Origin of the sequence: Pseudomonas sp. PSE1(2024) (assembly GCF_050990555.1) — a bacterium.
Lineage (GTDB): Bacteria > Pseudomonadota > Gammaproteobacteria > Pseudomonadales > Pseudomonadaceae > Aquipseudomonas > Aquipseudomonas aphyarum.
Genome location: NZ_CP158967.1, coordinates 3,236,690 through 3,294,360, shown reverse-complemented (window position 1 = coordinate 3,294,360; position 57,671 = coordinate 3,236,690). Strand labels below are relative to the sequence as shown.

The 57,671-nt window shown below is 60.1% G+C and carries 46 protein-coding genes and 1 tRNA gene (2 of these 47 running past the window's edge); 20 read left to right on the top strand and 27 right to left on the bottom strand.

Annotated features, from left to right (window positions below):
- From gabT to ABTV87_RS14805, 3 genes are all read left to right on the top strand, one after another.
- Positions 1-171 carry the final stretch of a 4-aminobutyrate--2-oxoglutarate transaminase gene (gabT, locus tag ABTV87_RS14815; RefSeq protein WP_085603622.1) on the top strand. The gene continues 1,122 nt to the left of window position 1, outside the view, so the window shows 171 of its 1,293 coding nt (coding positions 1,123-1,293); the start codon falls outside the window, past its left edge; the stop codon is at positions 169-171.
- Between the two features lie 96 nt (positions 172-267).
- Positions 268-924: a 2-haloalkanoic acid dehalogenase gene (locus ABTV87_RS14810; RefSeq protein WP_433897806.1), complete on the top strand. Its 657-nt coding sequence runs from the start codon at positions 268-270 to the stop codon at positions 922-924.
- Positions 925-969: 45 nt separating this feature from the next.
- A complete protein-coding gene (locus tag ABTV87_RS14805; RefSeq protein WP_027616181.1) occupies positions 970-1,458 on the top strand; it encodes an Lrp/AsnC family transcriptional regulator in 489 nt (162 codons plus the stop codon).
- Positions 1,459-1,517: 59 nt separating this feature from the next.
- Here ABTV87_RS14805 and ABTV87_RS14800 read toward each other — a convergent pair whose 3' ends face one another.
- Positions 1,518-2,981, bottom strand: a complete 1,464-nt coding sequence (locus tag ABTV87_RS14800; protein ID WP_433897805.1) for an aldehyde dehydrogenase family protein — start codon at positions 2,979-2,981, stop codon at positions 1,518-1,520.
- Between the two features lie 227 nt (positions 2,982-3,208).
- On the opposite strand from ABTV87_RS14800, the gene ABTV87_RS14795 reads away from it, so the two are divergent.
- Positions 3,209-4,324 (top strand): aromatic ring-hydroxylating oxygenase subunit alpha, encoded by a 1,116-nt coding sequence (locus tag ABTV87_RS14795; protein ID WP_221533249.1) that lies wholly within the window; start codon positions 3,209-3,211, stop codon positions 4,322-4,324.
- Between the two features lie 108 nt (positions 4,325-4,432).
- Here ABTV87_RS14795 and ABTV87_RS14790 read toward each other — a convergent pair whose 3' ends face one another.
- The 3 genes from ABTV87_RS14790 to ABTV87_RS14780 all read right to left on the bottom strand — a co-directional run bounded on the left by ABTV87_RS14790 (position 4,433) and on the right by ABTV87_RS14780 (position 8,424).
- Positions 4,433-6,823, bottom strand: coding sequence for a TonB-dependent siderophore receptor (locus tag ABTV87_RS14790; protein WP_433897804.1), 2,391 nt, complete (start codon positions 6,821-6,823; stop codon positions 4,433-4,435).
- Between the two features lie 118 nt (positions 6,824-6,941).
- Positions 6,942-7,922 carry a FecR domain-containing protein gene (locus ABTV87_RS14785; RefSeq protein ID WP_127798186.1) on the bottom strand — a complete coding sequence of 327 codons (981 nt, stop codon included), beginning with the start codon at positions 7,920-7,922 and terminating at the stop codon, positions 6,942-6,944.
- Positions 7,909-8,424, bottom strand: coding sequence for a sigma-70 family RNA polymerase sigma factor (locus ABTV87_RS14780; protein WP_085603639.1), 516 nt, complete (start codon positions 8,422-8,424; stop codon positions 7,909-7,911). Before ABTV87_RS14780 ends, ABTV87_RS14785 begins: the two co-directional genes overlap by 14 nt.
- 666 nt (positions 8,425-9,090) lie before the next feature.
- On the opposite strand from ABTV87_RS14780, the gene ABTV87_RS14775 reads away from it, so the two are divergent.
- Positions 9,091-9,828 carry an SDR family oxidoreductase gene (locus ABTV87_RS14775; RefSeq protein WP_085603642.1) on the top strand — a complete coding sequence of 246 codons (738 nt, stop codon included), beginning with the start codon at positions 9,091-9,093 and terminating at the stop codon, positions 9,826-9,828.
- Between the two features lie 100 nt (positions 9,829-9,928).
- Here ABTV87_RS14775 and ABTV87_RS14770 read toward each other — a convergent pair whose 3' ends face one another.
- Positions 9,929-11,164, bottom strand: coding sequence for a Bcr/CflA family multidrug efflux MFS transporter (locus ABTV87_RS14770; protein WP_085603645.1), 1,236 nt, complete (start codon positions 11,162-11,164; stop codon positions 9,929-9,931).
- Between the two features lie 266 nt (positions 11,165-11,430).
- Here ABTV87_RS14770 and ABTV87_RS14765 point away from each other — a divergent pair, with 266 nt between their 5' ends.
- Together ABTV87_RS14765 and ABTV87_RS14760 are read left to right on the top strand one after the other, a co-directional pair.
- Positions 11,431-11,922, top strand: coding sequence for a (R)-mandelonitrile lyase (locus ABTV87_RS14765; protein WP_085603648.1), 492 nt, complete (start codon positions 11,431-11,433; stop codon positions 11,920-11,922).
- Complete coding sequence (locus ABTV87_RS14760; RefSeq protein ID WP_139834460.1) at positions 11,919-12,707, top strand: carboxymuconolactone decarboxylase family protein; 789 nt, start codon at positions 11,919-11,921, stop codon at positions 12,705-12,707. Before ABTV87_RS14765 ends, ABTV87_RS14760 begins: the two co-directional genes overlap by 4 nt.
- A gap of 5 nt (positions 12,708-12,712) precedes the next feature.
- Here ABTV87_RS14760 and ABTV87_RS14755 read toward each other — a convergent pair whose 3' ends face one another.
- The 4 genes from ABTV87_RS14755 to paoA are packed head-to-tail and all read right to left on the bottom strand — an operon-like array spanning position 12,713 to position 17,535.
- Positions 12,713-13,627, bottom strand: a complete 915-nt coding sequence (locus ABTV87_RS14755) for a LysR family transcriptional regulator (RefSeq protein ID WP_085603653.1) — start codon at positions 13,625-13,627, stop codon at positions 12,713-12,715.
- Positions 13,628-13,656: 29 nt separating this feature from the next.
- A complete protein-coding gene (gene paoC, locus ABTV87_RS14750) occupies positions 13,657-15,867 on the bottom strand; it encodes an aldehyde oxidoreductase molybdenum-binding subunit PaoC (RefSeq protein ID WP_085603656.1) in 2,211 nt (736 codons plus the stop codon).
- 52 nt (positions 15,868-15,919) lie between these two features.
- The gene (locus ABTV87_RS14745; protein ID WP_433897803.1) at positions 15,920-16,870 is read right to left on the bottom strand and encodes an FAD binding domain-containing protein; all 951 of its coding nucleotides are present in this window, start codon (positions 16,868-16,870) and stop codon (positions 15,920-15,922) included.
- Positions 16,867-17,535: an aldehyde dehydrogenase iron-sulfur subunit PaoA gene (paoA, locus tag ABTV87_RS14740; RefSeq protein WP_139834461.1), complete on the bottom strand. Its 669-nt coding sequence runs from the start codon at positions 17,533-17,535 to the stop codon at positions 16,867-16,869. The genes ABTV87_RS14745 and paoA overlap by 4 nt, the downstream gene beginning before the upstream one ends.
- 383 nt (positions 17,536-17,918) lie before the next feature.
- On the opposite strand from paoA, the gene ABTV87_RS14735 reads away from it, so the two are divergent.
- Complete coding sequence (locus ABTV87_RS14735; RefSeq protein WP_085603662.1) at positions 17,919-18,434, top strand: cupin domain-containing protein; 516 nt, start codon at positions 17,919-17,921, stop codon at positions 18,432-18,434.
- A 199-nt stretch (positions 18,435-18,633) separates the two neighbouring features.
- Here ABTV87_RS14735 and ABTV87_RS14730 read toward each other — a convergent pair whose 3' ends face one another.
- Complete coding sequence (locus ABTV87_RS14730; protein WP_085603664.1) at positions 18,634-19,245, bottom strand: dTMP kinase; 612 nt, start codon at positions 19,243-19,245, stop codon at positions 18,634-18,636.
- Between the two features lie 148 nt (positions 19,246-19,393).
- On the opposite strand from ABTV87_RS14730, the gene ABTV87_RS14725 reads away from it, so the two are divergent.
- The 3 genes from ABTV87_RS14725 to ABTV87_RS14715 all read left to right on the top strand — a co-directional run bounded on the left by ABTV87_RS14725 (position 19,394) and on the right by ABTV87_RS14715 (position 24,586).
- Positions 19,394-20,527: an aminotransferase class V-fold PLP-dependent enzyme gene (locus tag ABTV87_RS14725; protein ID WP_433897802.1), complete on the top strand. Its 1,134-nt coding sequence runs from the start codon at positions 19,394-19,396 to the stop codon at positions 20,525-20,527.
- Positions 20,528-20,797: 270 nt separating this feature from the next.
- Positions 20,798-23,203 carry a glucose/quinate/shikimate family membrane-bound PQQ-dependent dehydrogenase gene (locus tag ABTV87_RS14720; protein WP_433897801.1) on the top strand — a complete coding sequence of 802 codons (2,406 nt, stop codon included), beginning with the start codon at positions 20,798-20,800 and terminating at the stop codon, positions 23,201-23,203.
- A gap of 84 nt (positions 23,204-23,287) precedes the next feature.
- Positions 23,288-24,586 carry a carbohydrate porin gene (locus ABTV87_RS14715; protein WP_221533280.1) on the top strand — a complete coding sequence of 433 codons (1,299 nt, stop codon included), beginning with the start codon at positions 23,288-23,290 and terminating at the stop codon, positions 24,584-24,586.
- Positions 24,587-24,653: 67 nt separating this feature from the next.
- Here ABTV87_RS14715 and ABTV87_RS14710 read toward each other — a convergent pair whose 3' ends face one another.
- Positions 24,654-26,849, bottom strand: coding sequence for an OsmC domain/YcaO domain-containing protein (locus tag ABTV87_RS14710; protein ID WP_221533281.1), 2,196 nt, complete (start codon positions 26,847-26,849; stop codon positions 24,654-24,656).
- Positions 26,850-27,026: 177 nt separating this feature from the next.
- Between ABTV87_RS14710 and ABTV87_RS14705 the strand changes: the two genes are divergently transcribed.
- Both ABTV87_RS14705 and ABTV87_RS14700 read left to right on the top strand, forming a co-directional pair.
- On the top strand, positions 27,027-29,648 hold the full coding sequence (locus tag ABTV87_RS14705) for a bifunctional diguanylate cyclase/phosphodiesterase (RefSeq protein ID WP_258711729.1): 2,622 nt from the start codon (positions 27,027-27,029) through the stop codon (positions 29,646-29,648).
- 99 nt (positions 29,649-29,747) lie between these two features.
- Positions 29,748-31,031 (top strand): OprD family porin, encoded by a 1,284-nt coding sequence (locus tag ABTV87_RS14700; protein ID WP_258711728.1) that lies wholly within the window; start codon positions 29,748-29,750, stop codon positions 31,029-31,031.
- 7 nt (positions 31,032-31,038) lie between these two features.
- Here the strand turns inward: ABTV87_RS14700 and ABTV87_RS14695 are convergent.
- The 5 genes from ABTV87_RS14695 to ABTV87_RS14675 form a co-directional block, all read right to left on the bottom strand.
- Positions 31,039-31,134 (bottom strand) — tRNA-Sec (locus ABTV87_RS14695).
- A 6-nt stretch (positions 31,135-31,140) separates the two neighbouring features.
- Complete coding sequence (gene selB, locus ABTV87_RS14690; protein ID WP_433899861.1) at positions 31,141-33,051, bottom strand: selenocysteine-specific translation elongation factor; 1,911 nt, start codon at positions 33,049-33,051, stop codon at positions 31,141-31,143.
- On the bottom strand, positions 33,048-34,454 hold the full coding sequence (gene selA / locus ABTV87_RS14685) for an L-seryl-tRNA(Sec) selenium transferase (protein WP_433897800.1): 1,407 nt from the start codon (positions 34,452-34,454) through the stop codon (positions 33,048-33,050). The genes selB and selA overlap by 4 nt, the downstream gene beginning before the upstream one ends.
- Before the next feature lie 51 nt (positions 34,455-34,505).
- On the bottom strand, positions 34,506-35,186 hold the full coding sequence (locus ABTV87_RS14680; RefSeq protein WP_433897799.1) for a DUF3313 domain-containing protein: 681 nt from the start codon (positions 35,184-35,186) through the stop codon (positions 34,506-34,508).
- Between the two features lie 17 nt (positions 35,187-35,203).
- Complete coding sequence (locus ABTV87_RS14675) at positions 35,204-35,515, bottom strand: hypothetical protein (RefSeq protein WP_007951398.1); 312 nt, start codon at positions 35,513-35,515, stop codon at positions 35,204-35,206.
- Positions 35,516-35,665: 150 nt separating this feature from the next.
- On the opposite strand from ABTV87_RS14675, the gene ABTV87_RS14670 reads away from it, so the two are divergent.
- Together ABTV87_RS14670 and ABTV87_RS14665 are read left to right on the top strand one after the other, a co-directional pair.
- Complete coding sequence (locus tag ABTV87_RS14670; RefSeq protein ID WP_433897798.1) at positions 35,666-36,391, top strand: response regulator; 726 nt, start codon at positions 35,666-35,668, stop codon at positions 36,389-36,391.
- Positions 36,388-37,719 (top strand): ATP-binding protein, encoded by a 1,332-nt coding sequence (locus ABTV87_RS14665; protein WP_433897797.1) that lies wholly within the window; start codon positions 36,388-36,390, stop codon positions 37,717-37,719. Before ABTV87_RS14670 ends, ABTV87_RS14665 begins: the two co-directional genes overlap by 4 nt.
- 3 nt (positions 37,720-37,722) lie before the next feature.
- Here ABTV87_RS14665 and fdhE read toward each other — a convergent pair whose 3' ends face one another.
- The 4 genes from fdhE to fdnG are packed head-to-tail and all read right to left on the bottom strand — an operon-like array spanning position 37,723 to position 43,318.
- Positions 37,723-38,649, bottom strand: a complete 927-nt coding sequence (fdhE, locus tag ABTV87_RS14660) for a formate dehydrogenase accessory protein FdhE (RefSeq protein ID WP_433897796.1) — start codon at positions 38,647-38,649, stop codon at positions 37,723-37,725.
- Positions 38,650-38,652: 3 nt separating this feature from the next.
- Positions 38,653-39,306 carry a formate dehydrogenase subunit gamma gene (locus ABTV87_RS14655; RefSeq protein ID WP_064381623.1) on the bottom strand — a complete coding sequence of 218 codons (654 nt, stop codon included), beginning with the start codon at positions 39,304-39,306 and terminating at the stop codon, positions 38,653-38,655.
- Entirely contained in the window at positions 39,303-40,238 is a 936-nt protein-coding gene (gene fdxH / locus ABTV87_RS14650) for a formate dehydrogenase subunit beta (protein ID WP_236188551.1), read from the bottom strand. The genes ABTV87_RS14655 and fdxH overlap by 4 nt, the downstream gene beginning before the upstream one ends.
- Before the next feature lie 14 nt (positions 40,239-40,252).
- Complete coding sequence (fdnG, locus tag ABTV87_RS14645) at positions 40,253-43,318, bottom strand: formate dehydrogenase-N subunit alpha (RefSeq protein ID WP_433897795.1); 3,066 nt, start codon at positions 43,316-43,318, stop codon at positions 40,253-40,255.
- A gap of 309 nt (positions 43,319-43,627) precedes the next feature.
- Between fdnG and ABTV87_RS14640 the strand changes: the two genes are divergently transcribed.
- From ABTV87_RS14640 to ABTV87_RS14625, 4 genes are all read left to right on the top strand, one after another.
- A complete protein-coding gene (locus ABTV87_RS14640; protein ID WP_433897794.1) occupies positions 43,628-44,776 on the top strand; it encodes a MalY/PatB family protein in 1,149 nt (382 codons plus the stop codon).
- Between the two features lie 95 nt (positions 44,777-44,871).
- Positions 44,872-45,729, top strand: coding sequence for a glucose 1-dehydrogenase (locus ABTV87_RS14635; RefSeq protein ID WP_007951408.1), 858 nt, complete (start codon positions 44,872-44,874; stop codon positions 45,727-45,729).
- A gap of 90 nt (positions 45,730-45,819) precedes the next feature.
- Positions 45,820-46,431 carry a Yip1 family protein gene (locus ABTV87_RS14630; protein WP_085603717.1) on the top strand — a complete coding sequence of 204 codons (612 nt, stop codon included), beginning with the start codon at positions 45,820-45,822 and terminating at the stop codon, positions 46,429-46,431.
- Between the two features lie 48 nt (positions 46,432-46,479).
- Complete coding sequence (locus ABTV87_RS14625; RefSeq protein WP_258711720.1) at positions 46,480-47,943, top strand: cation:proton antiporter; 1,464 nt, start codon at positions 46,480-46,482, stop codon at positions 47,941-47,943.
- Here ABTV87_RS14625 and ABTV87_RS14620 read toward each other — a convergent pair.
- The 4 genes from ABTV87_RS14620 to ABTV87_RS14605 all read right to left on the bottom strand — a co-directional run bounded on the left by ABTV87_RS14620 (position 47,842) and on the right by ABTV87_RS14605 (position 54,349).
- On the bottom strand, positions 47,842-48,378 hold the full coding sequence (locus tag ABTV87_RS14620) for a hypothetical protein (protein WP_007951411.1): 537 nt from the start codon (positions 48,376-48,378) through the stop codon (positions 47,842-47,844). The genes ABTV87_RS14625 and ABTV87_RS14620 overlap by 102 nt on opposite strands.
- A gap of 73 nt (positions 48,379-48,451) precedes the next feature.
- Positions 48,452-50,371: a hybrid sensor histidine kinase/response regulator gene (locus tag ABTV87_RS14615; RefSeq protein WP_258711719.1), complete on the bottom strand. Its 1,920-nt coding sequence runs from the start codon at positions 50,369-50,371 to the stop codon at positions 48,452-48,454.
- Positions 50,372-50,381: 10 nt separating this feature from the next.
- A complete protein-coding gene (locus ABTV87_RS14610; RefSeq protein ID WP_258711718.1) occupies positions 50,382-52,700 on the bottom strand; it encodes an ATP-dependent DNA helicase in 2,319 nt (772 codons plus the stop codon).
- Entirely contained in the window at positions 52,697-54,349 is a 1,653-nt protein-coding gene (locus ABTV87_RS14605; protein WP_258711717.1) for a VRR-NUC domain-containing protein, read from the bottom strand. The genes ABTV87_RS14610 and ABTV87_RS14605 overlap by 4 nt, the downstream gene beginning before the upstream one ends.
- Positions 54,350-54,544: 195 nt before the next feature.
- On the opposite strand from ABTV87_RS14605, the gene ABTV87_RS14600 reads away from it, so the two are divergent.
- The gene (locus tag ABTV87_RS14600; RefSeq protein ID WP_011334101.1) at positions 54,545-54,769 is read left to right on the top strand and encodes a YgdI/YgdR family lipoprotein; all 225 of its coding nucleotides are present in this window, start codon (positions 54,545-54,547) and stop codon (positions 54,767-54,769) included.
- Positions 54,770-54,829: 60 nt separating this feature from the next.
- On the opposite strand, the gene ABTV87_RS14595 is transcribed toward ABTV87_RS14600, so the two are convergent.
- The 3 genes from ABTV87_RS14595 to ABTV87_RS14585 form a co-directional block, all read right to left on the bottom strand.
- Positions 54,830-55,204: a hypothetical protein gene (locus tag ABTV87_RS14595; RefSeq protein ID WP_221533295.1), complete on the bottom strand. Its 375-nt coding sequence runs from the start codon at positions 55,202-55,204 to the stop codon at positions 54,830-54,832.
- A gap of 157 nt (positions 55,205-55,361) precedes the next feature.
- Positions 55,362-57,215, bottom strand: a complete 1,854-nt coding sequence (locus ABTV87_RS14590) for a polyurethane esterase (protein ID WP_258711716.1) — start codon at positions 57,213-57,215, stop codon at positions 55,362-55,364.
- A 100-nt stretch (positions 57,216-57,315) separates the two neighbouring features.
- Positions 57,316-57,671, bottom strand: the 3' portion of a protein-coding gene (locus ABTV87_RS14585) for a polyurethane esterase (RefSeq protein ID WP_007951424.1). The gene runs 1,333 nt beyond the window's last position; the window shows 356 of its 1,689 coding nt (coding positions 1,334-1,689); the start codon falls outside the window, past its right edge; the stop codon is at positions 57,316-57,318.

Below are 57,671 nucleotides of genomic sequence, written 5' to 3'. Positions count from 1 at the left end.
GATCTGAACCAGCGTGTGATCGATGAAGCGCGCAAAGGTGGCTTGCTGGTGATCAAGTGCGGCGTCTATCGCAACGTCTTGCGCTTCCTCGCGCCACTGGTGACGACCGAAGCGCAGATCGACGAAGCGTTGCAGATTCTGCAGGCCGCATTGGCACGGGTATTGAACTGATGTCCGCCGGGTTCAGCCGCGCGGTCGCTGGCCAGCGTCGCTGAACCTTTTTGGCGCACGGATTGATGAAACGCATCATCGGAGGCTGTGTACACCATGGGGCTGACTGATTATCGAGCACTGCTCATCGATTGCGACGAAGTCCTGGTTGACCGCGATTCGGGTGTCTGGGCAGCGCTGCAGCCGTTGCTCGACAGCCGGGGCGGGCGCCCGGACAAGGAACAGGTGCTGGACGAGTTTCGCGAGGTGGTGCAGGGGCTTTATCCCCGCTTTGCCGAACTGGGCTTCAGTGGATTGCTGTGTTTTGCCCATCGCCAATTGGCCGAGCGCTGGAGCCTGAAAGCCAGTTGGGAGGAGGGCATGAGTTTCGCGCGCTCTGCTGCCAACTGGTCATTGTTCGAAGACGCACCGGGAGCGATGCTGTACTTGCGCAAGTTTTATCGCCTGTTGGTGGTGGGCGACCGGGATGCCGAGGATCGCGCCGTGTTGTGCGAGCATCTGGGGATTGTGGCCGATGACTTTATTTCGCTGGCCAGCGATCCGCTGCGGGACGAGGAATGGTTGAATGCCAACGAGCTGAAGCCGGTACACATACTGCGGGTAACCCGACCCGCCGCCCGCGGCCCGGCGCTGACCGATGTGTGTCTGATCGGTCGCGAACGGGGCAAACAACCGACCCCATGCGCTGCGGATTATTGCATCAACAGCATGGCTGACCTGGTCGCACAACATCAGCTGTCTTTACGGCGCTGATTTTGCTAGTAGATTGTCCTACAAATGGCAGTCAAGAGGTTCGCAATGGAAGGTTTAGTCAAACTGGACCGCATCGACATCAGTATCCTGGTTGAGTTGCAGAAGGACGGGCGCATGACCAATGTCAGCCTGGCCGACGCCGTGGGATTGTCGGCCAGCCCCTGTCTGCAACGGGTCAAGCGGCTGGAATCGGCCGGGTACATTTCCAGCTACAAGGCACACCTGAACCTGGCGAAGATCACCGAATCGGTAACGGTCTTCACCGAAATCACCCTGAGTGACCACAAGCGCGAAGACTTCGCCAAGTTCGAGTCGAACATTAGGTTGGTGGATGAGGTGCTCGAGTGCCATTTGATCAGTGGTGGCTACGATTATCTGGTGCGCTTCATGACGCGCAGTATTCAGCACTATCAGGAAGTGATTGAAAGCCTGCTGGATAAAAACATCGGCATTTCCAAGTACTTCAGCTACATCGTTATCAAGTCCCCAGTGCTCAAGGACGGTGTGCCGTTGCGCAAGTTGTTGCGGCACTGAAGCTCACTACATCCATCAGGCGCAAACAGGGGGGACAGCTGACTGTCCCCCATTGTGTGCTAGCCACCAAAGCCGACGATGGCTTTGGTTTCCAGATATTCCTCAAAGCCGTAGACACCAAATTCACGACCATTGCCCGATCGTTTGTAGCCACCGAACGGGGCCATGGGATTCCAGGCCGGGTGGTTGAGCAGCACTTGTCCTGCGCGGATGCGTGAGGCAACGGTACGTGCATGATCAAGGTCGCGGGATTGAACGTGGGCGCTCAGTCCATACACCGTGTCGTTGGCGATCGCGACAGCCTCATCGAGCGTTTCATAGGCAATGATGCACAGCACGGGCCCGAAGATTTCCTCCTGGGCAATGCGCATGTTCGAATCAACCTCGGAAAATACAGTCGGTCGGGCATAGAAGCCCGTTTCATGACCGGGCATCCGTCCTGGTCCGCCGCAGACGAGTTTGGCCCCTTCACTCAGGCCCGATTCGATCATGGCTTGCACACGCTTGAACTGAGCCTCATTGGCTATCGGACCGAGTACCGTCTCTTCCGATTGCGGATCCCCCACGATGATCGCGTTGGCGGTTGCGGCGGCCAGTGCCTCGACTTCCGCCAGCCGGTCCCTTGGTACGATCATTCTGGTCGGGGCGCTGCAGGATTGCCCGACATTGCGAAATGCCGTCATCACGCCCAGTGGCACGACGTTGGCGAAGTCGGCATCGGGCAGCAGCACGTTGGGGGACTTGCCGCCCAGTTCCTGAGTGACGCGTTTCACCGTAGGGGCGGCCGCCTGTGCGACCAGCGCGCCTGCACGGTTTGAACCGGTGATCGAAATCATATCGATATCCGGGTGCGCAGCCATGGCGCCGCCGACCTCGGAGCCCGTGCCATTCACCAGATTGAAGACACCCGGTGGCAGGCCGGCGTCATGTACCAGTTGGGCGAAAAGAAGGGCGCTCAGCGGTGACAGTTCGCTGGGTTTCAGCACCACTGTGCATCCGGCCGCAATTGCCGGAGCCACCTTGGCGGTGATTTGATAAAGCGGCCAGTTCCAGGGGGTGATGAGCCCGCAGACGCCGATGGGTTCGCGTTCAATCGCCGTGCCGCCTTCAACCGTCTGGAAGCGATAGGTGGACAGCAGATCACGGGCAATCCGAACGTGTTCGGCCGCCAAAGGCACTTGCATCGCTCGGGCGAAACCGATGGCAGCACCCATTTCCAGAGAGAGCGCCTGCGCAAGCGACTCTTTTCGTTCAAGGATCAGGTCGTAAATCTTCCCAAGAAAACCCGCGCGCGCTTCGGCGGAAGTCGCAGACCAGCGAGGAAACGCCGCACGCGCTGCAGCGACGGCCCGATTAACGTCTTCGGCCGATCCGCTGGCAACCTCTGCAACTACGCTTTCAGTCGCCGGATTGACCACGGGCAAACTGCCAGGCGTTGCCGGCGAACACCAGCCACCATTGATATAAAACTGTTGAAACGTATGCGAATCCACGGCGTAGGTATTCGAAGATTGTGTTGTCATCCAACTAGCTCCTTAAAGGACTGATGGGGGCTGCTAACAGCAGGAGGAGGGAGGGCAGAGCGGCGCCAGGGCACCGGTACATGCGGTGCCCTGTGGTTTGAATAAGCTAACAAAAGGGCTCAGTCGAAATATGCCGTTCTTGAAGTCGGCAAGGGATAATCTGCTGTATCTCAGGGGCTGACGTTGTCTCTGTTTTATCTTTCCAACCTGACAGGTCGCACGCACTCATGCTCACCAACCTCTGGTACGTCGTTCTTCCATCGTCGCAGCTGACTGACGGACTGATGCCGGTTCGTTTGCTCGGACAGCCTTTTGTTGCGTTCCGTGATGACGCTGGCGTCGCTCACGTGCTTTCGGATGTTTGCGTGCATCGCGGCGGATCGTTGTCGGGCGGCAGAAGGGTGGGCAACAGTGTGCAATGCCCCTATCACGGCTGGCGATTTGGGGCGGATGGGGTTTGCACGCATATACCTGCGCAGCCGGACCTGCGAATTCCGGCCAAGGCCCGCGTTGACGCTTATCCGACGCTGGAGCGTTACGGCTGGATCTGGGCATTTCTAGGAGACCTGCCTGAGCCTGAGCGTCCGCCGCTACCCGCACTTGACTGGATCGACGATCCTGCCGTGCAGGTGGTATCGGGCCATTTTGACTGGGAGGCCAGTTGGGACCGGATTATTGAAAACGGTCTTGATTTTGCGCATGCGCCGTTTGTTCATGGCTCAACCTTCGGCGATCCGGATCACCCCGAGATTGAATCGTTTGAAGTCGAAAGCGATATGTGGAGCGGCAGCGCACAAATGCTTATGCGCAGGCCTGCGCGCAAAGGGCTGTTGCGGCGCAAATCGTCCACCGAGTTTGTCAGTGTGGTCACTGTGCCGGGGTTTCATTGGTCTGGCCCGTGTACAACGCTGGAGCTTGAATTGCCGAATGGATGGAGGATCTACATCGTCTCGGCGCATGTTCCGATTGACGCCAATCGCACGCGAACCTGGTGGATGATGGGCAGAACATTCCTGCGCTCCCGACTGCTGGATCGCCGGTTCGTTGCCAGCAATATCCGAATCTTCGAACAAGATCACGCTGTGCTGAAAAACGTGCGGCCCGAGCGCGTGCCGGACTCGTTTCAGCAAGAGGTTTCATTGAAATCCGATGCACTGCAGATTGCCTTTCGCAGAGGCGTGCTGGCACTGGAGCAGCGCGGCTGGCGTATCGATGAAGAGCGTCTTGCGCGCACGTTTACGGGGCGTATGGCGTGCGCGGTTCCCGGCCCCGAACGTCGTCATGTTCGCGCTTGGGCGATTGAGCCCATTCCCTTGGTGGACGTTACCCACGAACGAGAATAGAGAAGATCGAACACCTTGATTTTTTCTTCGCCTACTGGTGGCCAAGTTGACGGTGCCCGCGGCAAAGCGGGTACCGCCTCCTATATGGGAAAAGGCTTACACACCGGCTTACCAGTTGTAACTCACTTTGGCGGTAATCTCGCGGCCCGGGTTATAGAAGTTCGCCGTGCCGGAGCCGACCACGTGTTGCTCATCCAGCAGGTTGCTGACGTTCACCGCAAGGTCGGTGCCCTTGGCGATCTTGTAGTTGAAGGCGGCGTCGAACAGCGTGGTGCCATCGCTCTTGCCGGTGTTGGCTGCATCGAAGTAATACGCGCCGACGTAGCGCGCACCCAAACCCAGGCTTACGTCAGTGCCGGGCACGTCGTAGTAGCTCCAAAGCGAAGCGGAATGCTTGGGTGCCGTGGTGAACTCATTACCCTTGAGGGAGCTGCCGTCGTACAACGAACCGCGCAGGACCTCGGACTCCATGTAGGAATAGCCGCCGATCAGGCTGAGGTTCTGTGTCACCTGCGCTTTGGCCTCAAGGTCGAGGCCACGCGCCCGCGATTCGCCCACTGTCTGCTGCTCAATGATGCCGCTCGGGAGCACCACGGCGATGGTGACGTTTTCCTGGGTCAGGTCATAAACGGCTGCGGAGAACAGGGCGTCCATCCCCATCGGCGCATACTTCACGCCCACTTCGTACTGTCGGCCCGTCTGCGGGGTTACGCCTACCTGCGGTGGCGAGACGGACTCCACCATGCTCACGTAGGTGGACACTTCATCGTTGACGATGTAAGTCAGCGCACCGCGATAGGAGGTTTCGGAGAAGTTGTCTTTCTCACTGGACTGTAAGCCTTTGCTGGTCAGATCCATGGAGTCGTTGCGCACACCACCGGTGACGATGAAACGCTCGTAGAACGACAGGTTCTGCTGAAGAAATACGGCCTTGGTGGTCGCGTCCCGTTTGTTGACGGCATACGGCGCAATCGAGCGGGAAACGCCGGTAAATACGGGGTTTGCAATGTCAATTGAGGTGGTCGGGGCGTAGACCGAGCTTTCCTTGGTGGTCGAATCGAGGTACTCCACGCCCACCAGGCTGCTGCTGTCGATGTTCTCGAAGCGGGCATCGTATTGCAGCATCAGATTGCCGTTGAACTGGTCGGCTTCGGTGTCAGTTCCAAAGAGAAAGCGGTCAACCGTAGTCCCAACACGTGCGGCACTGTCGCTGAGGTACACGTAGCCAAAATCATCGGTCAACTTGCTGTAACGCAGGTTGCTGCGCAGTACAAAGCCGTTGTCGAAGTCATGGGTGATGTTGCCGCTGAGGCTGGTGCGCTCGACATTGTGAAAGTTGTAGCTGGGCTCACCATAAAACTTGCTGCGGTCGTATTCCTTGTCCAGCGGATATCCGCCACTGTTGGGCGAACTGTCGGTTTTCAGATAGTCCAGAATCATGGTGGCCGACGTGTAATCTGTCGGTGCCCAGGTGAGGCCACCCATCACCAAGCGGTTGTCGTCCTGCGAGTGGTCGTACTCGCGGTCGCTGTTTTGGCCTTTGGCAGTGAAGCGGCCAGCCAGGGTTTTTTCGTCGTTCAGAGCATCGCCCACATCGATACCAGTCTCGACATGGTCAAAGGAGCCGTAGGTCACATAGCCCTGGCCGAACTGCTCGAAGCGCGGCTGTTTGGTCACGAAGTTCACCGAGCCACCCGGGTCGGCCGGGCCAAACAGTGTGGAGTTGGCGCCACGCAGAATCTCGATACGTTCATAGGCGAATGGATCTTCGCGTACACCGCGCATCGAACTCAGGGTCAAGCCATCACGGTAGGTGGTGGCCTGGAAGCCGCGGATCTGGAAATAGTCGTTGCGGTCATCCGTACCATAGAAATCACTGACCACGCCCGGTGTGTATTGCAGTGCCTCTTCCGTGGTACTGACGCTGCGTTGCTGCATTTCCTTGTTGGTAACAACCGACACCGATGCCGGTGTGTTGAGAATACTGGTTGCCACCTTGCCGCCAACCCAGAGTTCCTTGGCGACCACCGAGTTGGCGTCGTCGTCGGCACTGACCCTGACCTTGGCATTGATGATGAGGGGTGCAAGGCGGTAGTCCTCGACGGCCGTTGCGTCGAGTTCCAGCGGGCCGGCGGGCTTTGCCTGAGGAACCAGCAGGTAGGCATTCGGGCCTTGCTGTTCGATCTGCAATTCGCTTCCTTGCAACAACGATGACAGGGCTGCCGATGTTTCGAGCGTGCCATTTACGCCAGCCGTGGTGCGGTTCGCTACGCTTGACGCGTCGAAGGAAAGACTGATGCCAGCCTCTCGCGCAAATTGGTCAAGCGCCGGCGCCAGTGGGCCGCCAGCGATGTTCCACTGTTTGACTGGGTTGCTGTGGTCAACACTCGACGTTTGCGCCAGCGACGGCAATGCGTAGCTGCTCACGATCAAACTCAACATCGCACCCTGTAAGGCACGATTGAGTGGATGGCGCTGTGAAACCGGGGACGAACTCATTTTCTCGCTCCAAGAAGGGACATCGACAGACTGGCCTGTATTCCGGCCTTCCTAAGAGGTCGAACGAGAATGAGAAACCACCTCATTGTTTTTCAGGTGACGCAAGGCTCTGATGGACTCAGGTGGCTGCGGTAACGGTCACCCAATAACGGGTTCGATAATCAACGTGCAATCGCAGTGACTGCGCGATCAATGCCAGGACTTGATCGTTGTCGGCGAGCTGGAATGTGCCCGAAACGCGACGATCAGCGACCTCTTCGGCGCAGCGCAGTACCCCTGGGCGATAACGCGACAACTCCACGATGAAATCACTGAGGCGCATATTGCGCGCACTGATCACCCCGTCACCCCAGCTCCATAGATCAAGGCCGTTGTCCGTGAACGCCCGGGCGCCGCTTGATGTGAACAGCAATTGATTGCCTGCCTGGACATTGCGGCTACCAGGCATTTGACTGGAGCCGGGGAACACCGTGACAGATCCTTCCTGCGCCGCGACCAGCGTGCCATCGTCACGTTCGCGTGCCAGAAAGCGACGACTCTGGGCGCGCATGACCCCGTCGCGTGTCTGCACCCAGAACGGTCGTGCCTGAGGCGAATGTTGATCCGCGCCGACATTCACGATGATTTCCCCCCGGCGCAAGATGAGCAGGCGCCGCTGCTCGTCAAAATCGCTGTCGACGGCGCTATCGCTATTGAGCTGGACAAGGCTGCCGTCATCGAGCTGGAAGCGTCGTTGCTCGCCGGTGCTACTGCGCTGCTGCGCAAGCATGGCCGGCACGGGCGTGTAGTCGCGGCCGAGCCAGGCTGCAGTGCCAACGGTAGCCAATATGCCCAGTAGCTTCAGGCTTTCCCGCCGTCGCATTCCATGTTGGGTGCCATTCAGGGTTTGTCGGGCTAATTGAGCTGGCACACCTGCGAATTCGTCCCCCAACGTTTCCACGCGCTGCCATGCCAACGCATGCTCTGGACGCTGCGCCAGCCAGTGCTCAAAAGTGTGCTGTGTTTGTTCATCGGCTTGATCGAAACGAAGGCGTACCAGCCATTGGATCGCCTGCTCGACAATGGCCGGATCCAGCGCCTGGGACTCACGCCTCGACATAACGCAAGCGATAGCAGTGTTGCAGGGCCGTGGCCAGGTCGCGCTCCACCGTCGCGCGGGAGACATCCAGCTTTTCGGCTATTTGCGCGCAGGTCAGACCGTCGAGCCGTGCCAATAAAAACGCCTGGCGAACTCTCGGTTTAAGCTTTTCGAGCATGCGGTCTATGCGCTCGAGCGCATCAAGAATCATCAGCCGGCTTTCTTCCGAGGGAACCTCGTGTTGAGGCAGCAACGCGACGCTTTCCAGATAGGCACGCTCAAGTTCGCGACGACGATACTGATCAATCATCAGTCCGCGGGCGATGCTGCTCAGATAGGCACGGGGTTCGCGCAAGGGGCTGGATTGACGGGATTTGAGCAGACGCACGAAAGTGTCTTGCGCCAGATCTGCTGCGTTATCGCGACATCCAATGCGTCGGATCAGCCAGCCTTGTAACCACGAATGATGGGTGCGATAGAGCAGCCCTAGATCTGCAGTACCTAGTGTTTCGTCGCTGCGCATCGGCATCCCGCAAAATACATAATTGATAATGAATCGCATTCTGCCTGCGTGGCAGGTCTCAGTCAATTACGTGGCGCTCAGCGTCCAATTTTGGGCGAACGCTACAATTTCTGTAGAGGGGCGAGTGAAGAGTGCATTTAGCGAATTTAAGCTTTCAATGTTGGATTTTTACGTTTGTGAGCAATAGTTAGAACGATTCAACGGAGACGTGCATGGACAGCGCAGAAAGTTCGCTTTGTATCCAGAAAGAAAGCCACCTGCCCAACAACAGGTGGCTTCTATGGATTTCTCTGAATCCGATTGAATTAGTTGACCAGATTCATCGCTCCGACGATTGCAATGGCTGTAATGACCAGCATTGCAGCGATCCGAACGGTTAGCATCTCAGCCAGATGAGCAACCTCCAGCCGAGTTCGATCGTTATTTCGCAATGATATTTATTAGTAGTATCTAGCGACACGGGTTGTGATCCGCACAAAAGCTTGGTAAAAATTGTGGGTCGAAAGAGTGCAGGCCGGATGGTAGCCCGGTCATCGTTCCCCGGAACGCCAACTCCTCCCGAAAGGGTATCCGCGACACCTTGCCCGGCATGCCGGTTGCGAAGGTGTGCCTGCGGATTCTCTTCTATTGCAGCGCACCTTCTTATTAAAAGTAGGACAAGCGCTCATGAAACTTGATGGCAATACAATCCTGATCACTGGCGGTGCCACCGGCATCGGCTTCTCCCTCGCCAAACGCTTCGCCGGAAACAATACGGTGATCATTTGCGGCCGTAATGAGGCCATGTTGCAGCGGGCTAAAGATGATGTTTCAACGTTAAGCACCTATGCATGCGATGTGGCCGACGTTGACAGTCGCCGTGCGATGGTTAAATGGCTTAAAGCCAACCATCCATACCTCAACGTTGTTATCAACAATGCAGGTGTTCAGAGCCAACGTGACTTTAACAGCGACCCGCATATGGATTCGCTTGACGCAGAAGTCGCCGTTAACTTCACGGCGCCTATCCATCTGATTGCAGAGCTGCTGCCAGGTCTCAAACAGCAACACAAGGCTTACATTCTCAACATCAGCTCGGGTCTGGCGTACTCGCCTATGGCTGACGTACCGGTGTACTGCGCAACCAAGGCGGCTATTCACTCTTTTACGCTAAGCCTGAGGCACCAACTGAAGTCTTCTAACATCCGCGTCATTGAAATTGCTCCGCCATTGGTCGATACCGGGCTCGGTGGCGGTACTCGCAGTGCCGGCGCAGCCAGCCATATGATGATGTCAGCCGATGATTTCGTCAGTGAAACCTTTGCCCAGCTCACAGCAGGTAAAGATGAGGTTCTAGTGGGTGTTTCGGTAAAAACGCGTCAAATGGGAGACGCTATGTTCGAGCTTATGAATACGCGTGATTGAACCCAGCCTATGAACTGCCCTCCGGGGCAGTTCTTCTTCAATGCGGAGTTACTATCCAGTCAGGGAGGGTTTGATAATCAGCTTAGTCAAAGCGCCAAGTTCAGGTTCTTGAAACCCAGAATGCGCAAAGTAAACAACCTGCACCGCAGACTGCCAGTACAGTGCCCAGCGGTAGAGGCGTGCCATTGGCAAAAAACGCCACTGCTGCTGATCCGAGCATGGCACAGCCGTATTGCAATGCACCAATCAATGCAGATGCGGAACCACTGGCGTCTGGAAAGCAATTCAGGGCACCCGCTACCGAGTTGGCCAACACCATCCCTGTCGCTGCAACGAAGAGCAGGCAAGCGAAGATCATCAACGGCAGCCCACCCCAATTTGCCCAGGTATTAACCACCAGTATCAAGCCGGCGCAGGCTGACAATGATGCCCCTACCAGCATCATCGTTTCTGTGTCGTAGCGCTTCAGGAGCCTCGCGTTTATTTGGGCGGTGACCATCATGCCGATAATCCCTGCTGCAAATAGCAGGCCGTAAAATTGCGGTGAAACGTGGTAATACGTGATGTACGCAAAGGGTGAGGCGGCGATGTAAGCGAATGTTCCCGCGTAAAAAAATGCGCCGGCTGCTGTGTAGCCCAAGAAGCGACTGTCACGAAAGAAACTGCCATACCGTTTGACAATTTGCTTGAGCGAGGCAGGGCTGCGTTGCTTATGTGGCAGGGTTTCCGGCAGCTTGTAGAGGCTGATCAACGTCACCACGGCGATGAACACCAGGCTCCAGAAAATGGCTTGCCATGAGCCGAACCGTAAAATTTGCCCACCCACTGTCGGCCCCGCGAGCGGGGCTATGGCCATGATGGTCATGAGCGTGGACATCTTTTGGGCCGCTTTACGGCCTTTATAAAGGTCTCGCACCATCGCACGCGCCAGCACGACATTCGCGCACGCCCCCAGCGCTTGCACGACGCGCCAGAAAATAATATGGCTGCCATCCGTGGCCAGTGCGCAACCTGCCGAGCCAATGATGAAAAGTATCAGCCCGATAGCAACGGGTAGTTTTCGGCCGAAGCGATCACTGATTGGCCCCCAGAATAGCTGTCCCGTGCTGAACCCGATGAGGTAGCCCGTGACGGTAAACTGCAGAGTACCGCCACTTACGTTTAGTGCCTTTGCCATTTCCGGCATGGCTGGGAGGTATAAGTCGGTGGAGATAGAGGCGAACGCCATCAACAGGCTCAGAATCAGCAAGATACTCAGACCGTGATCCTGGTGTGTATCCGACTTTTTTGATTCCAGTTGCTCGGGCTTTTGGGAAGTTAAGTCCAGTTGATTCATGGAGAAAAATTGGAGCTCTCACTCAGGTGCTTTAGTTGGACGTTCAGCCTAATGCAATGGCTGCCGGAGAAAAATATGGCCGATCAGGACGTACCACTGAGCTGTGCTCATGAATCGGCAACATGCTAACGGAGCAGAATTGTTGAGGTGGCACTGGGGTATTGCTGAGCTTTGCTCATCGGTTCATAAACCCAACAGCCGGTAGTTGCACGTAGAGACATCCATTAAGTTGGTCGCAACTCTACTCATTCAGCAAGGAGCTACCGATGCGCCTGAGAGCAGCCATGCCAACAGTCGCCCTATTGGCCACCATCGCATTTAATGCCTGTGCTGCTGAGGCCCTATCTGCACAATCCATGACTATCGTGAGAAATGGAGAGCGGGCATCAGTAATCGGAGCCCCCAAAAATTTCGTCGGTCATGCACGCATTGACCCTCTCTTCACCGTACCAGCGCCGTCGAATGTCTCGGCAGGGTATGTGACCTTTGAACCAGGGGCACGATCGATGTGGCACACCCACCCGTTGGGACAAATGCTGGTAGTCACGACGGGTACCGGATGGGTTCAACAAGAGGGCGTTGATAAACAGGTTATCAGGCCTGGAGACGTAATTTGGACTCCTCCAGGCGTCAAACATTGGCACGGTGCGACGAGCACGACCGGCGTAACTCACATGGCCATTCAAGAGGCGCTTGACGGCAAAAATGTTGAGTGGCTTGAGCCTGTCACCGAAGCCCAGTACGGCGCTTCATTATGATTATTCGCACATTTGCAGCAGCAACATTAGCGATGTGTTTGTCTGCATGCGCCACCCCTCAGGGGGTGCCGATCAAGGAAACTTCTAACATGCCTGCTTCAGCCGATATACGCGCCACATCTCCGATAATGGCTCACAACGCGGACAACCTTCTTCTTGGTGAGGTTTGGAAGCGCTCGGAGTTGTCTGCCCGCGACCGCAGCCTGGCGACGGTAGCCGTCCTGATTGCAAGAGGTCAGACAGCCGAGTTGGCCGCTCACTTGGATCTTGCATTGAAGAATGGAGTGACGCCTTTGGAGCTATCCGAAGCGATCAACCATCTCGCGTTTTATTCAGGTTGGGGTAACGCCGCTGGAGCAGCGCCGATCGCAAAAGAGGTGTTTAGCAAGCACGGCATAGCCTCCGACCAACTGGCGCCGGTGTCGCCCGTACTGCTGCCTATCGATCAGGCTGCCGAAGACGCACGCGTCGCGGCTGTCGACAAATCTGTTGGGCCAGTTTCGCCTGGGTTAGTGAAGTTCACCACCAGTGCGTTATTCAATGACCTGTGGCTGCGGCCGGGCCTTGCGCCCAGAGACCGTAGTTTGATTACTGTTACGACGTTAGTGGCAAACGGTCAAGTTGCGCAGATCAGTTACCACCTCAATCGTGCGATGGACAATGGCCTGACGCAGACCGAGGCTTCCGAGTTGCTTTCACATCTGGCGTTCTATGCTGGCTGGCCTAACGCCTTCTCAGCCGTGCCGGTATTTAGCGATGTCTTCACGAAGCGGCAGGCGAGCTGAAATCGCTAGGGGAGTGGCCCCATGGGTTCCAGCTCGCGGATAAGGTCAATCAGCAGGCGAATGCCTACGGGAACCTGTCTGAAGCTTGAGTAATAGATGTGAAAACCGGGGTCATGGTGAGTCCAGTCCTCAAGGACTCGCCGCAGGGAGCCTTCCGCGATCTGTCGTTCGACGACCTTCGCAGGCACATACATCAAGCCGGCGCCGCGCATTGCCATCGCTACACCGACCCGGGTCTCATCGATAGTAATGGCGCCCGGCGCGTCTATCTCCATCTGTTGATCCCCCTTCGAGAATTGCCAGTGGTAGATGCGTGCATTCCCCAGACGCACGCGTAAACACCGATGTTGGTACAGCTCTTCCGGATGTAGCGGGGTACCGAATCGCTCAAGGTAAGCAGGCGCTCCAACGACGGCCCATGCCACATCGGGAGAGAGTCTTTGAGCGATCATGTCTTCGGGTACCGTGCCACCGAAACGAATCCCTGCATCATGGCCATCGCCGATGACATCGACCATTCGGTTGGTCACGGTGAGGTCAACCTCGATGTCCGGATAGCGGTCTATGAAAACCGGGAGAACGGGGCCGAGCAGCAGTTTTGCCCCGTCGCTCAGGACGTTCAGGCGGATACGCCCGGCTGGTTCATCGCGTAGCCGGTTCAGTGTCTCCAGCGCCTGCCCGATATCATTTACGGGAGTGCTGATGAGGCTTTGCAGCTCCTCGCCGGCCGCCGTGAGTGTCACGCTTCGGGTGGTGCGATTGAGCAGTCGAACGCCAAGCCGTGTCTCCAGACCTTTAATGGCATGGCTCAGCGCAGACGCGCTAATGCCCACGTCCAGCCCCGCCTTTCTGAAGCTTTGATGCCGAGCGATGGCAAGAAAATAAACGATATCTGCCAGGTTCGTGCGGCTCAGTTGCATTGATGACTCCGAAGCAAAAAGCGGTAAGGTCAGCCCACAGCGGGCAAATGGTCAATCAACTTGTCGAGTGTAATGGGGTAATCACGAACCCTTATGCCGGTCGCGTTATAAACAGCGTTGGCAATCGCCGCTGCCGCTCCTGAAATACCGAGTTCGCCTACGCCTTTAGCCTTCAGCGGAGTCGCATAGGCGTCAACTTCATCCAGGAAAATTACCTCCTGGTGGGGGATGTCGGCATGCACCGGCACTTCGTAGCCAGCCAGATCGTGATTAACAAAATAGCCCAAGCGGTGATCCACAATCATTTCCTCCATAAGCGCTGCACCTGCGCCCATGGTCATCCCCCCGATGATCTGACTGCGTGCTGTTTTGGGATTAAGTATTCTGCCTGCAGCGCACACTGCCAACTGGCGACGGATGCGAATTTCGCCGGTGGCCGCGTTTACACCAACCTCCACGAAGTGAGCGCCAAAGGTTTGTTGGGCATACTGCTTAGCCAAGTCGCCAAACTCCATGACGTCTTCGGCCTGCAAGTCGCCGTCTTTTGTCGCTTGTGCCAATGGTAGGTTTTTCGATCCTTCACGGACGTGACCATCGATAAATTCGGTTTTTTTCGGATCGAGGCCCAACTTGGTTGCGACGGCTTCTCTAAGTTGCATACAAGCAGCATAGACGCCCGCCGTGGATGAGGCTGCGCCCCATTGGCCGCCTGAACCCGATGATTCCGGGAACCGTGAGTCGCCCAGATAGACGTTCACTTTCTCCATGTCCACGCCCATCATTTCTGCCGCCGTTTGAGCAATGATTGTGTAAGTGCCGGTGCCAATATCGGTCATGTCGGTTTCGACGGTGACCAAGCCTTTGCGATCAAGCCGCACGCGAGCAGCTGACTTCGTCGTGGGTGCGCCCCGAATCGCGGACGCCATCCCCAATCCTGTCCACCAACCGTCATGCAGTTCTTTAGCTGGAAGGGGATTACGTCGAGCCCAGCCGAAATGATCGGCTCCCGTATTCAGGCATTCGACTAACTGGCGCTGAGAGAACCGGCGATCCGGCTGCTCCGGGTCTACCTGGGTATCGTTTATGACGCGAAACTTCAGCGGATCCATTCCTAGCTTCTCAGCCAGCTCATCCATGGCAATTTCCAGTGCCATCATGCCTGGTGCTTCACCAGGCGCGCGCATAGCGCTACCTTCGGCAAGGTCAAGTTCGGCAAGATACAAACGGGTCATACGGTTCGCGCCCGCATACAAGGTTCGGGTCGATGCAGTGGCGGCTTCAGTGCGACCACCGCGCAGATTGCCCGACCAGCTCTCGTGACCGATGGCAGTGAGTCTGCCGTCCGGGTTTGCACCGAGCCGGATTCTTTGAATCGTCGCGGGTCTATGGGTCAGGTTGTTGAACATGAGCGGGCGGGGGAGTGCGACTTTCACTGGCCGGCCGGCCGCCCTCGCGGCAAGAGACGCCAATACGGCGTCGCAGAGAATCGTGCCTTTACCCCCAAAACCACCGCCGATGTAGGGCGAGATCAGGTGAATGTTGTCTTTGGATATACCCAAGGTTTTTGCCAGGTCTCTGACTCCCCAGTTCATCTGCTGAATGGATGTCCATAGCGTCAGTTTGTCACCCTGCCACTGAGCGATGGTGGCGTGAGGCTCCATCATCGCGTGGGCGTGATCCGGGGTGGTGTAATGACCATCGAGTGTGACCGCTGCCTGCTTGAACGCGCCTTCGAAATCCCCGATTACCGTGTGCGGAGGAGGGCCGAACGCACCCGGCGCGGGTGTCTTGGCTGAAGCTTTCTGTGCGGCGAGGTCGTAGGTGCCAGGCTCTCTTACGTAGTAGACCCGAAGCAGAGTCGAAGCGGCTCTTGCTTGTTCAAACGTCTGTGCGACGACAATTGCTACGGCCTGGTGATAGTGGTCGATCTTTGGGCCGGCAAGTGCGCGATCAACGTAAAACTCACCCCTGTCCAGTTGGCCCGCATTCTCATGGGTGACGATTGCGATAACGCCGCTGGCTTGGCGTGCTTCGCTCGAATCAATAGAGGAGATCCGGCCCTTGGCGATTGCTGAACCTACGACATAGCCGTAAGCCGGGGGGCTGACAGCGGCTTGTTGTTCGTAGGCATAGGTCGCCGTGCCTGTTGTTTTCAATTTGCCTTCAAGGCGATCCTTGGGTTGACCAATCACCTTCATTTGATCAATAGGGTTGGTGCTCGCAGGCGTATCAAACTTCATGAGGCTTACTCCTGGTCAATCGACAGCAGCCGTGCAATACCGGTGATGTTGCTTAGGAAGATGCAGTGGAGAGAGCAAGGCCAATCGTCCGCTCCGCAAGTTTGATCTTGAAGGCGTTTTGCGCGGTAGGATTAGCGCCAGCCAGCAAATGAGTGGCAACGGCGTTCGCGCCGTCAGGCAGATAAGCTTCGGCCTCTTCACTTCGCCAAGGCTTGTACGCCACGCCTCCCAGAGCGAGTTGCCCGGTGCGGTCTGGCAGCACGATCGCCGCGACAGAAACCAGTGCAAACGCGTAAGAGGTGCGGTCACGAACCTTGTAATAGATATGCTCGCCCCCTAAAGGCTTAGGCAGCGTTACGGCAGTGATCAGTTCGCCGGCGTTCAGGATGTTCTCGATATGTGGGGTGGCACCCGGTGCGCTGTAAAGGTCGGCGAGATCAATCGTTCTGACCTGGCCACCCGAGTTAAGTGTTTCTACCCTTGCGCCCAATGCTCGCATCGCCACAGCCATATCACTGGGGTGGCTGGCAATGCAGGCATCGCTGACCCCGATGATTGCTTGTTGCCGACTGGCTCCACCTAATGCAGGGCAACCGGCACCCGGACGCCGCTTGTTGCAAGGTTGATTGGTATCGTAAAAGTAGGCGCACCGGGTGCGTTGCAACAGATTGCCTGCCGTTGTGGCTTTGTTACGCAATTGCCCTGACGCTCCCGCGAGCAGTGCCTTGGATAGTACGGCGTAGTCTCGACGCACCTGAGGCGCAGCAGCCAAGTCAGTGTTACGCACCATGGCGCCGATCCTTAGCCCGCCGTCCTCGGTCGGGGTGATTTTATCGAGCGACAGCCCGTTTACATCTATCAGGTGCTGGGGAGTTTCTATCTCCAGTTTCATCAAATCGAGCAAATTAGTGCCGCCAGCGATGAACCGCGCACCTGGATTTTGGGCAGCGGCGTTCATCGCTTGCTGTAAAGAGGTGACACGCTCGTACGTAAAGGATTTCACGCCTCACCCCCGGCTATCTCTTGAATGGCATCGACGATGTTGGAGTACGCACCGCAACGGCAGATATTTCCACTCATGCGTTCGCGGATTTCAGCGGCTGTGACGGTGCTGCTGGCGATCAAGTCGCTACTGACATGGCTGGGTATGCCGGCCTTTATCTCGTCTAGCATCGCGACGGCCGAGCAAATTTGCCCGGGCGTGCAGTAACCGCATTGATAGCCGTCGTGCTTGATGAAAGCCGATTGAAGAGGGTGCAGGTTGTTCGGGGTACCTAGCCCTTCAATGGTGGTGATGCTTTCACCCTCGTGCATCACTGCAAGCGTGAGGCATGAGTTTATTCGTCGGCCTTCGACGATCACCGTACATGCGCCGCACTGGCCATGGTCACAGCCTTTTTTGCTGCCGGTTAAATGCAGCCTTTCTCGAAGTGCGTCCAGGAGTGTGGTGCGGTTGTCGACCTCTAGTGCAACTCGCCGCCCATTGAGGGTGAACGTCACATGATTTCCTGGCGGGCTCTGCGCTGCTGTTTTGGTGTTGGATGTCGCTCGGGCATCATCGACTTTCGCTAAAACGGCTGTGACTGCAGTACCTGCGGTACCAATCAGCATTTCTCGACGGGATAGTTCTATTCCAGCTCCGGGGGCGGTGGGATTTCTAGAATTCATCAACGTCTCCATTTGCGCGGCTTGAAGAAGCAATTTTGCCGGACTGTGCATCATGGAAGCCTATGACACTGTGTTGCTGCTGATAACTGGCGTTTTGAGAATGAATCCATGAGCATTGCTCAGCAATCCATGGCAACACCCAGGTTGCGTGACGAAAGATATTGGAGGAGGGCTGGGAAGAAATACTCCAGGCAGCTGCGGAGAGATTTCGTCATCAGAGCAAGAGCGACTCTGACATTGGAGCTTTTTGGCCCAATGCACGGCACAGTTCTACTGGACTGGGCACTTCAGACCTACTTGCGAGCCAGCATTATATTATAACTAAACTAAATGACCGTTTAGTCGAGTTATTACAGAACGTATTGAAAACGATGGAGCAGGTCATGAATCCACGCCTGATTACAGCGTCAAACCTGATCGCATCACTTGACCTTGAACCTCACGTCGAAGGCGGATTCTTTCGCAGAACCTATCAGGCAGACCACCGGGATATGCTCGAAACCACCGGCGGGCCGCGTTATCTGATGACGTCGATTTACTACTTGCTGACAGAAGAATCGCCAGTGGGTCAGTTCCATTTCAATCATTCCGACATCCTGCATTATTTCCATCTGGGCGATGCCATTGAATACAGCCTGATTCATGCCGACGGTTCACTGCAAACGCTGGTGATGGGCAGCGACGTTCTGGCCGGACAACAACTGCAATTGCACGTACCGGGCGGAATCTGGAAAGCGTCCAGATTGCTGAATGGCGAGAACGGATTTGGCTTGATCAGCGAAGCGGTTTCACCAGGATTTGATTTCGCGGATATGGAAATGGGGAATCGGCAGAAACTCACAGCGCAGTATCCACAGCATCGAGCGCTGATTGAAAAGCTGACGCGTGACGAGGATTGAGAGCAGCACATTTCAAATAGAGCGATAAGCGGGCATCAAGGATCAGGCCATTTGAGAGCGATGCTAGAGATTGAAATGGTGTGCGCAACCGGGCTGACTTCGTAATACTTTGTTACGTGTAATGTATATTATGTTAAATGATGTGTCTGAGCGGAACTTTACCAATCCCTACCGAAACCTCGGTGACCCACCTCGCCAATCAGCTAAACAATTCATAGATCTCAGAAACCACCTGCATCGTAGCGCCTTCGATCGTTCCTTCATTACGGCACAAAACCCAGCCGTGATCCGCAGCCGCTTGCTCAAACATCTCCGTACACGCGACATGCTCAGCGTGCTTTTGAATCACAGTACCGCCCAGTCCTCTGGATCGTGCCGTTGCCCTGGCCCATGAAATATCCGGCGTGGTGACGACTCCGACATGCAGGTCTGGCACCTGCACGTTTTGCTCGATATTCAACTGGAGAATCTCTGCAAACGAGACGGTATGGCGAAACGCGGCGTCAGACGGATACCAGCGATCGATCAGGATAATGCTGTCCAGCGGTTGTTCAGTCAGCACGTGCCGGGAGATCCAACTGCGGCTCTCAGCAAAGCGCTGACACACAGCCCACTCCAGGTCCCGGGAGGGATTTCTGGCAAGTTCGTTAACGAGGGCCATGGTGGCGCCCCGGTAAGGATCGCTTTTTCTCTCGCAAAGCCGGATGACTTTCTTGTTGTCGGCCCTCAGTACTGCCGTGACGGCTTCCAATAATGTGGTTTTGCCGGTTCCTTTTGGCCCATCCAGAGAAATAAACAGCGGACGATTCATTTTTCACACAACGATTGAGGCATTGGTGACCACTCTATCTTCATTTCTGTAATTCAATCAGCTCATCCCTGCCCTTTGCCTAGACTTGCTTCCCAATAATGTTCGCCAGACCTTTTGACTGCCAGGGAATCACATAAGGAGCCACCCCATGTCAAAGCTATATCCCGGAATCGATCCTGAAGGGCTTATCGAGTACTCAGTGGTTTACACCGACCGCTCGCTCAATCACATGTCGCAGTCCTTTCAAGCAGTGATGAGGAACATTTCCCAGACCCTGAAACAGGTCTACAACGCCGAGGCGGTTGCGGTGGTTCCGGGCAGCGGCACATTCGGCATGGAAGCGGTGGCACGCCAGTTCGCCACCGGCCAGCAATGCCTGGTGATACGCAACGGCTGGTTCAGTTATCGCTGGAGCCAGATCCTTGAGACGGGCAACATCCCGGCGGCTGCTACGGTGCTGAAAGCCCGACCGGTCGAAACGGGTCGCCAGGCTGCCTACGCCCCGCCCCCTCTGGACGAAGTGCTGGCAGCCATTGCGGCTTCGAGGCCGCAGATTGTCTTCGCCCCCCACGTTGAAACCTCATCAGGAATTATCCTGCCCGACGAGTACCTGCGGGCCGTCGGCGACGCCGTGCATGCGGTGGGTGGGCTGTTCGTGCTGGACTGCATCGCTTCCGGCACGCTTTGGGTTGATATGCACAAGTGCGCCGTCGACCTGCTGATCAGCGCACCGCAAAAAGGCTGGAGCGCCTCCCCGTGCTGCGCCTTGGTGATGTTCAGTGCTCTGGCCCTTGAGCGCATCGAGCAGACGCAAAGCACCAGCTTCGCCTGCGACCTGAAAAAGTGGCTGCAGATCATGCAGGCCTACGAACAGGGCGGGCATGCCTACCATGCGACCATGCCCAGCGATTCCCTCGCGCGGTTCAACGATGTAATGAAAGAGACGCAAGCCTACGGTTTCGAAAAGGTCCGCGACGAACAACAGGCTCTGGGCGATCGGGTGCGCGCCATGTTGACCGGCAAAGGCTTCAAAAGCGTGGCCGCAGCCGGTTTTCAGGCCCCAGGCGTCGTGGTGAGCTACACCGATGATGCCGATATCAAAAACGGTAAGAAATTTGCCAGCCACGGTTTGCAGATCGCCGCCGGGGTGCCGTTGCAATGCGACGAACCGGCTGACTTCCAGACTTTCCGTATCGGTCTGTTCGGACTCGAAAAGCTGCACAACATCGAGCGTACGGTCAGCACCCTTGAGCAGGCACTGGATGAGGTGATGGTTAGCTAAGCCCTCACCTCGCCCGCAGCCAATACCGTTCCCGCCGATTCTGTCCGGCGGGAACCAACAAGCCTGATCAACCTGTCATAAATTCCATATCTTCTGGCAAATAGAAGACTTTTCCACCGTTCCAATAGTCGCTGAGGATCCGCGATGACAAGGCCAGCGTCGATTCGTCGCACCATTTAGCGCCAAAACCCCTTTCATTCTGATTTAGTGATTTAACTAGGTAGTTACCTAACTATATAATGCCCTCCTCATTTCAACGGGACATTCAACGTGAAGCAGAGTCAACGCCTCTCGGGCATATCAACATTCATTCTGGTCGGGCTGGGCGTGATCATCGCCCTGCTCGGCCTGGCACTGGCCGCTGGCGGTGTGAAATTGGTCAGCCTGGGAGGCTCCTGGTACTTCCTGGTGGGTGGTCTGGCGATGGCCATTTCCGGTCTGCTGATTGCACGCCGCAAGCCCGCCGGCGCCTGGCTGTTCGCGGCGTTCCTGCTGGGGACGGCGATCTGGGCAGTCATCGACGCAGGGCTGGTGTTCTGGCCGGTGTTCTCGCGTCTGTTCATGTTCAGCGCCGTGGGCCTGGTGGTCGCACTGGTCTATCCACTGCTTAAACGCGCCAATGGCGACGTTGCGGGCCGTGGTGCCTACGGTGTTGCCGCTGTTCTGGCGGTTGGATTGGCGGTAGCTGCCGGCAACATGTTCGTCGCGCACCCGACCGTCGCCCCTACCGGTACTGGCCCGGGCCTGACGCCGGTCGAGCCGGAAAAGGCGCAGAAAGACTGGGCGCACTACGGTAATACCGAGGGCGGCAGCCGCTTCGCCGCGCTGGACCAGATCAATCGCAGCAACGTCGACAAGTTGAAAGTCGCGTGGACCTACCACACCGGCGACATCGCCGAGAGCGATGGCAACGGCGCCGAAGACCAACTGACTCCGCTGCAGATCGGCAACAAAGTCTTCATCTGCACCCCGCACAACAACCTGATCGCGCTGGATGCCGACACCGGCAAAGAACTCTGGAAAAACGCGATCAACGCTCAATCCAAAGTCTGGCAGCGTTGCCGTGGCATGGCGTATTTCGACGCCAGCGCCGCCGTCGCCAAACCGGCCAGTTCGCCGGTTACCGAGACCCCGGTCGCACCCGCCGCCAACTGCACACGCCGTCTGCTGACCAACACCATCGACGCCCGCCTGATCGCGGTCGATGCCGACACCGGCGAGTTCTGCCAGGGTTTCGGCAACAACGGCCAGGTCGATCTGAAGGCCGGTCTGGGTGATGTTCCGGACAGCTACTATCAATTGTCCTCCGCGCCGCTGATGGCCGGCACTACCGTGGTGGTTGGCGGTCGTGTGGCCGACAACGTGCAGACCGACATGCCGGGCGGCGTGATCCGTGGTTTCGACGTGATGACCGGCGCGATGCGCTGGGCATTCGACCCGGGCAATCCGCAGGATAAAAAGGCACCGGCAGACGGCAGCACCTACGTGCGCAGCACGCCGAACAGCTGGGCGCCGATGTCCTATGACCCGGCGACCAACACGATCTTCCTGCCGATGGGCAGCTCGTCCACCGACATCTATGGTGTCGAGCGCAGCAAACTGGATCACACCTACGGCGCCTCGATCCTGGCGCTGGACGCCAACAGCGGCGAAGAAAAGTGGGTCTACCAGACCGTGCACAACGATCTCTGGGACTTCGACCTGCCGATGCAGCCAAGCCTGATCGATTTCACCAAGGACGGTAAAACCGTGCCGGCGGTGGTGATCGGCACCAAGGCCGGGCAGATTTACGTGCTCGACCGTGCCACCGGCAAACCACTGACCGACGTTAAAGAAGTACCGGTCAAGGCGTCGAACATCCCGAACGAACCCTACTCGCCAACCCAGCCGAAATCGGTCGGCATGCCGCAGATCGGTGCCCAGCACCTGACCGAATCGGACATGTGGGGCGCCACGCCGTACGACCAGTTGCTGTGCCGGATCGACTTCAAGTCGATGCGCTACGACGGGCTGTACACCGCGCCGGGTACTGACAAATCCCTGAGTTTCCCGGGCTCGCTGGGCGGCATGAACTGGGGCAGCATCTCGACTGACCCGGTGCACGGCTTCATCTTCGTCAACGACATGCGCCTGGGTCTGTGGATTCAGATGATCCCGTCGCAGAACACAGGCAAGGCAACCTCTGGTGGCGAAGCGTTGAACACCGGTATGGGCGCCGTGCCGCTGAAAGGCACGCCTTACGCAGTGAACAAAAACCGCTTCCTGTCGGTCGCCGGCATTCCGTGCCAGGCCCCGCCGTTCGGTACGCTGACCGCCATCGACATGAAAACCCAGAAAGTCGCCTGGCAAGTTCCGGTCGGCACCGTTGAAGACACCGGCCCGCTGGGCATCCGCATGCACCTGCCGATCAAGATCGGTCTGCCAACCCTCGGCGGCACGCTGTCGACCCAGGGCGGCCTGATCTTCATCGCCGGCACCCAGGACTTCTACCTGCGCGCGTTCAACAGCGGCAACGGTGAAGAAGTCTGGAAAGCGCGTCTGCCAGTCGGCAGCCAGGGCGGCCCGATGACGTATGTATCGCCGAAAACCGGCAAGCAATACGTGGTCATCACCGCTGGTGGCGCTCGTCAATCGACCGACCGTGGCGACTACGTGATGGCGTACGCCCTGCCGTAAACCGCAGCGCCCTCCTTCACTTCACTTGTGCGCGGCACCTTCGGGTGCCGCGTCGTTTCATGTCCTTCGCTCTGGATTTCAGCAATGTCATTGGCTGTTCGCTTTTCCCACGCCGGGGTCTTCACCGGCATGCTGTTCGGTCTCACCTGCGGCGCTGCCCTGCCCGCCCTCGCCGATACCGATTCGAACGTGTTCACCCGCAACACCCTGACCGGCGACTGGGGCGGCCTGCGTCATCAGCTCGATGAAGATGGCATCAAGTTCACCGGCGACTATACCGGCGAAACCGCCTACAACGCCGACGGCGGCCTGCATCGCTCGGCGCGTTATTCGCAGAACATCAAGCTCGGTGCGCAGTTCGACCTGAGCAAACTGTACGGCGTCGACAACGCCGGCAAGATCCAGTTGAGCATCAACGACCGACGCGGCAACAGTGCCTCCGAAGATCTGGTCGGCAACCGTCTGCCGATCCAGGAAAACTACGGCGGCCTCTACACCCGCCTGACCGAGCTGAGCTACGAGCGCAGCCTGTTTACCCCGGCGCTGAACGTCAAGCTCGGCTACATGGCCATGGGCAACGACCTCGGCGGCCTCGACAGCGGCATCCTCTGCAACTTCATGAACGCCGGTTTCTGCGGCCATCCGCTGAACATGTCCGGTGGCAGCGGCTGGACCAACTACCCCAACGCCCACCTCGGTGTGCGGGTGAAATATGACCTCTCCCCTGCCTGGCAACTGCGCGTGGCCGCGTTTAACGTCGACCCGGAAAGTAACGGCAACTCCAGCCGCGCCTGGCACCTGGGCCCGAAACACACCACCGGCACCGTGGTGCCGATCGAGCTGGTCTACAAGCAGGCAGGCAAACTGCCCGGCGAGTACAAGGTCGGTTATTACTACGACAGCTCCGACGTTAAACGCATCGGCAGTGACAAGGAAGTGTCCGGACGCGGCGGCCACTACGTCCTGATCGACCAGGCCGTCTGGGCCTCGGACACCTCCGAAGGCCGCAGCCTGCACGCCTTCGGCCAATACTCGGCGGCCAGCGAAGCAGCCTCGCCGTTCAGCAAGTGGTACGGCACCGGCCTGGTGCTGTACAAACCGTTCGAAGGCCGCCCTCGCGACACCGTTGCCCTCGGCTACGGCCGCGCAGTACCGAACCCGCGCAGCCGCGATGTGCAGCAAGACGCCGCGCTGGACAATGGCGCAGCGTTTCCAAACCTGGACAGCGCCGAGCAATTGATCGAACTCGGTTACGGCTATCAGGCCACGCCTTGGCTGACGCTGCGCCCGAATATGCAGTACATCATCGAGCCGGGCGCGTTTTCCGGGAAGGACATCGACAATGCATTGGTGTTTGGATTGCAGGTGAAAGCCGCACTCTGACACCAACATTTGCCGACCACAAAAAAAGCACCCGAAGGTGCTTTTTTTGTGGGTGCCGCCAAACGAATCAACCCGCGAAGTTGGCCCGCGCTGCGTGCAGTTTCTTGTAGCTCTCGATCAGACGCAGGTGCCGATCCAGCCCTTCCAGCTTCATGCTGGTCGGCGTCAGACCGTAGAAGCGCACGCTGCCGTTGACCGAACCGATCGCCGCATCCATGCGTTCGTCGCCAAACATGCGGCGGAAGTTGGCTTCGTAGTCTTCCAGCTCCAGATCTTCGTCCAGCTCCATTTCCAGCACCACGTTGACCGCTTGATAGAACAAGCCGCGCTCGACGGTGTTGTCGTTGTATTGCAGGAAGGCTTCGACCAGATCCTTGGCCTGCTCGTACTTCTGCAAGGCGAGGTAGATCTGCAGGCGCAGTTCGAGGATGGTCAACTTGCCCCATGGGGTGTTGTCGTCGAACTCGATGCCGATCAGCGTGGTGATGTCGGTGTAATCGTCCAGTTCGCTGTGTTCCAGGCCTTTGGCGAGGTTGCGCAGACCGACTTTGCTCAGGTTGTGCAGGTTGAGGATGTCGGCACGGAATTGCAGCGCTTTGTTGGTGTTGTCCCAGATCAGGTCTTCTACCGGATAGATCTCCGAATAGTCCGGTACCAGAATGCGGCAAGCCTTGGCGCCGATGTGCTCGTAGACCGCCATGTAGACTTCCTTGCCCATGTCTTCGAGGATGCCGAACAGCGTCGCGGCTTCTTCGGCGTTGGAGTTTTCGCCGTTGCCGGAGAAATCCCACTCGACGAATTCGAAGTCGGCCTTGGCGCTGAAGAAACGCCACGACACCACGCCGCTGGAATCGATGAAGTGCTCGACGAAGTTGTTCGGCTCGGTCACGGCCTGGCCCGAGAAGGTCGGCTGCGGCAGATCGTTGAGGCCTTCGAAGCTGCGGCCCTGCAGCAACTCGGTAAGGCTGCGTTCCAGCGCCACTTCGAAGCTCGGGTGCGCGCCGAACGAGGCGAACACGCCGCCGGTGCGCGGGTTCATCAGCGTCACGCACATCACCGGGAATTCACCGCCCAGGGACGCGTCCTTGACCAGCACCGGGAAGCCCTGCTCTTCCAGCGCCTTGATCCCCGCGAGGATGCCCGGGTACTTCGCCAGTACCTCTTGCGGCACGTCCGGCAGGGCCATTTCGCCTTCGAGGATTTCGCGTTTGACCGCCCGCTCGAAGATCTCCGACAGGCACTGTACCTGGGCTTCAGCCAGGGTGTTGCCGGCGCTCATGCCGTTGCTGAGAAACAGGTTTTCGATCAGGTTGGACGGGAAGTACACCACCTCGTTGTCCGACTGGCGCACGAACGGCAGCGAGCAGATGCCGCGCTGGGTGTTGCCGGAGTTGGTGTCGTACAGGTGCGAGCCGCGCAGTTCGCCGTCGCGGTTGTAAATGCCCAGGCAATATTCGTCGAGGATTTCCGCAGGCAACTCGTCTTTGGCGCCGGGCTTGAACCAGCGCTCGTCCGGGTAATGCACGAACTCGGCATTGGCGATGTCTTCGCCCCAGAACTGATCGTTATAGAAGAAGTTGCAGTTCAGCCGCTCGATGAACTCGCCCAGCGCCGAGGCCAGCGCGCCCTCTTTGGTGGCGCCCTTGCCGTTGGTGAAGCACATCGGCGACTGCGCATCGCGGATGTGCAGCGACCAGACGTTGGGCACGATGTTGCGCCACGAAGCGATTTCGATCTTCATGCCCAGGTCGGCCAGAATCCCCGACATGTTGGCGATGGTCTGTTCCAGCGGCAGGTCCTTGCCGGCAATGCAGGTGCCCGCGCCGGACGTGGAAGCCGGCATCAGTAGCGCCTGGGCATCCGCGTCGAGGTTCTCGACTTCCTCGATCACGAACTCCGGCCCGGCCTGCACCACCTTCTTCACCGTGCAACGGTCGATGGAGCGCAGGATGCCCTGGCGATCCTTCTCGGAGATGTCCGCCGGCAGCTCGACCTGGATCTTGAAGATCTGGTTGTAGCGGTTTTCCGGATCGACAATGTTGTTCTGCGACAGACGAATGTTTTCGGTCGGGATATTGCGGGTGCTGCAGTACAACTTTACGAAGTAAGCCGCGCACAAGGCCGACGACGCCAGGAAATAGTCGAACGGACCCGGTGCAGAGCCATCGCCCTTGTAACGGATCGGTTGGTCGGCCACCACCGTGAAGTCATCGAACTTGGCTTCGAGTCGGAGGTTGTCGAGAAAATTGACCTTGATTTCCATGCGGGTTACCAGAATAGCGGGCTAAACAAATTGGCCGCCATTATCCGGCTTTTGAGCGTGAAGTCTTGTGCTTTTGCGCAACGGGGCCTGAGTGGTCAGACACCTTTGGCGAACTTCTGAACATCTCGAAGCTGAAGATGTTCTAGATTGAAGAAGTACCGGATCAAGGACGAGCAAATGGACATCTCCAGCCGTGCGACGTCGTTACCCACCCTGCAAGGCTCTGTTACCCGGCGCCTGGCCATTGCAGTGGGCGCGCTGTTCATTGCCGGAGTGATGGCGGCGACCGCTGCGTTGCTCGGCATTGCTACTCAACTGGATGAGGATGACGTCAACGACGTGCGGTTCTATTCGGCCCGGGCGCTGGAAAACCGGATTACCGCATCCAAGAACTACATCACCAGTTACGCCTATTGGACGACAGCGTATGAACGTTTGAGCGGTACGGTCGACACGAACTGGGCGTACACCGAGCAGAACATGGGCAAGACCCTGTTTACCAGCGACGGCTATGACGGTCTGTTCGTGCTGGATCGGGAACGCACCAAATACGCCGTCGTTCGCGGGCAAATGCTCGATGCGCAAATGCCCCAGTTCCTTCAGCTTTCGGCGAACAGTCTGGTTGAGCAAGTGCAGAGTCAGCCCGACCTGACCAAGCCCGTCAGTACTTATTCATTGTTCGAAGACTGGCCGGCGCTGGTCACCGCAGCGGCGATCCTTCCCAACGATGAGCGTCCGGTGGGCGAACCACAAATGACCTCGGTGCTGGTATTCGTCGACAAGCTGACGCCCACCAAGTTGCGCAAGATCGGCAGCGGGTACGGGCTGAACAATCTGTCGCTGGCTCCGGACGACAGCATCGACCCGGGCCAGCCCCGCGTCCCGCTGGACAGCACCGGATACAGCCTCGTTGCGGATCTGGAGCGACCGGGCCTGCATCTGCTTTGGTCGTTGTTGCCCACCCTCGGCTCTGCTTTGATTGTGTTGATGGCGCTGACAGCCTGGTTCTTTCGCCATGCGTTGCGTTCCTCGCGCTATGTCGATAACAGCTTTGAAGCGATGCAGGCCTCGAATCAGGCACTGCTGGCGTCCAACCGCGCACTGGAAGCCAGCGAGGAGCGCTTCCGGGCGGTCGCCGAAGCGGCGTCCGACTGGATCTGGGAAGTGGATGAAGCGTTGTCCATCACCTATCTGTCGACCCGGTTCAGTGCAGTCACCGGCTATCCGCAGGCCCAATGGATCGGGAAGCACATCGGGCACTTGCTTGTCTGCGACACCACTCCGCTGGATCTGTGGCTGAAGAAACTCGATGAGGAGAGCAACGCCAGCGACCTGCGCTGCACCTACCGTGACCGCAAGGAACAACAGCGCCACTGCCGCCTCTCGGCCAGGCCCATCGTAGAAAGAGCGGCAGTCGTCGGCTATCGCGGCACGGCCAGCGACATCACCGATGAAGTCGCCGCCCATGCGCAGATCCAGCATCTGTCCTTGCATGACGCGCTGACGGGACTGCCCAACCGCAACAAACTGTCGCGCTATCTGGACGACGCTCTGCTGCTCAAGGAGCACGCCCCGCCGGTGTCGCTGTTGATGATTGACCTGGACAATTTCAAGCCGATCAACGATTCCCTCGGCCACCCTGCCGGCGATGCGGTGTTGCAAGAGGTTGCCGGCCGTCTGCGCGAATGCACGCGTGACCACGATATCGTCGCCCGTCTGGGCGGTGACGAGTTCGTCGTTGTGCTCTGCGGCATGGACACGCATCAGGAGATCGACAGATTCTGCACACGCCTGATCGGCAGCCTGCATCAGCCCATCCACTTCGAACAGCAACCGTTGCACATCGGCGCCAGTGTCGGAATCGCCCTGAGCCGGCGTCACGGGTACGTGGCCAGTGAGCTGATCCGTTGCGCAGACATTGCGCTGTACCAGGCCAAATCCGAAGGCAAGAACACCTGGTGCTATTTCGAAGCGCACATGAGCGATCAGATCCAGACCCGCCGGCAGATGGAGGACGACCTTCGAAGGGCCCTGACGAACAATGAGTTCGTGCTGCACTATCAACCCCGATACAAGGTCGATGGCAAGGAAATCGTCTCGGTCGAGGCACTGGTGCGTTGGCAGCATCCTGCCAAAGGGTTGCTCGGGCCGGATTTATTCATTCCGCTGGCCGAACAGACAGACCTGATTGTTCCCTTGGGTCGCTGGGTCCTGCGTGAGGCTTGTGAAACGGCACTGACCTGGCCGGCGGACATTCTCCTGTCGGTCAACCTGTCACCTGCGCAGTTTGCGATCAGCGATGTGGTCGAAGATGTACGCGAAGTGCTGGTGGGTACTCGCTTCCCGGCCAGCCGGTTGGAGCTGGAAATCACCGAGAACGTAATGCTCAACGACACGGACGGCGCGTTGACCACCATGACCGCGCTCAAGGAACTGGGCGTGCGCCTGAACATGGATGACTTCGGCACCGGTTATTCCTCCCTTGGCTATCTGCGGGCCTACCCGTTCGATGGCATCAAGATCGACAAACGCTTCATCGCGTCCATCAGCACCGGCGCCAATGATCGTGCGGTGGTGCAGGCCATCATCGGACTGGGTAAAGCGATGGGGCTGACCGTGACCGCCGAAGGCGTCGAAACCGAGGAACAACTGGACATCCTGGGCAAGGATCAATGCAACGAAGTCCAGGGTTATTACATGAGTCGCCCTATCGACAAGGCGGCCTTCGCCAGTCTTCTGCAAACATCAAGAGCCGCGGCGGTCGATCCTTCCAGACAGCGAAAAGGCCGGGTGACCTGAGGACGCTGACTCAGCACATCCGCTCAATCGCGGCGCGACTGTTTGCTTCAGTATCCGGCGACTTCCATCACGGCCGGTCACTGACACATGAAAGGTTTCATGCAACCGCGTTTCGCCCTGGCACTGTTGTATTGCGCAATGGCCGACTCGGCATTCGCCAGCGGTTTTCTCGACGACGCCAAGACCGAAGTGCTCAGCCGCAACTTCTACCTGAGCAACGACTACCGCTCGCCCTCTCCCGCCGGGAAAAACTACAAACAGGAATGGGCTCAGGGGTTTATCGGCACTTTCGCATCCGGTTTCACCGAAGGAACCGTTGGATTTGGCCTCGATGCCCACGCCTTTTATGGTCTGAAACTCGATGGCGGCAAAGGGCACTCCGGCACGGGACTGTTGCCGGTGGACAGTGACGGCCGTAGTGAAAGCGACTATTCCAGCGCCGGTGGTGCGCTGAAGTTGAAGACTTCGACGACCACCCTCGCCTTCGGTGAAATGACCGTGGAAACGCCGGTGTTCGACACCTCGGACAAGCGCCTGCAACCGGAATATGCCACGGGGTTTCTGCTCGACAGCCGCGAGATCGATAACGCGCGCGTTGTGGCCGGGCGTTTCACGACGTTCAAGAATCAGGACAGTTCTTCCGGCAAAGGCGACTTTCAGGGCTATGGCGCCAGCACCCAAGGCGAAAGCATCAGCTTCATCGGCACCGACCTGTTCAGCGACAGCCCGGTGGGCGGTGCGCTGTATGCGTCCGACCTGAGCGACACCTGGCGCCAGTACTACGCCAACCTGCATTTCAAACAGTCCGGTCTGCTGCTCGACGCCAACGTCTACCACACCCGCGACACCGGTCAGGCACTGGCCGGCGACATCGACAACACCGCGTTCAGCCTCTCGGGCAAATACACCTTCGGTGCCCACGCGGTGATGCTCGGCTGGCAACGCATCAATGGCGACACGCCGTTCGATTTTGTCGGTGGCGATTCGATTTACCTGGCCAACTCGATCAAATACGCCGACTTCAACGGTGCCCACGAGCGCTCCTGGCAAGCGCGCTACGACCTCGATCTCGGGGCCTTCGGCATTCCCGGGCTGAATTTCATGACCCGCTACGTCGCCGGCAGTCATATCGACGGCACCCACGCGCCCAAGGGCGGCGCCTATAACCCGTTTGACGCGGACAGCGGCCAATACCAGCCACAGCAAGGGGACGGCGGCAAACACTGGGAGCGCGACATCGATCTGCGCTACATCGTCCAGTCCGGCGCGGCCAAGGATCTGTCGCTGCAGCTGTCCCATGTTTCGCACCGGGCCAACAGCGCCCAGGCGGGCGATGACATCGACCGGATCTACGTGGTGATCCAGTACCCGTTGGGCTTTTGAGGGAAATTGGCGGAAGGCAGCCGGAGTCGAACCTGCCCGGGAACGGATGCCGTCCCCAACCGGGTTTGAAGCCCGGCCGCGCCACCGGGCGCGATTGCCTTCCTTGAACTCAGTCGGCGCCGGGGTTGGCCAGCGCACTGTCGATGCGGATTTGCCGGCCTTCGCCGGCGCGCCGGGTCAGGCCCAGCCGATCGAAGTATTCAAGGATCTGAATACTGCGCTTGCGTCCCAAGCCTAGCGCATCGCGGAATGCCGTGACTTCGATCTGCGGATTTTCTTCGGCCAGGCGCAGCAGCACTGCCGCCATTTGCCGCAGCGTGATGTCGGTGACAAACAGGTCGCGCACCACTTGATGCATCACGCCAAGGCGCGCCAGTTTGCGCAGCAGCAAACGCACGATCGCATCTTCCTGACCGACGACTTTCGCCACATCACGAACCCACGGCGGATCGAAACCAGCCTGCTCGAACAATGGCTGCAGCGCCTGCCACAGGGTTTCGTCGTCGGCGCTCAGGCGCACCTGATGATCTGGCAAATGCAGCCACGGGCCGCTGGCGACCAGTGAACCGGCGCCGAGCAGTTCTTCCAGCAGGCTGATGAAGGTCGCGCGTTCGAGGCTCAAACCGCTGAAACGCCGCAGACGGTCGCGGTCCGGGCCCATCTGATCGGGCTCCAGCTCATGAAAGCGCGCCAGCTGTTCCAGCAAAGTGAACTTGAGCATGCCCCAGCGCTGCGCATTGAACAGCACCGGGCCCTGACGGGTTTCGATCAGGCGAACGTTTTCCGGCAGTGACCAACTGTCACGCGGACGATTGAACTGGCGCTCCAGGCGCTGCGGATCGAGGCCGCTTTCGCTGTATTCCAGCAGCGTCGGCAAAGCCTGTTCCAGCTCGGAGCTGATCGCCAGCACACGCAGTTGCGCCAGCCGTTCCGGGCTGCGCCGTTGGCGGGCCGGGGCGAAAGGATCGAGCACACGCCCGCCGCCGAGCGTTCGCTGGGCGCTGGCGTCACGCAGGATCAGCGGATCACCGTGGACGCCGTGCACCGGGACGTTGGTCAGCAGTTGCGCAAACATGCGCTCGCCAGGTGCCAGGCTTGAACCCTCCAGCAAGGCGACCCGGGCGATCACGTCCTGCGTGCCGAGGTGCAGGTGCACTGGCTGGAAGTGCTGGAAAACCCGCTCGCCCGGCAGCAGCCGGAATTCGATGTCCAGCCGCTGGGTCGGTGCGTGCAGCCATTCGGCGAGCAACCATTGGCCGCGATGGATCTGCCCGAGTTCCAGACGATCCGCGCTGATGTTCAGGGCCACGCGCTGGCCGGCGAAGGCTTGTTCGGCGGCTTGATTCTGCGCATGCAGGCCCCTGACCCGCACGGTTTTGCCCGCCGGGCCGAGGCTGAGCTTGTCCCCCACGGCGACCGAGCCCGAAAGCGCCGTCCCCGTCACCACGATACCGGCGCCGGCGACGCTGAACGCCCGGTCGATGGCCAGGCGAAATCCGCCTTCGCGACTGCGCTCCTCGCTTTCTATTTGCTGCAACGCTTCGCGCAGCGCGTCGACGCCCTCGCCTGTCACGCTGGAAACCGTCAGCAGCGGTGCTTCGGCATAGGGCCCGGTTGCCAGCAGGCTTTCAACTTGCCGGCGAACCTCGTCCACCCTGCCCGCCTCGACCCGGTCGCACTTGGTGATTGCCACCAACGCCCGTGGAATGCCCAGCAGCTCGACAATCGCCAGATGTTCGCGGGTCTGCGGCATCACGCCGTCATCCGCCGCCACCACCAGCAACACCAGATCGATGCCTTGCGCCCCGGCCAGCATGTTGTGGGTGAATTTCTCGTGGCCCGGCACGTCGATGAAACCGGTCAGTCCGGCGCCGGGCGCCAGTTCTGCGTACAGATAACCGAGGTCGATGGTCATCCCGCGTTCGCGCTCCTGCGGGCGGCGGTCGCCGGTCTGCCCGGTCAGCGCTTCAAGCAGCGACGTCTTGCCGTGGTCGATGTGCCCTGCCGTGCCGACGATCACGTTGGCAACTGCCCGAGTTGCGCTTGCCACGCCGGTTCATCGTCGAGTTGCCGCAGATCTAGCCACAACGCATCGTCATCAATGCGTCCGAGCACCGGGATCGGCAAGGCGCGCAGCGCGGCTTCCAGATTCAGCAGGCAACGGCCGCGCAGGCGTTTCGATACTTGCGGGCGCAGACACAATGCTGCGCTTGGCAGACGCGCCACCGGTTGGCTGCCGCTGCCGATCATGCCCAACGCAGGCTCCGCCGTGACGGTCCAGCCCTCGCCCAGCAGTTCGGCCAAGGCCGGTTGCAGGCGTTCGGCCTGGACCAGAATCTCGGCTTGCGGGCGGGTCAGCAGGCGCAGGCTCGGCAAGCGCTCGGCCAGACGATCCGGGTCGCGATAGAGTCCGAGCACCGCTTCGAGTGCGGCCAGGGTCAGTTTGTCGACCCGCAAGGCGCGTTTCAGCGGGTTTTTCTTGATCTTCGCGATCAAGTCCTTGCGCCCGACGATCACCCCCGCCTGCGGCCCGCCGAGCAATTTGTCGCCGCTGAAGGTGACGATGTCGGCGCCATCGAGCAGCGCCTGACGCACCGTCGGTTCCGCTGGCAGACCCCAGCGGGTCAGGTCCAGCAGACTGCCGCTGCCCAGGTCTTCGAGCAGCGGCAGGTCATGCCGATGGGCCAATGTCGCCAGTTCGGAAGTCGGCACCCGGGCGGTGAAGCCTTCGATGCTGTAGTTGCTCGCGTGCACGCGCATGATCAGGCCGCTGCGGGGGCCGATTGCGGCTTCGTAGTCGCGGGCATGGGTGCGGTTGGTGGTGCCGACCTCGTGCAGGCGCACGCCAGCGCGGCTCATGATGTCGGGGATGCGGAACGCGCCGCCGATCTCGATCAGCTCGCCCCGGGAAATGATGCCTTCCTTGCGCGCGCCGAGGCTGTTGAGGGTCAGCAGCACGGCGGCGGCATTGTTGTTGACCACGGTCACGGCTTCGGCGCCGGTGAGTTCGCGGATCAGGCCTTCGATCAGGTCGTCGCGGTCACCGCGCTTGCCGCTGGCCAGATCGAACTCCAGATTCAAGGGGTAGCGTGCCGCGAGCTGCACCGCGTCGATGGCTTCTTCGGGCAACAAGGCGCGCCCGAGGTTGGTGTGCAGCACCGTGCCGGTCAGGTTGAACACCCGACGCACCTGGCTGCGCTGCTTGAGCGCAAGACGTTCGGCAACCCTTCCCGCCAGCGCTTCAGGGCTGATTTCAACGGCGGTCAATTGCCCCGCCACCACCGCTTCGCGCAAGTCATCCAGTAACTGGCGAAACCCCGTCAACAGCGCCTCACGCCCATAACGCTCGGCCAATGGCTGGCACGCGGGGTGGCGCAACAGGCTGTCAATCGACGGTAACCGCAGGGCAACACTCACGGACATCAGGCACTCCCGAAATCGAAATACGCCTGATGATGTTAGACCACCCTGCTTCTAGCGCAGCGCGGCCCTCTGAACCGGTACATAGGTTTGACTCAGGTCCGTGGCCCATCCATCGAGTACGGCTTTCACGTTATCGGGCGTCATGACCTGTTTGTCGTTTTCCAACGGTATTCCCTTGCCCTTGCGCACCACCTCGGCCACGACCTCCCCGGTCGAACCATCCTCGAAGGACACTTCCGTGGCGATCTCGCTGTCCCGGTCACGAATGCCGGTAGCGGTGCTCACCCCGGCCGCGACTAGCGTCACCGGCAGCCATTCATAAAAGCGCAGGCCCTGAGTACTGGCGGCAACCTGGGTGATGGCCGGTTTGACGATCAGCGTGTTCGGACCGGGTTTTGATGCCAGCGGCAGCACCTTGCCCAGCTCCAGCCTGAGGGCTGCGTCGTAATAATGCGTCACGCCCGACAAGGTACTTTGGGGAATGCGCGGCGAAGGCTGGGGCCGTGGATAGAACTGGCTCGGCGCCAGATAAACCTGGGTGTAGCGCCCCCTCGCCAATGTCGGGCTGACCCAGCTCAGAATCTTCTGCCCCGAAGCGGTCTGCCCTTCCTTGAGCACGCTGTAATCCCGTAGAAACCCGGCCTGCGGTTCGGTCGGAAGCTTCTTGCTGCTGCACGCCGACAGGCTGAGGGTGGCGGCAAACAACACGGCCAGTGAGCGATGGTTACTCATCGAGGGTGTTTCCTTTTTCAGGCGTGGACGTGGTTGTGCGGGGTGTTGTCGGAGCATTCGATGCGCAACTGGCCGTGGGTCATGATCCATTGGATGAATTCGGCGGTAGGAATCGTGTGCAGGTATTCGACCCAATGGGCCTCGGTCGGGCTGAACCGTTCGAAATAGCGGCGCAGAATCAACTGGCTCTGATCGTTGGCCAGCCCCAGGCACGTCTCCTGGAACAGGATCGGCGTGTCCGGGCCCGGTGCGGTGGTGCGCTGGGTCAGGATCAACGGACGCACGGCGCCATGGTCCCGGGTGATGTAGCCGCTGTTCATGTCCTTCATGTTGAGCCCCCTTGGTTGGAAGGCGTGCAGAGTGCCTGCGGATGTTTGCCCGACGATGTCCGGCTGATGTCCGCGCTGAAGGAATGTTGCAGGATTGAAATATATGACCGGCGAATCGAAATGGTTTTAGATGCGCTTCTTTTTGGGTTCATGGATTGCGTAAACGTGAGCAGATTGCTGATCGTCGATGACGACGGGGAAATTCTGTCCTTGCTGAAGAAATTCTTCGTTCAGCACGGCTATCAGGTCGATGTCGCCGCCCATGGCGAGGCCATGTGGGCGGCCATTGCGCAGGCGCGGCCGGACACGATCATTCTCGACCTGATGATGCCCGGCGAGGGAGGCTTGAGCCTGTGCCAGAAGGTCCGGGCGCAGATGGGCATCCCGATCATCATGCTCACCGCCATGGCCGAACTCAGCGACCGCATTGTCGGCCTGGAACTGGGCGCCGACGACTACCTGACCAAGCCCTTCGCCCCACAGGAACTGCTGGCCCGGGTGCGCGCCCTGCAACGTCGGGTCGGTGAGAGCACGCCGTCCGGCGCCGAGCCTTCACGGCCGGTCATGGCCTTCGCCGGTTGGCATCTGGACATCACCTGCCGCGAACTGCGCTCGCCCGAAGGCGTGATGATTCCGATGTCCGCCGGCGAATTCGACCTGTTGCTGGTGTTGCTCGAACATCCGCAACGCATTCTGACCCGCGAACAACTGATCGACCTGACCCACGGCCAGGGCCACGACGCCTATGACCGCAGCATCGACGTGCAGATCAGTCGGCTGCGGCGCAAGATCGAACCGGACAGCAAACGCCCGGACCTGATCCGCACCGTGCGCAACGGCGGCTACATGTTCACCGCCAAGGTCAGCCGCTCATGATCGGCCGGATGCTGCGGCGCGACACCCTCAGTCGGCGGATTGCCCTGACGATCGTCGCGGCGATGCTCGCTTCTCTGCTGCTCAATGCGCTGTTCGTTCAGGTTGCGGGGATCTGGGCCCGGCCGCCGATCGAGCGCACCGGGCTGCTGGAACAGATTGCCGCCACCACCCGAGTGATCGAGGCAGCGCCGGCAAACTTGCGCCCGCAACTGGCCAGCGCCGCCAGCAGCCCGATGCTTGAAGTGCTGTGGAATCCCCGTCGGGTCGACTTCGGTCTGCCGGGGGAAGGCGAACAGGTCGAGACTGGAAAAGTGCCGGCGCTGCGGCAGTTGCTTGGCGATGACCGACAGATCGACGTATTCAACCCCGATGACTGGCCCGCCGGCAGCCCTCGCGCGCATTACATGGCGCTGGTGCGGTTGGCGGACAACAGCTGGTTGTCTTTCACGCCGCCGGAGCGCAGTTGGGGCCTGAGCCTGAACGTGCGGATTGCCGTGATCGTTGCCCTGGGACTGGTCGCCACGCTGCTGGTCGCCTGGCTCGCCACACGGCAACTGGCCCAGCCGTTACAGCGCTTTGCCCATGCCGCGCGGCGTTTCGGCGGGGACCTGAAAGCGCCGCCGATCCATCTCGAAGGCCCGCACGAAATCCGTCAGGCCATCGTCGCCTTCAACACGATGCAGGCGCAGATCCAGCATTTCATCGGCGAACGCACGCACATGCTGGCCGCCATTTCCCACGACTTGCGTGCGCCGCTGACCCGGATGCGTCTACGCAGCGAATTCATGGAAGACCTCGACCATCAGGGCAAACTGATCCGTGACATCGAGGAAATGCAATCGATGATCAACGCCGCCCTGGCGTTCTTCCGGGAAGATACCCACCTGGAGCAATCCACCGCGTTCGATCTGTCGGAGTTGCTGCAAACCATCGTCGATGACTACCGCGATCAGCACCTCGACATCGGTTTCATAGGTCCGGCACATGTGGTGTATGACGGCCGGCCGCTGGGCATCAAACGGGTCATCGTCAATCTGCTGGATAACGCCGTGAAATACGGACAGCGCCCGAGTGTGGTGCTCAGTTGCGATGACGCATCGATTCGCATCGAGGTCATTGACGAGGGGCCGGGGATTCCCGAGGACGCGCTGGAGCGGGTGTTCGATCCGTTTTTCCGTCTCGAGACCTCGCGCAACCGCGACACCGGTGGCGTCGGGCTCGGTCTTTCGGCGGCACGGGGAATCATTCGTGAACAGGGTGGCGAACTCAGTTTGCGCAATCGCCGCAGCGGCGGCTTACGCGCACGGGTTGAATTGCCCCATCGCTGAGGGTTATTCGTCGCCGGGTGCCAAAAGCAGATTTGGCGCCAAGCGCTGATAACCGTCCTGAGCCAGGCGCATGTCGAGCAACAGACTGCCCAGATCCGCCGACAGCGCCTCGCCCTCCCCGTCGTTCTCCAGATACAGCAACTTCAGGTAGCTGTTGCAGCCCGGACAGACTTCGGCGCGCAACGGCGCCTGATTGGCGGCGTGGCGGTCATCCTCGAGGCTCAGGTATTCAAGCCCTTTGCTCTGCTCGCAATACACGCACTTGACCCGCACCACATGCCATTCGCAGGCGCACAGCGAACACACCAGATAACGCAGGCCGTTGTGCTTGCCGCGATGGCGGATCACCCCCACCATGGCCGGCGAACCGCAGGCCGGGCACTGGCTGAGGCTGTCGCCGGGCGTCAGTTGCAGGTTTGGAACGCTGAGCAGCCAGTGACTCCACGCCGCTTGCAGCGCCGCCCCGAGAAACGGCACCAGCGCCGCCGGCACCAGCGAATACTGGCCGCTGACCAGCGCCACGGCCCAGGCACGCAACTGGCCGGGGTTGGCTATGCGCAGCGTGGTCACGGCCTCGACCACCGCGGGTTGTTCGGGGGCGAAATAACGCTGGAGCAAGGCCTCTAGATACAGCTGCCAGATGTCCTCGCGAATCAGGGTGTCGGCGGCGAACGGTGGCATGCCGTGTTGCCGGCAGACTTCCAGCCGCTGTTCATCAAGCGGCGCGGTCGAGGGCGGATCATCGAGGATCTGCTGCTGGACATGGCACAAACCGGCGATCAAGCGCAGGTAATCGGCCAGCGGATGCTCTTCGGCCAAGCGTTCCAGACGCTGGGCCCGCAGCATGAACAGGTTGTGCGGCGGCAGGTGCAGAAACGGCGGCGAACTGGCCGCCGCTTCGATTTCTCCGGGTTCAAGGATGGTTGGCAAACGTCAGCCCTTTTTCGTGACCGGCCGCTCTGGCGGATCTTGGCTTTCCACCTCGCGATACCAGAGTGCATGGTGTTTCCTGGCCCAGGCGCGGCTGACCCAGCCGTGCATCATCGCGTCCACCGAGCCCTTGATCCAGATCCCGGCATAGATGTGAACGATGATGCTCAGGATCAGCACAAATCCCGCCAGTGCGTGCAGCAACATCGCCCAGCGGATCGTGGTGATGCCGAAGTAATGACTGAAATACGCGCGCCAGATCACCAGCCCCGTGAACAGCAATCCGAGCATGCACAGCAGTAAAGTCCAGAACAGCAGCTTTTGCCCGGCGTTGTACTTGCCCACCGCCGGCACGGTTTCCTCGTCGTTGACCAGCACCCGGTCAATGCGTCGCAGCCACTTCCAGTCGTTGTCGATGAAGAAGTTCGAGCGCCAGAAACGAAACACCAGGCCAAGGAAGAACACGAACATCAGCACGCCCATGAACGGGTGCAGGATCCGCGTCCACGGCCCGCCGCCAAACAGGTGGGTCAGCCAGAACATCGACGGATGAAACAGCGCCAGCCCCGACAGCCCGGCCATGAAGAACAGAATCGCCACCAGCCAGTGATTGGTGCGCTGGTTGGCGGTGTAGCGCAGTATCGTCTTGTTGCTCATGGCCGGCCCTCCCCGCGTGGGTCGAAGGTGTGCACCGCCGGGTCGACAACGTGCACCGAGGTGTCGGGCGGTTCGGGATGTTCATCTTCCTCGACCCGGTTCGGGCCGATCCGCACGTAATGGAAGAACCCGGCCAGCACCGCCGCGCCCATGGCCAGCAACGCCAGCGGTTTGCTGATGCCTTTCCACAGACCTACCAGCGGGCTGATCTCTGGGTTGTCCGGCAGACCGGCGTAGATTTTCGGGGTGTCCGCGTGGTGCAGCACGTACATGACGTGGGTGCCGCCGACGCCTGCCGGGTCATACAGGCCGGCATTGTCGAAGCCACGGCTTTTCAGGTCGACGATGCGTTCGGCAGCGTGGGTTTTCATGTCGTCCTTGGTGCCGAACACGATCGCCCCGGTCGGGCAGGTTTTCACGCAGGCCGGTTCCAGCCCCACCGCCACCCGGTCCGAACACAGGGTGCATTTGTAGGCCTTGTGATCCTTCTGCGAAATGCGCGGGATGTTGAACGGGCAACCGGTGATGCAATAACCGCAGCCGATGCAGTGGTCCTGATCGAAATCGACGATGCCGTTGGCGTGCTTGATGATCGCGCCGGGGCTGGGGCACGCCGCCAGGCAACCGGGCTCGGCGCAGTGCATGCAGCCGTCCTTGCGGATCAGCCATTCGAGGTTGCCGGCGTCGGTTTCATGCTCGGTGAAGCGCATCAGCGTCCATGAATCGGCGCTCAGATCCTGCGGATTGTCGTAGGTGCCGTGGTTGTGGCCGACCTCGTCGCGCAGCTCGTTCCATTCCGAGCACGCGACCTGACAGGCCTTGCAGCCGATGCATTTGGTGGTGTCGATCAGCTTGGCCACCTGTTCCTGGCCGCGTATCGAAGGCGCCGGGGTCGTGGTGGCCGAGCGGGCAATGATGTCTTGGCTGGCCATCTAAAGATTCTCCATCAGAGCTTCTCCACGTTGACCAGGAATGACTTGGATTCCGGGGTCTGTGTATTGCCATCGCCGAGGAACGGCACCAGGGTGTTGGTCAGGTAACCGTGGCGCGTCAGGCCGGTGAAACCCCAGTGCAGCGGAATGCCGATCTGGTGCACCACCTGATTGTTGACCTGCAACGGCCGGATCCTTTTGGTCACCACCGCCACCGCCTCAATGAACCCGCGCTTGCAGCTGACCCGCACCCTGTCGCCGGCAGCGATGCCCTTCTCCTTGGCCAGCACTTCGCCGATTTCCACGAACTGCTCGGGTTGGGCAATCGCGTTCAACTTGCAGTGCTTGCTCCAGAAGTGGAAATGCTCGGTCAGCCGGTAGCTGGTCGCTGCATACGGGTAATCCTTGGCCACGCCGAGGCTGTCCCACACCGAATCGAAGATCCGCGCCGCCGGGTTGCTGGTGGCTTTCTTGTTGTCCGGGTGCAGCGGGTTGATGCCGATCGGCGTTTCGAACGGCTCGTAGTGCTCGGGGAATGGCCCTTCGTTCATCTTGTCGACGGCGAAGAACCGCGCCACGCCTTCGGGGTTCATGATGAACGGGTTCATCCCGGCTTCCGGCGGCACGTCGGCCTTGTAGTCCGGCACGTCGGTACCGCCCCACGTCTTGCCGTTCCACCAGACCAGGCGTTTTTTCGGATCCCACGGCTTGCCCGCGACGTCCGCCGAGGCGCGGTTGTACAGAATCCGCCGATTGGCCGGCCAGGCCCACGCCCAGCCCTGATGCTGATGCATGCCGTACGGGTCGTTGTTGTCGCGGCGGGCCATCTGGTTGCCGGCTTCGGTCCAGCTGCCGCAGAAGATCCAGCAGCCGGACGCGGTGCTGCCGTCATCCTTGAGCTGGGCGAACCCGGCCAGTTGCGAATTGCCCTTGATCGCCGCACCTGTGGCGTCGGTGAAGTCAGTGGTGGCGTAGCCGTTGACCTCTTTGGCGATCTCTTCCGGCGAGGGTTCTTCGGCGATCTTGTACGGCCACGACAGTTTCAACAGCGGATCGGCGAACTTGCCGCCCTCGGCCTGATAGCGCTCACGCAGGCGCAGGAACAGCGCACTCATGATCTGCACGTCAGTGCGCGCCTCGCCGGGGCCGTCGGCACCTTTCCAGTGCCATTGCAGCCAGCGACTGCTGTTGACCAGCGAGCCGTCCTCTTCGGCAAAACAGGTGGTCGGCAGGCGAATCACTTCGGTCTGGATGTCGGCGCTCTTCACATCGTTGAATGGCCCGACGTGTTCCCAGAACTGCGAGGTTTCGGTGGCCAGCGGGTCCATCACCACCAGCCATTTGAGCTTGGCCAGTGCCGCCATCACCCGGTTCTTGTCCGGCAACGCGGCGATCGGGTTGAAGCCCTGGCACATATAGCCGTTGACCTTGCCCTGCCCCATCAGATCGAACACCTTGAGAATGTCGTAGTTGGGGATGTCGAGTTTCGGCAGATAGTTGTAGGCCCACTGGTTCTCGGCGGTTGCATTGGCGCCGTACCAGGCTTTCATCAGGCTGACATGGAACTTGCTGTAGTTCTGCCAGTAGGACAATTGCCCCGGCCGCAGTGGTACTTGCGTGCGTTTATGGATGTAGGCCGCGTAATCCTGCTCGGCGTCGGTCGGCAAGGTCAGGTAACCCGGCAGCGCGTTGGACAGCAGACCGAGGTCGGTCAGGCCCTGAATGTTCGAGTGTCCGCGCAAGGCATTGACCCCGCCGCCGGGCATGCCGACGTTGCCGAGCAACAGTTGCACCATCGCCGCGCTGCGGATGATCTGCGAGCCGATCGAGTGCTGGGTCCAGCCCAGCGCATAGAGAATGGTCATGGTCTTGCCCGGGGTCGAGCAAGTGGCGATTTCCTCCCAGATTTTCTGCATCGCATCGACTGGCATGCCGCAGATCTGGCTCGCCAGGTCGATGTTGTAGCGGCTGTAATGCTGCTTCATCAGCTGATAGACGCAGCGCGGGTCCTGCAGGGTCGGGTCGACTTTGACGAAGCCGTCCTCGCCCAGTTCGTAACCCCAGGTGGATTTGTCGGTGTAGGTGCGTTTGGCCGCGTCGTAACCGGTGAACAGCCCGTCCTCGAAGCCGAAACCGGCTCTGACGATGAACGACACGTCGGTGTAGTTGCGCACGTATTCGTGCTGGATCTTGTCCTCGGTCAGCAGGTAATTGATCAGCCCGCCCATGAACGCGATGTCGCTGCCGGTGCGGATCGGCGCGTAGTAATCGGCCACGGACGCGGTCCGGGTAAACCTCGGATCGACCACGATCAGCCGCGCGGCGTTGTGCGCCTTGGCTTCGGTCACCCATTTGAAGCCGCAAGGATGGGCTTCTGCTGCGTTGCCACCCATCACCAGGATCAGATTCGCGTTGGCGATATCGGTCCAGGTGTTGGTCATGGCTCCACGGCCGTACGTCGGGGCAAGACTTGCCACCGTCGGACCGTGTCAGACACGCGCCTGGTTATCGAACCCCAGCATGCCGAGACTGCGCACCACCTTGTGGGTGATGTAGCCCGCTTCGTTGGACGCTGCCGACGCCGCGAGGAATCCGGTGGTCAGCCAGCGATTCACCGTCTGCCCCTGAGCGTTCTGCTCGACGAAATTGGCGTCGCGGTCGGCCTTCATCAGGTCGGCAACGCGGTCGAGGGCTTCGTCCCAGGTGATCCGGGTCCATTCGCTGCTGCCGGGCTTGCGCACCTGCGGGTACTGCAAGCGGCCGGGGCTGTGAATGAAGTCCAGCAGGCCCGCGCCTTTCGGGCACAGGGTGCCGCGGTTGACCGGGTGGTCGGCGTCGCCCTCGATATGGATGATGTTTTGCGCAACGTTCTTCGCGGCATCGCCCTGGCTGTACATGATCAAGCCGCAACCGACCGAGCAATACGGGCAGGTGTTGCGGGTTTCATGGGTGTGGGCAAGCTTGAAGTGGCGCACCTGCTCGGCGAAGGCCTGCGTCGGGGCCATGCCCAACGCGCCCAGGCTAGAGCCTGCAAGGCCGATACCGGCGACCTTGAAGAACTGACGACGGCTGAGATCCATCGTGCACTCCTGATCAGGTGGAACCCGGTACTGGTGCCGGGTTTGTTCTGGACAATCACGGTTGCGGCACACGAGTGCCGACCTTTTCACTGTAGACAAAGCCCCCGCCGCCTGTGTGAAAACCGACCGTCGGCCACCCCTCGGTCATAAGTCAGCCCAAACCTTGTGGGAGCGAGCCTGCTCGCGATGACGGTGGTACATCCACATTCGTAGCGCTTGGTCTGACGCTATCGCGAGCAGGCTCGCTCCCACAGGGGATGGAGGTTTATCATCGCCGGCACGACCCATCTCCGCCTTCAGAGACCGCGCATGACTTTCGATTTTGATCAGGTATTCGACCGCCACGACACCGGCAGCACCAAGTGGAGCCGCTACCCGGCCGACGTGTTGCCGATGTGGGTCGCTGACATGGATTTCGCCGCGCCGCCGGTGGTCATCGAGGCGCTGCAACAACGCCTGTTGCACCCATTGGTTGGCTACAGCGTGGCCCAGGACAATCTGCGCGAGGCCATCGTCGCCGACCTCTGGAACAAGTTCGCCTGGCGGGTCAAACCGCAGGAGCTGATCTTCCTGCCAGGTGTCGAATCGGGTTTCAACATGGCGCTCAAGGCGCTGGTGCAACCGCAGCAGAACGTCGTGGTGCAAACCCCGAACTACCCGCCGCTGCGCCATGCACCGGGCCATTGGGGGCTGAACAAGGTCGAGCTGGAATTCAACGCCCAGGCCGACGGCACCTACGCCACCCCGCTGGACGCACTGCGTGAATCCCTGACCGGTGGCGGCGCCCTGCTGCTGAGCAACCCGCACAACCCGATCGGCAAGGTCTTTGGCCGTGAAGAACTGCAAGCGGTGGCGGACATCTGCATGGCGCAGGATGCCTGGATCATCTCCGACGAGATCCACGCCGAGCTGTGCTACGACGGCCGCGTACACATTCCGACCGCCTCCCTGAGCCCGGAAATCGCCCGGCGCACCATCACCCTGATGTCGGCGAGCAAGGCCTACAACATTGCCGGCCTCAAGACCTCGTTCATGATCATCCAGGACGCCGCCCTGCGCGAACGCGTCAACCACGCCCGCTGCGGGATGGTCGACAGCGTCAACCCGCTGGGCATGGAAGCCACGCGCGTGGCCTACAGCGAGGCCGGCCCATGGCTTGAAGCGCTGAAACACTACCTGCAAGCCAACCGTGACTGGCTGGTGGACGCCGTGCGCAACCGCTTGCCCGGCGTGACCATCAATGTGCCGCAAGGCACGTATCTGGCCTGGCTCGACTGCTCGGCGCTGGATCTGGACGACCCGCAGAAATTCTTCCTGGACCACGCCCGCGTCGGCCTCAGCCCGGGCCTGGATTTTGGCGATCACAGCCAGCAGTTCGTGCGCCTGAACTTCGGCTGTCCGCGTTCGATGCTGGAAGAAGGCATTGCGCGAATGGAGCAAGCCCTCAAGTCCCGGTAATCAAGTCAGGGCGAACCCAAGCGTCAATCCGATCGAACTCAGCGCAAACGGGCCGGGTCAACCGGCCTACCTGCCCTGAGACCCGGAGATTGACGATGACTGACTATCCAAAACCCCCGTTCCCGAAACAGGCGCAAGCGGTTCCTGGCTCCCAGCGCAAGATGGAGCCCTACCCCGATTGCGGCGAGCAAAGCTACACCGGCTCCGGTCGGCTGGCCGGCAAGATCGCCCTGATCACCGGCGCCGACAGCGGCATCGGCCGTGCGGTGGCCATTGCCTTCGCCCGCGAAGGTGCCGATGTGGCGGTTGCCTATCTGAATGAACATGAAGATGCCAAGGAAACCGCGCGCTGGGTCGAGCAGGCCGGCCGCCAGTGCCTGTTGCTGCCCGGTGATATTGCCCAGAAAGCCCAATGCCAGGCGTTGGTGGACCAAACCGTCGAGCGCTTCGGCCGCATCGACGTGCTGGTCAACAACGCGGCCTTCCAGATGACCCACGAAACCTTCGAGGAGATTCCCGACGACGAATGGGTGATGACCTTCGACGTCAACATCACCGCGATCTTCCGCCTGTGTCAGGCCGCCATCAAACACATGGGCCCCGGCGCTTCGATCATCAACACCAGTTCGGTCAACTCGGACATGCCCAAACCCACCCTGCTCGCCTACGCCACCACCAAAGGCGCCATTGCCAATTTCACCGGCGGACTGGCGCAGATGCTCGGCCCGCGGGAGATCCGCGTGAACTGCGTGGCACCGGGGCCGATCTGGACGCCCCTGATCGTCTCGACCATGCCGGATGAGGAAGTGCAGAACTTCGGCGAGCACACGCCACTCGGGCGGCCCGGCCAGCCGGTGGAAGTCGCGCCGATCTACGTGCTGCTGGCGTCGGATGAAGCCAGCTACATCACCGGCCAGCGCTATGGCGTGACCGGCGGCAAACCGATGCTCTGAACCGTCTGCCGAAAAAAGTGAACCGCTGGGCAAGACGGCCTCTCCATACCTTCATGGCCCGTTCGGGTTGCGAGAGATCAGGAGGTTGTCATGTCCGCACCTATCGTCAAGCTCTTCACCCAGCCGAACTTCGCCTGGACCGACATCCGCCGCGAAGAAGAGGCGCATCCGCGTCATTACCTTGCTCACCTGTTGTTGCTGGCCCTCGTCCCGGCGGTGTGCCTGTTCATTGGCACCACCTATGTCGGCTGGAGCCTGGCTGTGGGTGAAACCGTCAGGCTCAGCAGTGCCAGCGCTTTGCAGCTGAGTGTCCTGCTCTACATCACCATCGTGGTTGGCGTGGCGATCATCGGCGGATTCATCCGCTGGATGTCGCGCACTTTTGATGCCCGGCCGACGCTCAATCAGTGCATCGGTTTCGCGGCGTACACCGTCACCCCGTTTTTCCTTGCCGGTCTCGCCGGCCTGTACCCGAGCCGCTGGCTGGCGGTGCTGGTGCTTGGCGCGGCCTCGATCTATTCGACGTTTCTGTTGTTCGTCGGCCTGCCGACCTTCATGCACGAGCGCAAGGAACAGGGTCTGCTGTACTCGGCCAGCGTCTGGGGTGTCGCGCTGCTGGTGCTGGTGACGTTGTTGGTGTCGATGATTCTGCTGTGGTTCAACGTGCTGACGCCGGAATACCTGCGCACACCTGTGAGCTAGGCCGGTCATGTCGCGGCGGCATCCAACCGGCGCGGCGGGCCGCCCGTCGTGACCTTCATCATTTGGGTCGCCGTACTCGGCGCCGTGCTGCTGACCCTCGCACTGACGTCGTCGTACCTGCGCTGGATGCCGGTGACGACGTCGGCGGTGTGTCTGTTGCTGGGTATCGGCATCGGTCCGGTCGGGCTCGATCTGCTGGAATTGCCGTTGGATAAAGCCTCTAAGTGGATGGAGCACCTGACAGAAGTCGCGGTGCTGTTTTCCCTGTTCGTCTGCGGTTTGAAGCTGCGTTTGCCGTTACGCGACAAGCGCTGGCGGATCGCATTCGGCCTGGCGGGGCCGGTGATGGTGCTGACCATCATCGGCGTGTGCCTGCTGTTGCACTTTGGCCTGCACATGCCGTGGGGGCCTTCGTTGCTGATCGGCTCGATCCTCGCCCCGACCGACCCGGTGCTCGCGGCGCTGGTGCAGGTCAACGATGCGCGGGACGTCGACAGCGTACGGTTCGGCCTGTCCGGTGAGGCCGGGCTCAATGACGGGATAGCCTTTCCCTTCGTGATCCTCGGCCTGTTACTGCTGAACGGTGAAGGTTTTGCCGCCGAATGGCCCGACTGGGTGCTGCGCAGCCTGCTCTGGGCCGTGCCCGCCGGATTGCTCTGCGGTTACTGGATGGGCCGCGGCATCGGCCGCCTGACCTTGTCACTGCGCATCCGCAACGATGACAGCACCCTCAGCCCCAACGACTATCTGGCGCTGGCGTTGATCGCGCTGGCCTATGTGGTGGCCGAAGCCATCGGTGGCTACGGCTTTCTGTCGGTGTTCGCCGCCGGACTGGGATTGCGTCAGGAAGAGGTCAAATCCACCGGCGCCCACCAACCGCCCGCCGAGCATCTGGTGCAACCGGTGGTCGGCCATCAGAACGTCGAGCCGCAACACGCGGTACACGGCGATACCGAACGACTGGAAGACAGCCAGGTGGCCGCCGGCATCATGATGGGCGACATGCTCGCCTTCGGCGGTCTGGTCGAGCGGGCGATGGAGGTGTTTCTGGTCACCCTGCTGGGCGTGGTGCTGGTCAGTCACTGGGACTGGCGGGCGCTGCTGGTCGGCGGCGTGCTGTTCTGTGTCATCCGCCCGGTCTGCGTGGGGTTGATGCCGTGGGGATCGCTGCTCGCGGGGCGCCAACGGCTATTGATCGGCTGGTTCGGCATTCGTGGCATCGGCAGTCTGTTCTACCTCTTCTATGCGCTGAACCATGGGCTGGGCGACAGCGTGGCCACGCTGTGTACCGACCTGACCCTGTCGGTGGTGGCGCTGAGCATTCTGCTGCACGGCGTCAGCACCCAGCCGATTCTCGCCCGCTACGAGCGGCGTCAAAAACCGGGCAAACCCGAAGAGCACGGTGGTACTTCAACTGCCCGGGTTGGTCACCTGAATGTAGAAGGCATAGCTGCCGAGCAACATCCAGAACGTGGCAAAGATCCACGGCGTACGAATGGAAAACAGCAGTGACTTGCGATACCCCTTGTGGCTCGACTCCATTTCGCTGAACAGCGGCGATTCGTCATACGCCAGGCCCATCAGGGGTTCGCTGCGCAGCAATTCACTCTGCTTGAAATGCCAATGATCGATGATGTCGTAGGCGGCACGAATCCCCGGCCAGGCATTGAGCGAACTGAGCAGGCCGAGCAAGGCCAGAAACGGTGGCACCACCAGGGTGAACAACTTGCCCCACTCGGGGTTGAGGTTGGCCATGCAGGACGCGAAGGCAATCACCAGAAACGATTGCGCCGCCAGGTAGGCGTCGGTGCGGTTGGCCAGGATGCTGGTTTCGTACTGGATTTCCCGTCGGTAGAAATCCAGCCGCTCCTTGGGTGAACCGAACATTTTGGCGTTATGTTCGTTCAGGGTCTCTTCGGCGGTCGGTTGGGTCAATATGCGTGGCACGATGGAACGCTCCGAAACAAAGCGTTTGGAGGCGCCACGTCTCGGACAAGTTCAGCCCGATTGTGCCCCCGGTTCACTTCATCGACTGGGCAATGATCTCTACAAGATTCAGCTGATTGAACGGTTTCGACAGTCGCGGCAAGCCCGCTGCAAAACCTTCGAGGCGCTCGGCATAACCGGTGGCGAGGATGATCGGCAGATCCGGCTTGAGCAGGCGCACGGCATGAGCCAGTTGCGCGCCGCTCATCTGCGGCATGGCCATGTCGGTGATCATCAGATCGATGACCTCGCCCTGATCGAACAGCTCCAGCGCCTGGGCACCGGAGGTGGCGCTGATCACGCGATGGCCGAGGTCTTCCAGCAGCAGGACCGTGCTGGTGCGCACCAGACTGTCGTCGTCCACCACCAGTACGCTGAGGCGCGGCACTGTATCGGTGGACACCATCGGGCCAAGCGGTTTGGCGACAACACCGTCGATAGCCACCGGCAACCACAGTTCAGCGGTGGTGCCCTGCCCCTGGGTACTTTTCAGAATGAAGCGGCCACCCAGTTGCTCGATGAAGCCATGGACCATTGACAACCCCAGCCCGGTGCCCTTGCCCAAGCCTTTGGTGGTGAAAAACGGATCGGTCGCCGACGCCAGCGTTTCAGCGTCCATGCCCTCACCGGTATCGGTCACCCTCAAGCAGACATAGCGTCCTGCCGCCATTGTCGAATCGTGCTGTTCAAGCACCACTTCGGGTTCGGCACTGATGGTGACGCTACCGCCCTCGGGCATGGCGTCACGGGCGTTGGTCGCCAGGTTGAGCACCGCAAGCTCCAGTTGGTTGCTGTCGGCCAGCACCGCTTGCAGGTCTTCGGGAAACTGCGTTTCGATGCGAATCCCCGGCCCCAGTGAGCTGCGCAACAGCCCGGTGATGCCCTGCACCAGTTTCGGGATTTCAATTGGTTCGGTCTTGAGCTCCTGACGCCGGGCGAAGGCCAGCATGCGTTGGGTGAGCGACACGCCGCGCAACGCGCCCTGCGTGGCGTTCTCCAGCAGACGGCTGACTTTAGGGTCGTCGCCCACGCGTTTGCGCACGATTTCCAGGTTGCCGAGAATCACCGTCAGCAGATTGTTGAAGTCATGTGCGATGCCGCCGCTGAGTTGGCCGATAGCCTGCATTTTCTGCGCCTGGAACAACGCTTCACGGGTTTTCTCCAGAGCCTGTTGCGCCTGGGTAGCCTCGGTCACGTCGCGGGTGATCTTGGCAAAACCGAGCAAGGTGCCGGTGTCGCCGCGAATCGCATCGACCACCACATGCGCCAGAAACCGCGTGCCATCCTTGCGCAGGCGCCAGCTCTTGTTCTCGAAACGGCCCTCGCGGACCGCGGTTTCCAGGGCACGCTGGGGTTCACCGGCCTCACGGTCTTCCGGGGTGTAGAACATCGAGAAATGCTTGCCGATGACCTCATCCGGCTTGTAACCCTTGATCCGCTGGGCACCGGGGTTCCAGTTGGTCACCCGGCCTTCGGGGCTGAGCATGTAGATCGCATAGTCGGTGACACCCTGCACCAGCAGACGAAACTGTTGTTCGCTCTGCTTGAGGGTTTCTTCGGCCATCTTGCGGTCGGTCAGGTCGCGGGTGATCTTGGCAAACCCGAGTAGTTGCCCGCTCGGGCTGAAAATCGGATCGATCACCACGTGGCACCAGAAATGCGTGCCGTCCTTGCGTACCCGCCAGCCTTCACCCTCGAACCGGCCCTCGCGGATCGCCGTATCCAGCGCCCGTTGCGGTAAACCGTTGGCACGGTCTTCATCGGTGTAGAACCGGGAAAAGTGTTCGCCGAGGATCTCCGCCTCTTCGTATCCCTTGAAGCGCTTGGCGCCCGAGTTCCAGCTGGTAATGATCCCCTCGGGGTCGATCATGTAGATCGCATAATCAACCACCGCATCGATCAGCAAACGAAAGCGCATCTCTTCGATCGCAGCGGACTTCTTGTTCTCGCTCATCAGGCTTGGCTCAAAACAGTTTTTCAATCACTGGAGTATGCGTCAAACCGGCGGATTGGAAAGCTGCTTCTGTGAGACCAAGTTGCCACCAGCGCGGCAACAATTGCTGGATCCGGCTTTCGGCAAAGCGATCATCGATCAGCATCACCACGCCGCGATCCTGCTGGGTGCGGATCACCCGTCCGGCGGCCTGCACCACTTTCTGCACGCCGGGGAACAGGTAGGTGTAGTCGTAACCGGCACCGAAGATCGCGGCCATGCGCCGCTTCATCTGTTCATTGACCGGGTTGAGCTGGGCCAGCCCGAGAGTGGCGATGAACGCGCCGATCAGCCGTGCGCCGGGCAGATCGATGCCTTCGCCGAACGCGCCGCCGAGCACGGCAAAACCGACGCCCTGACTGTCGGCGGTGAATTGATCGAGGAAATCCTGCCGCGCTCCTTCGGTCATGCCTCGGGATTGCTGCCAGCGGGTGATGTGCGGGTGCCGCTCGGCCAGCAACTGTGCGACCTGTTGCAGGTAATCGAAACTGCTGAAGAACGCCAGGTAGTTGCCCGGACGTTCGCTGAACTGGCGGGCGATCAGCTCGACAATCGGCTCCAGCGATGCCTGACGGTGCGTGAAACGCGTGGAAATCCGGCTGACGATCTGCACCTGCAATTGTTCGGCGCTGAACGGCGACTCGACATCGATCCAGACCGTGTCGGCCGGCGTGCCAAGCAAATCCGCGTAATAGTGGCGCGGGCTGAGGGTTGCGGAAAACAGCACGCTGCTGCGCGCCGCCTTCAGACGCGGGCCGACGAACGCCGCCGGCACCACGTTGCGCAGGCACAGTTGTGACAGCGGGCGTTTGCGTTCGAGGTCACGCTTGCTGATGTCGAACAGGTAATGCGCGTCGAACAATTCCGCCACCCGGCCGAACTGCAGCATCTCGAAGTAGAAGTTCTGCAAGGCGCTGTCGAGCCCTTGCGGGTGATCGTTGAGGTAGTCGCCGATGCTCGCCGTGCAGGAAGAGAGTGCCTGCAAGAGTTTTTCCGGCGCCTTGTCGTAGGCCTGATACGGCGCCGACTGGTCATTGTGCAGGGCGTTCCATTCGCGGTTGACCCGCTGCAACGATTTTTTCAACGCCTCGGGGGCGGTTTTGCGCACGCTGCCCAGTGTCGCCTGATCGAGGGTGGCGCTGTACATCTGCCGCCCGCGTTCGACCAGGTTATGCGACTCGTCCACCAGCACCGCCACGCTCCATTGATTGAACTGGGCCAGACCGAACAGCAGCGCGCTGAAATCGAAGTAATAGTTGTAGTCCGCCACCACCACGTCGGCCCAGCGGGCCATTTCCTGGCTCAGGTAATACGGACACACCGCGTGCTGCGCCGCGACGTCTCGTAGCGCGGCCTGATCCAGCAGACGTAATTGGCTGGCGGCTTCGCGGGCAGCGGGCAAGCGGTCGTAAAAGCCTTGGGCCAACGGGCAGGATTCGCCGTGACAGGCCTTGTCCGGGTGCTCGCAGGCCTTGTCCCGGGCGACCATTTCCAGCACCCGCAGGGGCAAGGTTTCGCAGTGATCGAACAGCACTTGCGCGGCATCCAGCGCCAGTTTGCGTCCGGGTGTCTTGGCGGTGAGGAAGTAGACCTTGTCCAGTTGCTGCGGCGCCAACGCCTTGAGCATCGGAAACAGGGTCCCGAGGGTCTTGCCGATCCCGGTCGGCGCCTGGGCCATCAGGCAGCGGCCGGTGCTGACAGCCTTGAACACCGATTCGGCAAGGTGGCGCTGGCCGGGGCGAAACGTGGCATGGGGAAAACCCAGCTGCTGCGCCGCCCGGTTGCGCGCGTCGCGGTGGGACATTTCCTGTTCGGCCCACGCCAGGAACAAACCGCACTGTTGTTCGAAGAACTGCCGCAGCGTATCGGCGTTGAAAGCCTCGACCAGACAGGTTTCCTTTTCCGTGACGATGTCGAAATACACCAGCGCCAGATTGATCTGCTCAAGCTGCAATCGACAGCACATCAACCAGCCGTAGATTTTCGCCTGGGCCCAATGCAGCGAACGGTGATTGGCCGGTTGCTTGCTCAGGTCGCCGCGGTAGGTTTTGACCTCTTCCAGGCAGTTCTGCGTCGGGTCGTAGCCGTCCGCCCTGCCCTTGACCTTCAATGGCCCGAATGCGCCCTCTAGCGCCACTTCGCTCTGGTACGCGTCGTTGCGCCGGGACGCCACCGTGCGATGCCCGGCAATCCCCTCCAGCGCGGTCGGTGACGGGGTGAAGCGCAAGTCGAGGTCACCGGTTTTCGCGGTGAACTCGCACAACGCCCGCACCGCGATGCTGTAGCTCAAGCGCCCTGCTCCGCCCATTGTACGTAACACACGGCGACCGGCATCCGGTGCGTGTGGCAGAACTCCAGCCAGCGCAGTTGGTTGTCCTGCAAGCGATCGCCCGGGCCTTTGACTTCGATCATCCGGTAGGTCTTGTGCTGCGGCCAGAACTGGATCAGGTCGGGCATGCCGGCGCGATTGGCCTTGATGTCCAGCAGCAGACGGCTGAACCAGTGCTTGAGGTGTTCGGCCGGCAAACAGGCCAGCGCCTGTTCCAACAAATCTTCATTGAGCGCGCCCCAGAACACGAACGGCGACTGCACGCCCCACTTGGTGGCGAACCGCGCGCGGATGGTGTCGGCATAGCGGCCATCGTCGAGTTCGGCCAGACAGGCCTGAAACAGCTCGGCGCGACGGGGCTGGAAGTCCTCGTTGAGCAGATCCACCGGCCCGCGCTGGAACGGGTGAAAGAATGCGCCCGGCAATGGCGCGAAGATCGCCGGCCAGCACAGCAGGCCGAACAGTGAATTGATCAGGCTGTTTTCCACGTAATGCACCGGGCCTGTTTCTTCGTGCAGGTGCGCCTGAACGTGATATTCCACCGACAACGCCGGATCGAGACGCGGCAGGTGCAGATCCAGCCGCTCCACCAGACCGGGTGCCGTGCGCTTGATGGGTGGCCCGCCGAGCTTGCGCCGCAGGCGCGGCAAAACCCGTTGCAGGCCCTGCTGTTCGGTGGCGGTTTCCGGCGCCTGCTCGGCAATGAGCGCCAGTTCCAGGGCCAGCGCGTATTCGGCGCTGCGCTCCAGCACACGGATCATCCGCAATCGTGCGCCGGGATAGGCGCAGTCGCGATAGATCTTCAGGGCCAGAGCGAATTCGCCGAGGCGCTCGCAGTATTGGCCGATCTGGAACAACAGCTTGCCGCGCCGGCGTTGCAGCCACGGGTTGTCGAAATGCAGCGCCGCGACCTGCTCTACGATCGGCTCCAGCGGCTCACCGGCTTCGAAATACAGCTGGCAGTCGTGCAGAAACAGGCAGGCATCGACGTCCGCGCGGCTGCGCAAGCCCCGGGAATCAGCGCTGAATTCGACTTTTTCGTAAGTGAAGATGCCGAGGTCGGCGAGCACGAACTCCGACCAGTCCTGATAGAGGTTGCCGAAGAACATCAGGCGAAAACGGTCGCACAGGTCCATCAGTGTCAGGCTGAACAGCCGATCCGCCAGCGTTGGGCACCATTGCAGGAAACTGCGGGACTCGGGGAATTGTTCGTGCAGCAGCGGCAACCAGTCGACTTTCTTGCCTTTAGGCTGATCGATGGCCGGGCCGAAGGCTTGCAGGATCTCGGCCTTGAGCAGCACCTCGAACAGTTCCGCCATCGACAACGGTGCCTGTTCATCGAGCCAGCCCTGCTCCAGCAGCGGTTGCGCCGCTTCGGCGATGTCGCCGATTTCCGGATAATTCAGCTTGCCGGCACGAAAATGCACACCCTTGCGCATCACCATCCGCACCAGCAATCCCTGGGATCCGCGCGGCAGTGCCTTGAAGTCGCGGATGAAGGCGTGCTCCGCTTCGCTCATCACGTCGGCGTAACGAAGCTCAAGCCAATCAAGCACCTGGCGGAAGTTGTTGAGGTAATAGAACGGGTCGTCAAGGGGATTGGCAGTCACGGTGATTTCGGGGCCATGGCAAGCGAGTACTGGTTATGCGTACAGATACCAGCCTGCCTCGGCGGGCGCAAACGGAAAAAGATCAATGGCACCTTCATTGCGGATTTTTTCAGGTGGCCATCGAACTTTTCCCGGCGTAATGGCACCAACCGCGTTAGAGGCCGACAATGGTCGAAATGAACAGGAACGCTGCTTATGAAAATCAAGACTCTCGGGATTCCGTTGGCTGTTGCAGCCCTGCTGACCCTGGCCGGTTGCTCGACCCCGACGGTGGTTACCCTGCAGAACGGCACCCAGTACCTGACTGAGGACATGCCCGATACCAAAAACGAGGACGGCTTCTACGAGTTCAAGGATATTTCCGGCGCCAAAGTCCGCGTGCGTGCCGACGAAGTGGCTACGGTGCGCAAGGAAGACTGACGGTTACCCCCCATCAAAAAAGGCTGCGTTCCTGTAGGAGCGCAGCCTTTTTTGCATTGATCAGCGGGGTAATGCCATGCCCGGTAGGGAGCCGTCGCAGTTCAACGCGCGCTCGCCGCGCCGGACCATTTCTTCCTGCAAGCGCTGGCAGCGCTGACGCTCCTGCTGCGCCATGCGATCGATGCTCAGGTTGCCGGTCATCTCCGGCTCATTGTTTTCGCCGATGCGAACGGTCACGAACGGTTGTTCGGGCTGGATATGAAAGCGGCTTTTCTCTTCGACGGGTTTGACGTCATCACTTTCGGCCGGTTTTGGCAGTTGATCGGTGGTGACGCCATAGCGGCTCAGAATCGAGCTGTGAGGCAGATCGGCCCAGGCATTGGCCGACAGCAGCGCCAGTCCCGCAATCCCGATAAACCTCTTGAAACCTTTCACGTGTGAATCTCCTGTACTCGTTGGCGACCCTTGGATGACGAACGTTGCCGTCATGGCTTTAGGCCGCATTTCCTGTTGGTGCAGGGATTGGAGTCAGGGAATGGCTGGTGAGTCACTTTTGATATGGGGAGGAGCGCGCCCCTCCCCACCCTTACCGTCAGGCGATCACAATCCCGTCGGCACTCAGGCTGTTCAACGCAACCCCGACCAGCGTTACCGAATCAGCGCCGAATTTCAGCACCGTATCCTGCCCCACCGCCGTGGCATGGGCGCGGAAGTCGTCGTTTGGCAACACGCCCTGCACGCCGAGGAACACCAGTTTGTCGTTAGCGGTGTAACCCACCACGCGATCCTGACCGAACGCGCCGCTGAACAGGAAGGTATCCGCCCCGCCGCCCGACTCCATCAGATCATTGCCGGCGCCGCCGACGAACACGTCGTTGCCCGCCCCGCCGATCAGATGGTCGTTGCCGTCCAGGCCGAACAGCCAGTCACCGCCAGCCTTGGCCTTGAGGGTGTCGGCGCCGCCGGTGCCCTTCACGCTCGATTCGTACTGGGTGACGTTGTTGCCGACCTTCAGACCGGTCGCTGTGACGCTGTGGGTCACGTCGTCCTTGAACAGGCCCCAGAGGAAACCCGGCTCCTTGGTGACGATGCTGCCGATGTCGCGGGTGATGCTGATCCCGCCGTTGGCATCGCGGATGTACAGGTTGCCGGCGCCGTCGTTGGCGAAGTCGAAGGTATTGACCGACTTCTGCAACTCCAGGGTGTTGTTGCCCGAGCCTCCGAGCAGGATGTTGTAGCCCCCGCCGTCGCGGAACGTGTCGTTGCCGGCGCGGCCCTCCAGATAATCGTTGCCGCTGCCGCCCTGGATCAGGTCATTGGCGTCGCTGCCGATGATAAAGGTGCTGCCCTTGTGGGTTTCGGCGTTGCGGTTCAGATCCTGCACCCAGGTGTTGGCCCGCGCCGGATCCGACAGGTTGGCGACGATGATCGTCGAGTCCTTGCTGGTCAGGTCGTAGAACTTCGACTCGATCACCCGGTTCATGCCGTCGCCGTAGGCGGTCGGCAGGTGCGAGATCCAGGTCGGAATGTTGACGATCGAGAACGGCAGCACGTTCCACGCCGCCGAGGCGTAGTGGTCGTTGAAACTGACGATGTTGTCGGTCGCCGACTCCTTGGGCGCGTCGTGCACGCCGAGCGAGGCGCCGGTGAAGGTCGAGCCGTCGAGGGCGCGGAACACCGGATCGTTTTCGTAGCCGACGTTGAGCACCTTGTCGGTGCTGCTCTGGGTCGGCGAGGCGTAGGCGATGTAGTTGGAGTCCTGGAAGAACCCGCCCCATTTACTCGTGCTCAAATCCGCCATGCTGTTGACCGCCAGCCCGCCGAGGCTGTGACCGCTGACCAGCACGTCTTTGCCGGTCAGGCCATTGGCCTTGGCGAACGCCACCACATCGTTCATCAGGTTGCCAAAGGCTTCGCCGACGTAGTTCTTGGCGTAATCCTTGGGCCCGAATGCGGCGAGCAAGTCGTTGATCACGTCACCGATGGAGTCGCCAATCAGGATTTCCCGTGGGCCGCTGGTGCCGCGAAAGGCGATGCCGATTTCCGTCAGATGGCCCTGAGCGTCGTATTTGCCGAGGATTTCCACTTGGGCGCTGGTGTAGCCGGCCTTTTCGCCGAAGAAGGTGCCGCGCGCATCGGTCTTGCCCTCGTAACCCAGTTGCGAGGCGGTGATCGGGGTCCAGCCGGCTTTTTGCACCGCGTCGAGTGCGGCTTTTTCCGAATCGGGGTTCCACGGAATGCCGGGGATTACCCCCTGGGAATCCGTGCCGCCGATCAGCGCGGTCACCAGCGTGGCCGGCAGGCCGAGGCCGAAGCCGTTGTGCTGATAACCAACGGCGAAGCCGTTATCGAGGTTGTGGTAGGAATACAGCGTAATGGCCATGGCGTCGCTGAACAGCGCCTTGGATTCCGCCGTACCGAAATTCTTGTAGTCATACACACCCATTGCTGTTGCCTCTCTCTTTGTTGGAATTGTTCAGAGATAGCTCACAACCAGAACGCCCCTCCCGAGGCGCCCCGGAGCATTTCAGTACAACTTTCGTTTGTCAGGCGAAGACGAAACTCGAATCCGACAGGTTAGCCACACCTACCCCGACCAGCGTCACGGCAAAGTCGCCAATCTTCAGCACGGTATCGCTTCCGGACTGCGACGCGTGTTGCTTGTAGTCGTAGCCCTGCCCCGCGCCTTCGACGCCCATGAACACCAGTTTGTCGCTGCCCTGGTAGCCATTGATCGCGTCGAAGCCGAAGGCGCCGCTGAACAGGAAGGTGTTATTGCCACCCACCGCGCTCATCACGTCGTTGCCGGCACCGCCGACGAAGGTCACGTGGGCCTTGTCGCTTTGCAGGTGATCGTTGCCGCCCAGGCCGAACAGCCAGTCGCCGTCAGCGGTGGCTTTGA

Excerpts from the sequence above, each read along its gene's own strand:
- ABTV87_RS14810 (WP_433897806.1), top strand. The coding sequence starts at position 268 with ATGGGGCTGACTGATTATCGAGCACTGCTCATCGATTGCGACGAAGTC.
- ABTV87_RS14805 (WP_027616181.1), top strand. The coding sequence starts at position 970 with ATGGAAGGTTTAGTCAAACTGGACCGCATCGACATCAGTATCCTGGTT.
- ABTV87_RS14800 (WP_433897805.1), bottom strand. The coding sequence starts at position 2,981 with ATGACAACACAATCTTCGAATACCTACGCCGTGGATTCGCATACGTTT.
- ABTV87_RS14795 (WP_221533249.1), top strand. The coding sequence starts at position 3,209 with ATGCTCACCAACCTCTGGTACGTCGTTCTTCCATCGTCGCAGCTGACT.
- ABTV87_RS14790 (WP_433897804.1), bottom strand. The coding sequence starts at position 6,823 with ATGAGTTCGTCCCCGGTTTCACAGCGCCATCCACTCAATCGTGCCTTA.
- ABTV87_RS14785 (WP_127798186.1), bottom strand. The coding sequence starts at position 7,922 with ATGTCGAGGCGTGAGTCCCAGGCGCTGGATCCGGCCATTGTCGAGCAG.
- ABTV87_RS14780 (WP_085603639.1), bottom strand. The coding sequence starts at position 8,424 with ATGCGCAGCGACGAAACACTAGGTACTGCAGATCTAGGGCTGCTCTAT.
- ABTV87_RS14775 (WP_085603642.1), top strand. The coding sequence starts at position 9,091 with ATGAAACTTGATGGCAATACAATCCTGATCACTGGCGGTGCCACCGGC.
- ABTV87_RS14770 (WP_085603645.1), bottom strand. The coding sequence starts at position 11,164 with ATGAATCAACTGGACTTAACTTCCCAAAAGCCCGAGCAACTGGAATCA.
- ABTV87_RS14765 (WP_085603648.1), top strand. The coding sequence starts at position 11,431 with ATGCGCCTGAGAGCAGCCATGCCAACAGTCGCCCTATTGGCCACCATC.
- ABTV87_RS14760 (WP_139834460.1), top strand. The coding sequence starts at position 11,919 with ATGATTATTCGCACATTTGCAGCAGCAACATTAGCGATGTGTTTGTCT.
- ABTV87_RS14755 (WP_085603653.1), bottom strand. The coding sequence starts at position 13,627 with ATGCAACTGAGCCGCACGAACCTGGCAGATATCGTTTATTTTCTTGCC.
- paoC (WP_085603656.1), bottom strand. The coding sequence starts at position 15,867 with ATGAAGTTTGATACGCCTGCGAGCACCAACCCTATTGATCAAATGAAG.
- paoA (WP_139834461.1), bottom strand. The coding sequence starts at position 17,535 with ATGAATTCTAGAAATCCCACCGCCCCCGGAGCTGGAATAGAACTATCC.
- ABTV87_RS14735 (WP_085603662.1), top strand. The coding sequence starts at position 17,919 with ATGAATCCACGCCTGATTACAGCGTCAAACCTGATCGCATCACTTGAC.
- ABTV87_RS14730 (WP_085603664.1), bottom strand. The coding sequence starts at position 19,245 with ATGAATCGTCCGCTGTTTATTTCTCTGGATGGGCCAAAAGGAACCGGC.
- ABTV87_RS14725 (WP_433897802.1), top strand. The coding sequence starts at position 19,394 with ATGTCAAAGCTATATCCCGGAATCGATCCTGAAGGGCTTATCGAGTAC.
- ABTV87_RS14715 (WP_221533280.1), top strand. The coding sequence starts at position 23,288 with ATGTCATTGGCTGTTCGCTTTTCCCACGCCGGGGTCTTCACCGGCATG.
- ABTV87_RS14710 (WP_221533281.1), bottom strand. The coding sequence starts at position 26,849 with ATGGAAATCAAGGTCAATTTTCTCGACAACCTCCGACTCGAAGCCAAG.
- ABTV87_RS14705 (WP_258711729.1), top strand. The coding sequence starts at position 27,027 with ATGGACATCTCCAGCCGTGCGACGTCGTTACCCACCCTGCAAGGCTCT.
- ABTV87_RS14700 (WP_258711728.1), top strand. The coding sequence starts at position 29,748 with ATGCAACCGCGTTTCGCCCTGGCACTGTTGTATTGCGCAATGGCCGAC.
- selA (WP_433897800.1), bottom strand. The coding sequence starts at position 34,454 with ATGTCCGTGAGTGTTGCCCTGCGGTTACCGTCGATTGACAGCCTGTTG.
- ABTV87_RS14680 (WP_433897799.1), bottom strand. The coding sequence starts at position 35,186 with ATGAGTAACCATCGCTCACTGGCCGTGTTGTTTGCCGCCACCCTCAGC.
- ABTV87_RS14675 (WP_007951398.1), bottom strand. The coding sequence starts at position 35,515 with ATGAAGGACATGAACAGCGGCTACATCACCCGGGACCATGGCGCCGTG.
- ABTV87_RS14670 (WP_433897798.1), top strand. The coding sequence starts at position 35,666 with ATGGATTGCGTAAACGTGAGCAGATTGCTGATCGTCGATGACGACGGG.
- ABTV87_RS14665 (WP_433897797.1), top strand. The coding sequence starts at position 36,388 with ATGATCGGCCGGATGCTGCGGCGCGACACCCTCAGTCGGCGGATTGCC.
- ABTV87_RS14655 (WP_064381623.1), bottom strand. The coding sequence starts at position 39,306 with ATGAGCAACAAGACGATACTGCGCTACACCGCCAACCAGCGCACCAAT.
- fdxH (WP_236188551.1), bottom strand. The coding sequence starts at position 40,238 with ATGGCCAGCCAAGACATCATTGCCCGCTCGGCCACCACGACCCCGGCG.
- ABTV87_RS14640 (WP_433897794.1), top strand. The coding sequence starts at position 43,628 with ATGACTTTCGATTTTGATCAGGTATTCGACCGCCACGACACCGGCAGC.
- ABTV87_RS14635 (WP_007951408.1), top strand. The coding sequence starts at position 44,872 with ATGACTGACTATCCAAAACCCCCGTTCCCGAAACAGGCGCAAGCGGTT.
- ABTV87_RS14630 (WP_085603717.1), top strand. The coding sequence starts at position 45,820 with ATGTCCGCACCTATCGTCAAGCTCTTCACCCAGCCGAACTTCGCCTGG.
- ABTV87_RS14615 (WP_258711719.1), bottom strand. The coding sequence starts at position 50,371 with ATGAGCGAGAACAAGAAGTCCGCTGCGATCGAAGAGATGCGCTTTCGT.
- ABTV87_RS14600 (WP_011334101.1), top strand. The coding sequence starts at position 54,545 with ATGAAAATCAAGACTCTCGGGATTCCGTTGGCTGTTGCAGCCCTGCTG.
- ABTV87_RS14590 (WP_258711716.1), bottom strand. The coding sequence starts at position 57,215 with ATGGGTGTGTATGACTACAAGAATTTCGGTACGGCGGAATCCAAGGCG.